General features: G+C 65.9%; 48 protein-coding genes and 3 tRNA genes (1 of these 51 running past the window's edge). 20 read left to right on the forward strand and 31 right to left on the reverse strand.

Going from position 1 to position 57,671, the window contains the following annotated elements; translation table 11 throughout:
- Window positions 1-7: 7 nt before the first annotated feature.
- The gene (locus FS507_RS03580) at window positions 8-1,231 is read left to right on the forward strand and encodes an IS110 family transposase (RefSeq protein WP_260853162.1); all 1,224 of its coding nucleotides are present in this window, start codon (window positions 8-10) and stop codon (window positions 1,229-1,231) included.
- 119 nt (window positions 1,232-1,350) lie between these two features.
- Here the strand turns inward: FS507_RS03580 and leuD are convergent, their stop codons facing one another.
- Both leuD and leuC read right to left on the reverse strand, forming a co-directional pair.
- Entirely contained in the window at window positions 1,351-1,938 is a 588-nt protein-coding gene (gene leuD / locus FS507_RS03585; protein ID WP_145941461.1) for a 3-isopropylmalate dehydratase small subunit, read from the reverse strand.
- Between the two features lie 5 nt (window positions 1,939-1,943).
- Window positions 1,944-3,434 (reverse strand): 3-isopropylmalate dehydratase large subunit, encoded by a 1,491-nt coding sequence (leuC, locus tag FS507_RS03590; RefSeq protein ID WP_145941632.1) that lies wholly within the window; start codon window positions 3,432-3,434, stop codon window positions 1,944-1,946.
- Window positions 3,435-3,567: 133 nt separating this feature from the next.
- Here leuC and FS507_RS03595 point away from each other — a divergent pair, with 133 nt between their 5' ends.
- Entirely contained in the window at window positions 3,568-4,341 is a 774-nt protein-coding gene (locus FS507_RS03595; protein ID WP_145941462.1) for an IclR family transcriptional regulator, read from the forward strand.
- 168 nt (window positions 4,342-4,509) lie between these two features.
- Here FS507_RS03595 and FS507_RS03600 read toward each other — a convergent pair.
- Window positions 4,510-4,582: transfer RNA gene (locus tag FS507_RS03600), tRNA-Glu, on the reverse strand.
- A gap of 154 nt (window positions 4,583-4,736) precedes the next feature.
- Here FS507_RS03600 and FS507_RS03605 point away from each other — a divergent pair.
- Window positions 4,737-5,765 carry a winged helix DNA-binding domain-containing protein gene (locus FS507_RS03605; protein WP_145941463.1) on the forward strand — a complete coding sequence of 343 codons (1,029 nt, stop codon included), beginning with the start codon at window positions 4,737-4,739 and terminating at the stop codon, window positions 5,763-5,765.
- A gap of 4 nt (window positions 5,766-5,769) precedes the next feature.
- Here FS507_RS03605 and FS507_RS03610 read toward each other — a convergent pair whose 3' ends face one another.
- The 5 genes from FS507_RS03610 to FS507_RS03630 form a co-directional block, all read right to left on the reverse strand.
- Complete coding sequence (locus FS507_RS03610) at window positions 5,770-6,582, reverse strand: histidine phosphatase family protein (protein ID WP_260853163.1); 813 nt, start codon at window positions 6,580-6,582, stop codon at window positions 5,770-5,772.
- Window positions 6,583-6,813: 231 nt separating this feature from the next.
- Window positions 6,814-6,886 (reverse strand) — tRNA-Glu (locus tag FS507_RS03615).
- Window positions 6,887-6,922: 36 nt separating this feature from the next.
- Window positions 6,923-6,994, reverse strand: a tRNA-Gln gene (locus FS507_RS03620).
- A 122-nt stretch (window positions 6,995-7,116) separates the two neighbouring features.
- Window positions 7,117-8,607, reverse strand: a complete 1,491-nt coding sequence (gene gltX, locus FS507_RS03625; protein WP_145941465.1) for a glutamate--tRNA ligase — start codon at window positions 8,605-8,607, stop codon at window positions 7,117-7,119.
- An 11-nt stretch (window positions 8,608-8,618) separates the two neighbouring features.
- Window positions 8,619-9,374 (reverse strand): TIM barrel protein, encoded by a 756-nt coding sequence (locus tag FS507_RS03630; protein ID WP_145941466.1) that lies wholly within the window; start codon window positions 9,372-9,374, stop codon window positions 8,619-8,621.
- 98 nt (window positions 9,375-9,472) lie between these two features.
- On the opposite strand from FS507_RS03630, the gene FS507_RS03635 reads away from it, so the two are divergent.
- Both FS507_RS03635 and FS507_RS03640 read left to right on the forward strand, forming a co-directional pair.
- Window positions 9,473-10,231, forward strand: coding sequence for an SDR family oxidoreductase (locus FS507_RS03635; RefSeq protein WP_145941467.1), 759 nt, complete (start codon window positions 9,473-9,475; stop codon window positions 10,229-10,231).
- A 76-nt stretch (window positions 10,232-10,307) separates the two neighbouring features.
- Entirely contained in the window at window positions 10,308-11,450 is a 1,143-nt protein-coding gene (locus FS507_RS03640) for an isochorismate synthase (protein WP_145941468.1), read from the forward strand.
- 50 nt (window positions 11,451-11,500) lie between these two features.
- On the opposite strand, the gene FS507_RS03645 is transcribed toward FS507_RS03640, so the two are convergent.
- The 3 genes from FS507_RS03645 to FS507_RS03655 are packed head-to-tail and all read right to left on the reverse strand — an operon-like array spanning window position 11,501 to window position 15,004.
- Window positions 11,501-12,307, reverse strand: coding sequence for a fumarylacetoacetate hydrolase family protein (locus FS507_RS03645; RefSeq protein WP_145941469.1), 807 nt, complete (start codon window positions 12,305-12,307; stop codon window positions 11,501-11,503).
- 58 nt (window positions 12,308-12,365) lie between these two features.
- Window positions 12,366-13,043 carry an exonuclease domain-containing protein gene (locus tag FS507_RS03650; RefSeq protein WP_145941470.1) on the reverse strand — a complete coding sequence of 226 codons (678 nt, stop codon included), beginning with the start codon at window positions 13,041-13,043 and terminating at the stop codon, window positions 12,366-12,368.
- Window positions 13,040-15,004, reverse strand: a complete 1,965-nt coding sequence (locus tag FS507_RS03655; RefSeq protein ID WP_145941471.1) for a putative nucleotidyltransferase substrate binding domain-containing protein — start codon at window positions 15,002-15,004, stop codon at window positions 13,040-13,042. Before FS507_RS03655 ends, FS507_RS03650 begins: the two co-directional genes overlap by 4 nt.
- A gap of 134 nt (window positions 15,005-15,138) precedes the next feature.
- On the opposite strand from FS507_RS03655, the gene FS507_RS03660 reads away from it, so the two are divergent.
- The 3 genes from FS507_RS03660 to FS507_RS03670 all read left to right on the forward strand — a co-directional run bounded on the left by FS507_RS03660 (window position 15,139) and on the right by FS507_RS03670 (window position 19,483).
- Window positions 15,139-15,741: a PadR family transcriptional regulator gene (locus FS507_RS03660; RefSeq protein WP_145941472.1), complete on the forward strand. Its 603-nt coding sequence runs from the start codon at window positions 15,139-15,141 to the stop codon at window positions 15,739-15,741.
- A 27-nt stretch (window positions 15,742-15,768) separates the two neighbouring features.
- Window positions 15,769-17,841, forward strand: a complete 2,073-nt coding sequence (locus FS507_RS03665; protein ID WP_145941633.1) for an NADPH-dependent 2,4-dienoyl-CoA reductase — start codon at window positions 15,769-15,771, stop codon at window positions 17,839-17,841.
- 76 nt (window positions 17,842-17,917) lie between these two features.
- Window positions 17,918-19,483: a cell wall-binding repeat-containing protein gene (locus FS507_RS03670; protein ID WP_145941473.1), complete on the forward strand. Its 1,566-nt coding sequence runs from the start codon at window positions 17,918-17,920 to the stop codon at window positions 19,481-19,483.
- Here the strand turns inward: FS507_RS03670 and FS507_RS03675 are convergent.
- The 4 genes from FS507_RS03675 to FS507_RS03690 are packed head-to-tail and all read right to left on the reverse strand — an operon-like array spanning window position 19,470 to window position 23,856.
- A complete protein-coding gene (locus tag FS507_RS03675; protein ID WP_145941474.1) occupies window positions 19,470-21,371 on the reverse strand; it encodes a hypothetical protein in 1,902 nt (633 codons plus the stop codon). The two genes, FS507_RS03670 and FS507_RS03675, sit on opposite strands and share 14 nt — an antisense overlap.
- Window positions 21,368-22,039, reverse strand: a complete 672-nt coding sequence (locus tag FS507_RS03680; protein WP_145941475.1) for an ABC transporter ATP-binding protein — start codon at window positions 22,037-22,039, stop codon at window positions 21,368-21,370. The genes FS507_RS03675 and FS507_RS03680 overlap by 4 nt, the downstream gene beginning before the upstream one ends.
- Window positions 22,040-22,081: 42 nt before the next feature.
- Entirely contained in the window at window positions 22,082-23,386 is a 1,305-nt protein-coding gene (locus tag FS507_RS03685) for an FtsX-like permease family protein (protein ID WP_145941476.1), read from the reverse strand.
- Complete coding sequence (locus FS507_RS03690) at window positions 23,386-23,856, reverse strand: ATP-binding cassette domain-containing protein (protein WP_440130335.1); 471 nt, start codon at window positions 23,854-23,856, stop codon at window positions 23,386-23,388. Before FS507_RS03690 ends, FS507_RS03685 begins: the two co-directional genes overlap by 1 nt.
- 249 nt (window positions 23,857-24,105) lie before the next feature.
- On the opposite strand from FS507_RS03690, the gene FS507_RS03695 reads away from it, so the two are divergent.
- Both FS507_RS03695 and FS507_RS03700 read left to right on the forward strand, forming a co-directional pair.
- Window positions 24,106-25,350: a sensor histidine kinase gene (locus FS507_RS03695; RefSeq protein WP_145941477.1), complete on the forward strand. Its 1,245-nt coding sequence runs from the start codon at window positions 24,106-24,108 to the stop codon at window positions 25,348-25,350.
- Window positions 25,347-25,994: a response regulator transcription factor gene (locus FS507_RS03700; protein WP_145941478.1), complete on the forward strand. Its 648-nt coding sequence runs from the start codon at window positions 25,347-25,349 to the stop codon at window positions 25,992-25,994. Before FS507_RS03695 ends, FS507_RS03700 begins: the two co-directional genes overlap by 4 nt.
- 35 nt (window positions 25,995-26,029) lie before the next feature.
- Here FS507_RS03700 and FS507_RS03705 read toward each other — a convergent pair whose 3' ends face one another.
- Complete coding sequence (locus tag FS507_RS03705; protein ID WP_145941479.1) at window positions 26,030-27,079, reverse strand: 3-isopropylmalate dehydrogenase; 1,050 nt, start codon at window positions 27,077-27,079, stop codon at window positions 26,030-26,032.
- A 151-nt stretch (window positions 27,080-27,230) separates the two neighbouring features.
- Here FS507_RS03705 and FS507_RS03710 point away from each other — a divergent pair, with 151 nt between their 5' ends.
- Window positions 27,231-28,541, forward strand: a complete 1,311-nt coding sequence (locus FS507_RS03710) for a glycosyltransferase 87 family protein (RefSeq protein WP_186314540.1) — start codon at window positions 27,231-27,233, stop codon at window positions 28,539-28,541.
- Between the two features lie 6 nt (window positions 28,542-28,547).
- Here FS507_RS03710 and FS507_RS03715 read toward each other — a convergent pair whose 3' ends face one another.
- The 3 genes from FS507_RS03715 to serA form a co-directional block, all read right to left on the reverse strand.
- Window positions 28,548-29,768: an MFS transporter gene (locus FS507_RS03715; RefSeq protein WP_145941481.1), complete on the reverse strand. Its 1,221-nt coding sequence runs from the start codon at window positions 29,766-29,768 to the stop codon at window positions 28,548-28,550.
- Window positions 29,765-30,301, reverse strand: coding sequence for a MarR family winged helix-turn-helix transcriptional regulator (locus tag FS507_RS03720; RefSeq protein WP_145941482.1), 537 nt, complete (start codon window positions 30,299-30,301; stop codon window positions 29,765-29,767). Before FS507_RS03720 ends, FS507_RS03715 begins: the two co-directional genes overlap by 4 nt.
- A 170-nt stretch (window positions 30,302-30,471) precedes the next feature.
- Complete coding sequence (serA, locus tag FS507_RS03725) at window positions 30,472-32,067, reverse strand: phosphoglycerate dehydrogenase (RefSeq protein WP_145941483.1); 1,596 nt, start codon at window positions 32,065-32,067, stop codon at window positions 30,472-30,474.
- Between the two features lie 277 nt (window positions 32,068-32,344).
- Between serA and FS507_RS03730 the strand changes: the two genes are divergently transcribed.
- On the forward strand, window positions 32,345-33,709 hold the full coding sequence (locus FS507_RS03730; RefSeq protein WP_145941634.1) for a CitMHS family transporter: 1,365 nt from the start codon (window positions 32,345-32,347) through the stop codon (window positions 33,707-33,709).
- 3 nt (window positions 33,710-33,712) lie between these two features.
- On the opposite strand, the gene FS507_RS03735 is transcribed toward FS507_RS03730, so the two are convergent.
- The 4 genes from FS507_RS03735 to FS507_RS03750 form a co-directional block, all read right to left on the reverse strand.
- Window positions 33,713-34,657 (reverse strand): cation diffusion facilitator family transporter, encoded by a 945-nt coding sequence (locus tag FS507_RS03735; protein ID WP_145941484.1) that lies wholly within the window; start codon window positions 34,655-34,657, stop codon window positions 33,713-33,715.
- 437 nt (window positions 34,658-35,094) lie between these two features.
- Window positions 35,095-36,108 (reverse strand): ketol-acid reductoisomerase, encoded by a 1,014-nt coding sequence (gene ilvC / locus FS507_RS03740; RefSeq protein ID WP_145941485.1) that lies wholly within the window; start codon window positions 36,106-36,108, stop codon window positions 35,095-35,097.
- A 137-nt stretch (window positions 36,109-36,245) separates the two neighbouring features.
- Window positions 36,246-36,752, reverse strand: a complete 507-nt coding sequence (gene ilvN, locus FS507_RS03745; protein ID WP_038547880.1) for an acetolactate synthase small subunit — start codon at window positions 36,750-36,752, stop codon at window positions 36,246-36,248.
- On the reverse strand, window positions 36,752-38,611 hold the full coding sequence (locus tag FS507_RS03750; RefSeq protein WP_145941486.1) for an acetolactate synthase large subunit: 1,860 nt from the start codon (window positions 38,609-38,611) through the stop codon (window positions 36,752-36,754). Before FS507_RS03750 ends, ilvN begins: the two co-directional genes overlap by 1 nt.
- Before the next feature lie 366 nt (window positions 38,612-38,977).
- On the opposite strand from FS507_RS03750, the gene FS507_RS18050 reads away from it, so the two are divergent.
- From FS507_RS18050 to ilvD, 3 genes are all read left to right on the forward strand, one after another.
- Window positions 38,978-40,801: a mechanosensitive ion channel domain-containing protein gene (locus FS507_RS18050; protein ID WP_222121386.1), complete on the forward strand. Its 1,824-nt coding sequence runs from the start codon at window positions 38,978-38,980 to the stop codon at window positions 40,799-40,801.
- A gap of 85 nt (window positions 40,802-40,886) precedes the next feature.
- Window positions 40,887-41,477 (forward strand): PH domain-containing protein, encoded by a 591-nt coding sequence (locus tag FS507_RS03760; RefSeq protein WP_145941487.1) that lies wholly within the window; start codon window positions 40,887-40,889, stop codon window positions 41,475-41,477.
- 106 nt (window positions 41,478-41,583) lie between these two features.
- The gene (gene ilvD / locus FS507_RS03765) at window positions 41,584-43,431 is read left to right on the forward strand and encodes a dihydroxy-acid dehydratase (protein WP_145941488.1); all 1,848 of its coding nucleotides are present in this window, start codon (window positions 41,584-41,586) and stop codon (window positions 43,429-43,431) included.
- Window positions 43,432-43,495: 64 nt separating this feature from the next.
- Here the strand turns inward: ilvD and FS507_RS03770 are convergent, their stop codons facing one another.
- Complete coding sequence (locus FS507_RS03770; protein ID WP_145941489.1) at window positions 43,496-44,242, reverse strand: SDR family oxidoreductase; 747 nt, start codon at window positions 44,240-44,242, stop codon at window positions 43,496-43,498.
- A 31-nt stretch (window positions 44,243-44,273) separates the two neighbouring features.
- Between FS507_RS03770 and FS507_RS03775 the strand changes: the two genes are divergently transcribed.
- Window positions 44,274-46,646 (forward strand): ATP-binding cassette domain-containing protein, encoded by a 2,373-nt coding sequence (locus tag FS507_RS03775; protein ID WP_145941490.1) that lies wholly within the window; start codon window positions 44,274-44,276, stop codon window positions 46,644-46,646.
- A gap of 6 nt (window positions 46,647-46,652) precedes the next feature.
- On the opposite strand, the gene tctA is transcribed toward FS507_RS03775, so the two are convergent.
- The 4 genes from tctA to FS507_RS03795 all read right to left on the reverse strand — a co-directional run bounded on the left by tctA (window position 46,653) and on the right by FS507_RS03795 (window position 50,884).
- Window positions 46,653-48,182, reverse strand: a complete 1,530-nt coding sequence (tctA, locus tag FS507_RS03780; RefSeq protein ID WP_145941491.1) for a tripartite tricarboxylate transporter permease TctA — start codon at window positions 48,180-48,182, stop codon at window positions 46,653-46,655.
- Between the two features lies 1 nt (window position 48,183).
- Window positions 48,184-48,702: a tripartite tricarboxylate transporter TctB family protein gene (locus tag FS507_RS03785; protein ID WP_145941635.1), complete on the reverse strand. Its 519-nt coding sequence runs from the start codon at window positions 48,700-48,702 to the stop codon at window positions 48,184-48,186.
- A 29-nt stretch (window positions 48,703-48,731) separates the two neighbouring features.
- Window positions 48,732-49,763: a tripartite tricarboxylate transporter substrate binding protein gene (locus FS507_RS03790; RefSeq protein WP_145941492.1), complete on the reverse strand. Its 1,032-nt coding sequence runs from the start codon at window positions 49,761-49,763 to the stop codon at window positions 48,732-48,734.
- A 263-nt stretch (window positions 49,764-50,026) separates the two neighbouring features.
- Window positions 50,027-50,884, reverse strand: a complete 858-nt coding sequence (locus FS507_RS03795) for a TetR/AcrR family transcriptional regulator (protein WP_145941493.1) — start codon at window positions 50,882-50,884, stop codon at window positions 50,027-50,029.
- Window positions 50,885-50,952: 68 nt separating this feature from the next.
- On the opposite strand from FS507_RS03795, the gene FS507_RS03800 reads away from it, so the two are divergent.
- Together FS507_RS03800 and FS507_RS03805 are read left to right on the forward strand one after the other, a co-directional pair.
- Window positions 50,953-51,945: an ATP-binding cassette domain-containing protein gene (locus tag FS507_RS03800; RefSeq protein WP_145941494.1), complete on the forward strand. Its 993-nt coding sequence runs from the start codon at window positions 50,953-50,955 to the stop codon at window positions 51,943-51,945.
- On the forward strand, window positions 51,942-52,724 hold the full coding sequence (locus FS507_RS03805) for an ABC transporter permease (RefSeq protein WP_145941495.1): 783 nt from the start codon (window positions 51,942-51,944) through the stop codon (window positions 52,722-52,724). Before FS507_RS03800 ends, FS507_RS03805 begins: the two co-directional genes overlap by 4 nt.
- On the opposite strand, the gene FS507_RS03810 is transcribed toward FS507_RS03805, so the two are convergent.
- Window positions 52,714-53,598, reverse strand: coding sequence for an ArgP/LysG family DNA-binding transcriptional regulator (locus tag FS507_RS03810; RefSeq protein WP_145941496.1), 885 nt, complete (start codon window positions 53,596-53,598; stop codon window positions 52,714-52,716). The genes FS507_RS03805 and FS507_RS03810 overlap by 11 nt on opposite strands.
- Before the next feature lie 70 nt (window positions 53,599-53,668).
- Here FS507_RS03810 and FS507_RS03815 point away from each other — a divergent pair, with 70 nt between their 5' ends.
- Complete coding sequence (locus FS507_RS03815; protein ID WP_260853151.1) at window positions 53,669-54,436, forward strand: LysE/ArgO family amino acid transporter; 768 nt, start codon at window positions 53,669-53,671, stop codon at window positions 54,434-54,436.
- A gap of 4 nt (window positions 54,437-54,440) precedes the next feature.
- Here FS507_RS03815 and FS507_RS03820 read toward each other — a convergent pair whose 3' ends face one another.
- Window positions 54,441-55,787, reverse strand: a complete 1,347-nt coding sequence (locus FS507_RS03820; RefSeq protein ID WP_145941498.1) for a DoxX family protein — start codon at window positions 55,785-55,787, stop codon at window positions 54,441-54,443.
- A 202-nt stretch (window positions 55,788-55,989) separates the two neighbouring features.
- On the opposite strand from FS507_RS03820, the gene FS507_RS03825 reads away from it, so the two are divergent.
- Window positions 55,990-57,060: a glutathione S-transferase family protein gene (locus tag FS507_RS03825; protein WP_145941499.1), complete on the forward strand. Its 1,071-nt coding sequence runs from the start codon at window positions 55,990-55,992 to the stop codon at window positions 57,058-57,060.
- Here FS507_RS03825 and pntB read toward each other — a convergent pair.
- On the reverse strand, window positions 57,057-57,671 hold the 3' end of the coding sequence (gene pntB, locus FS507_RS03830) for a Re/Si-specific NAD(P)(+) transhydrogenase subunit beta (RefSeq protein ID WP_145941500.1). It continues 867 nt past the right edge of the window; the window shows 615 of its 1,482 coding nt (coding positions 868-1,482); the start codon falls outside the window, past its right edge; its stop codon occupies window positions 57,057-57,059. The two genes, FS507_RS03825 and pntB, sit on opposite strands and share 4 nt — an antisense overlap.

Genomic DNA, 57,671 nt, shown 5'->3' on the forward strand with positions numbered 1-57,671 from the left:
GCCCACCGTGCCCACCGTGCCCACCGTGCCTGGCGCTGCCCCGGAGGTCTACGCCGGGGTCGACACCCACGCCGACACCCACCACGCCGCCGTCGTTGACGCAGTAGGCCGTCACCTCGGTGACCACGAATTCGACACCACCACCGCCGGGTTGGCGGCACTGTATGCTTTCATCAGCTCATTCGGCACCCTGATCCGCGTCGGGGTGGAAGGCACCGCCTCCTACGGCGCAACGCTGAGCAGCTACCTGCACGATCAGGGCGTCAGCGTGTCGGAAGTCATCCACCCGTCCCGGGCGGCTCGCCGTCGAGGGAAATCCGATCCCATCGACGCCTACAATGCCGCTGTCACCGCCGCTGGTAACACTGACTTGCCGGTGCCGAAGCTCCTCGGGGGAGTCGTCGACGGTATCCGAGCGTTGCTGAAAGCCCGGACCAGTGCGGTCAAAGCCCGCAGTGCCGCGCTGACCCAGATCCGCAGTCTGCTGGTCACTGCACCCCAGGACCTCCGCCAGGCCTACCAGTGCCGCTCGGCGAGGATGCTGCTGGCACGGCTGGCCACCATCACCGATGACACCGACCACCCACTGTTGATCGTGCTGGCCGGGTTGGCTAGACGTATCGGATTCCTCGACACTGAAATCACCGACCTGCACACCAGGATCACCCAAATGGTCACAGACACCGCCCCGGCCCTGTTGGCGGCCAAGGGGGTGGGAACCGTCACCGCCGCGCAACTTCTGGTCACCGCCGGGCAGAACCCGGACAGGATTGGCTCCAAGGCCAAGTTCGCGGCGTTGTGCGGGGTCTGTCCTATTCCCGCCTCGTCCGGTAAGACCCAGCGGATGCGGCTGAATCGGGGTGGAGATCGGGACGCCAACTGCGCTTTGTACCACATTGCGTTGGTCAGGATGGCCAGCGATCAACGCACCAAGGACTACATCGGCCGGCGTCTGGGCGAAGGCAAGACGAAGATGGAGATTCTGCGGTGTCTGAAACGCTATATCGCCAATGAGGTTTACGCTCTGATCGTAGATCCCCCGCAGGTCGGTGGTGTTGCTGATCTACGGCCGCTTCGTCGACAACGAGGCTTGTCCATCCAGGCTGTTGCGGGGGTGTTGGAGGTACATTCGAACAAGATTTCCGCCATCGAGCGCGGAGTTGCTCATGATGCCGCTTTCACGCAGCGTTACCGGGCTTATCTGGCTGAGGTGACTGAGGCAGCAGCTTGACAAACTATAGGAGCATCAGAGGCGATGGCCCGACGGCAGACCCGCGGGTCGGATTTCCGGCGGAAACCGACGCGTACCCCTGCCAGTCGGCCGAATCCTCTGCCGCAGGCCCCGGCCTGTTACCGGATAACCGGTTTGAAGGACGGCCTGGTCGACTCGTACTCGGAGATCGCCGTCTCGTCCTGCAGGGTGATGCCGATGTCGTCGAGGCCGTTGAGCAGACGCCACCGGGTGTCATCGTCGACCTCGAAGGCGAAGACGTATTCGCCCAGGGTGGCGGTGCGCGCCTCGAGATCGACGGTCATCTCCACACCGGGCTGCTGTTCGATCAACTTCCAGATCAGCTCGATGTCCTCCGGGGTCATCGTGGCGGCGAGCAGGCCGTTCTTGGCGGTGTTGCCCCGGAAGATGTCGCCGAAACGCGGGGAAAAGACGACACGGAACCCGTAGTCCAACAGCGCCCACACAGCGTGCTCACGGGACGAGCCGGTGCCGAAGTCGGGTCCTGCGACCAGTACCGTCGAGTCGGCGAAGGGCTCCTGGTTGAGCACGAACTCGGGGTCGCGCCGCCAGGACTTGAAAAGGCCCGATTCATAACCGGTCTTCGTGACCAGCTTGAGGTACTCGGCGGGCACGATCTGGTCGGTGTCCACGTTCGACCGGCGCAACGGGCACGCGACACCGGTGTGTGTGCTGAACTTCTCCATGGTGCTCAGGCTCCCTTCTCGACGCTGAGGGCGGGCAGATCGGACGGGCTGGCCAGGTGTCCCAGGACCGCGGTGGCCGCAGCGACGGTCGGCGAGACCAGGTGGGTGCGTCCCCCCTTGCCCTGGCGGCCCTCGAAGTTGCGGTTCGATGTCGATGCCGCCCGCTCCCCCGGGGCCAGCTGGTCAGGGTTCATGCCCAGGCACATCGAACATCCCGCCGTACGCCACTCGGCACCGGCGTCGAGGAAGACCCTGTCGAGACCTTCAGACTCCGCCTGCGTCTTGACCGAGGTGGACGACGGTACCACCATCATGTGCACCGACGAGGCGACGGTGCGGCCACGCAGCACCTCGGCGGCGGCCCGCAGGTCCTCGATACGGCTATTGGTGCATGAGCCGAGGAAGACGGTGTCGATGCCGATCTCGCGTAGGGGCGTGCCCTGCTCCAGGCCCATGTACTCCAGCGCGGACTCCGCTGAGATCCGGGCAGTCTCGTCGGTGATGTCCTCCAGGTACGGGACAGCACCGTCCAGCGGCAGCCCCTGCCCCGGGTTGGTGCCCCAGGTGACGAAAGGGGTCAGGGCGGATCCGTCGATCTCGACGACGGTGTCGTAGACAGCGCCCTCGTCGGTCTGCAGTGAGCGCCAGTACTCGACCGCGTCATCCCAGTCCTGGCCGGTCGGCGCGTACCTGCGACCTTTGAGATAGTCGAAGGTCACGTCGTCCGGGGCGATCATCCCGGCCCGTGCGCCTGCCTCGATGCTCATGTTGCAGATCGTCAGGCGTCCTTCCATGGACAGCTTCCGGATGGCTTCGCCGCGGTACTCGATGATGTGCCCCTGCGCACCGCCGGTACCGATCTTCGCGATGATGGCGAGGATCAGGTCCTTGGCCGTGACACCGGGCTGCAGTTCACCGCTGACCTCGATCGCCATGGTCTTGAACGGTGCCAGCGGCAGGGTCTGGGTCGCCAGCACATGTTCGACCTCGCTGGTGCCGATCCCCATGCCGATGGAGCCGAAAGCCCCGTGGGTCGAGGTGTGTGAATCGCCGCAGACAATGGTCATCCCGGGCTGGCTCGCGCCGAGCTGCGGGCCGACGGTGTGGACGATGCCCTGGTCGCCGTCGCCCATGGAGTGCAGGACGACTCCGTACTCCTCGCAGTTCTTGCGCAGTGTCTCCACCTGCAGGCGTGAGACCTTGTCCTCGATCTCCAGGAGGTTGCCCGAGTGAACACCCAGGGTCGGGACATTGTGGTCCTCGGTGCCCAGGGTCAGGTCAGGACGACGCAACGGCCGGTTGTTCTGACGCAGCCCGTCGAATGCCTGGGGACTGGTGACTTCGTGGATCAGGTGGAGGTCGATGTACAGCAGGTCCCGCCCACCGTTCTCCCCTCTGGTCACGACGTGGGAGTCCCACACCTTCTGCGCGAGGGTGCGCGGGGTCGCGGTGGGGGTCTTGTCGTCTGGATGCGTCTGCCGGGTCACAGCATTCACAGTTCTCTCCTCGGTCTCCACTTTCTCCACTGTCTCTTCAGCCTCTTCAGCCTTCCGGAGAATCCGGCGGTGCCCGCTCGTCACTGCGTGGCAGCCTGGAAGTTCCACTGGTTGGAATGTATAGTATCAGATCATGGGAAACCCCACCTACACTGAGACGTCCTCGCCGAACTCCGTACCTGCGGCAGCCCCGGCATCCACGGCGTCCACGACCACCAGCGGCATCCAGGTCCTCGACCGCGCCCTGCTCATCCTGGGCATCGTCGCGCGTCGGCCACACAGCCTGTCCGAGTTGTGCGAGACCACTGGTCTGCCCCGCGCCACCGCGCACCGCATCGCCGTTGCACTGGAGAAGCACCGCATGGTGACCCGCCTGGAGGACGGTCAGTGGACCGCCGGCCCGGCACTGGCCGAGCTGGCACCGAAGTCCTCCACGCGACTCGACGAGGCCGCCGAGCATGTGTTGCCCGACCTGGTCGAGCGCACTGGCGAAGCCGTCCAGATCTACAAGCTGTCCGGGCGGGAACGCGTCTGCATCGCCACGGCGGAACCCCGCCAGGGCCTGCGGGACACGGTACCAGTGGGAAACCGCCTGACCCTCACCGCCGGGTCCGCGGCGAAAGTCCTCGTGGCGTACTCCCCCAAGGTCTTCCAGGACGATATCCTCGCCAACGCGAACTACACCGCCGAGGACCTCGAACTCGTCCGTGCCGGCCAGATCGCCGAATCCGTCGGGGAACGCGACGCCGCCCTGGCCAGCGTCTCGGTGCCGGTGCGGGACGCCTCGGGTGTGATTGCCGCCCTGTCGATCTCCGGGCCCGCCGAGCGTATGGGCCCCTCGCCGGCGGCGCGGCACCGCGAGGCACTGCAGCACAGCGCCGCCGAACTGGAGCGCTACCTGCGCTGAGGGGGCCGAGTGACACGGGCGCACACCGTGGCACGCTGAGACGGACACCGTGGGTCGGAAAATGGCAGCCTGTCCACCCCTGAGTGTCTGTCCCAGCGCCGCACTGCTCTCGAGCGACCCTGCGGACGTAGAAAAGCCCGGTCCGAAGACCGGGCTGAACATATCTTGTACCCCGTACGGGATTTGAACCCGTGTTACCGGCGTGAGAGGCCAGCGTCCTAGGCCGCTAGACGAACGGGGCAAGGACTTTCACATAGATTGACCAGCAGGACGTGTGTCCGCGCTGTGCAACGGGGAGAACTATATAGGACCGTCGGCAGAAGCACATAATCACGTCCATGACGTGCAAATATCATGTCTATCCTCCTGTCCGCCCCGCCGGCTACGCTGGACCCATGACCACGCTCAGTGCCGACCGTCTCCGAGGCCTCCGGCTCATCGCGCAACTGCTCGCACCGTCACGAGCCCGACCGTTCCCCGCAGCACCGGACATCCAGATCACAGCCGCCCATATGCTCGCCATGCAGGCGCAGAATCTCCGGGCGGGCGTCACCGCACTCGGCGTGCGTGCAGGAGTGACTGACCTCGACATAGCCGCACTCGACGACGCCGGCGTAGTCCGCAGCTGGTCCCAGCGCGGCACACATCACCTGCTCGCCGCGGAAGACGTCCGGTGGATGACCCGCCTGTGCACGCCGCGGGTCCAGGCCGCCTCAAAGAAGCGCCGGGGCGGCCTGGGTCTCTCCGACGACGATGTCGACACGTGCCGAACAGCACTCCTCGCCCGGCTCACAGCCGCTCCTGCTCCCCTGCCACGCAGCGAGGCCTATCTGGTGTTCGCAGAGGCGGGGGTAGACCCGGATGGCGGGCGAGGGCCGCACATGCTGCGCCATTTCGGCGGTGAAGGTGAGATCATCCAGGGACCGCGCTCCATTCAGTCGGCGGGCACAGAGGGGGCATCCGGGGCAGGTCGCAGCGAGGACACCTTCGTCCTCCACGACGCCGTCGTGTCCCAACCCCGCGACCTCACCGGGGAGGACGCGTTGCGTGAGCTCGCCGTCCGCTACTACCGCTCGCGCGGGCCCGCCACTGTCAAGGACCTGGCGTGGTGGTCGGGGCTGACGCTCCGGGACGTACGCGCAGCGACCGCTCTCGCCCTCGACACCGGCGCTGTCGTCACCGTCGAGGCTGCAGACGGCCGGACACTTCACATGGCCGACTGGCAGCAGGATGTCGCGGACGCGGAAGTCGACAGCGCGCTCGGCACTCCACGGGACCTTCCCGCTTTCGACGAGTACCTGCTGGGCTACACGGATCGCTCAGACGTGATGACGGACGCCGTGGCAGCGGAGGTCGGCCCTACGAAGAACGGTCTCTTCCATGCCTTCCACGTCGAGAACGGTACTGTGACGGGCCGGTCCTGACTTCTTACTCCGACAGCAGGCGCGCCTGCTCCTCGGCCACCGCCAGCAGTTCCTCATTGCTGAGGTAGTCACGGTCGAATCGCTGCCATGGCTGCTCGACCATGCGCCACCGACCCGTCCGCTTGTCGCAGAACGGGTGCGCCGCACGGACCCACCGCATCCAGGGTGCCACCTCCCCGGTATCGGGGCTGATCCGCGTGTAGTGCAGCACCGTGCAGTTGAAGATGGTCATCTCCGGATCCTTGTCGTAGCGCAGGAACTCCTCGTCACTCCACCGCTCGAGAACCAGGCGAGTCGACCACATGAAGTCCCCGTGCGTGACCACCAGGACATTCTGCTCACTGCTTTCCCGGTGCAGGGTGCTGAGCATGTTCCGCACCCGGTTCTCGGCGACATTCGCGATCGACTCCCCCGCCGGCGGTGCCCAGTACAGCGGGTCCTTCCGCCTCAACAGGGCGTTGTGGGCGTACTGCTCCTCGAAGACCTTGCGCGGCAGCGGGGAGATCTCGCCCCAGGACCGCTCACGCACCACCCGGTTCTCCTCCCACCGCGCCCCCACCAGTCCGAGGTTCGCAGCGGTCTCCCGGGTACGGACGTACGGCGAGGTGATACACCGGTCGAGGTCGTCGACATGATTGGTGATCCACTCACCCGCCGCGTGGGCCTGGGCGACACCGGCATCGGTGAGCCGCCAGGAGCGGTCCGCCACCAGCATCGTCTCTTCACTGAACAGTGCCTGGTCGCCGGCCTTGTCTGCACGTTGGATGACGTTGGCCTCGCTCTGGCCGTGGCGGACGAGGATCAGGTTCTTCGGCATGGTCACCCCAACCACCCTAGACCTTTCGTCTACGAACAGTTGAACCCCCTTCTGCTGCGAGGCAGGCACGGGTCAGAGCCCCCACACCCCCGTCACGCAGCAACCCCGGAGGCCGGTCGGACCAACCTCCGGGGTTGCTCCCTCACCATTAACCCCCACGTTGCGGTGGGGCGGCCCCCAGACATACGAAAAGCCCGGTCCGAAGACCGGGCTCTGCGCTCACATACCTTGTACCCCGTACGGGATTTGAACCCGTGTTACCGGCGTGAGAGGCCAGCGTCCTAGGCCGCTAGACGAACGGGGCATGAAAACAAGCTGCACAACATATTCAGCGTTTCCGCTGGCCTACCAGGACTCGAACCTAGAACGACGGTACCAGAAACCGCTGTGTTGCCAATTACACCATAGGCCATTCGTTGCTCTGTGCACCGCGTGTTCCCCGCGCTGCCTTGCAACGGTGGATACTATAACCAGGACGCGCTCCGGGTCGCAAATTGCGAGGTCAAAGCACCAGTCCTGGCATCACCACCGGCGTTACTCCGTGGCGGCGTACGGCGTGACCGCGCGGGCCGCACGCAGGCGGGCGAGAGTGGACTCCTTCCCCAGCAGCTCCATCGACTCGAAGAGCGGCGGCGAGACCGCGGCCCCGGAAACCGCCACCCGCAGGGCCCCGTAGGCCTTGCGCGGCTTGAGTTCCATCGACTCGATCAACCTGGACGACAGAGCAGCCTCGATCGTATCGGTGACGAACTCCCCGTCCCCGATCCGCTCGATCTCCTCGATGGCGGCATCAAGGACCTCGACCGCGTCGTCCTTGAGATTCTTCTTCGCCGACTTGGGGTCGAGCTCGAGGTCCTCGTCCGCGGTAACCAGGAAACGCAACAGGCCGTCCGCGTCACTGAGGGTCTTGATCCTGGTCTGCACCAGGTCTGCGGCGAAGGCGAACTTGTCGGACGGATAGTCCGTCGGGAACCCCTTGTACTCCTCCAGGTAGCTGCGCAGCCGCCCGGTGAAGTCCTCCAGATCCAGCAGGCGGATGTGGTCGGCGTTGAGTGCTTCGAGCTTCTTCTGGTCGAACCGGGCCGGGTTGGGCTTGACGTCCGCGACGTCGAAGTTCGCCACCAGCTGATCGACGCCGAAGACGTCCTCATCTGCCGACAGGGACCAGCCCAGCAGGGAGAGGTAGTTCAGCATGCCCTCCGGGATGATGCCGTTGTCCCGGTGGTTGAACAGGTTGGACTCCGGATCACGCTTCGACAGTTTCTTGTTGCCCTCGCCCATGACGAACGGCAGGTGGCCGAAGGTGGGGGTCGCCTCGGCGATACCGATGCGCACCAGGGCCTCGTACAGTGCGAGCTGACGGGGGGTCGAGGGCAGCAGGTCCTCACCACGCAGCACGTGGGTGATGCGCATCAGGGCGTCGTCGACCGGATTGACCAGGGTGTAGAGCGGCTGGCCGTTGGACCGCGCGACCACGAAGTCCGGCACCGTCGTCCCGTCGACGACCATGTCACCGCGGACGAGGTCAGTCCAGGTCCAGGACTTCTGCGGCATACGCAGCCGCCATACCGGGGAGCGTCCCTCTGCCTCGAAGGCGGCGATCTGCTCGGGGGTCAGGTCGCGGTCGAAGTTGTCGTATCCCAGCTTCGGGTCGCGTCCGGCCGCGCGGTGGCGCTCCTCGACCTCGTCGGCGGTCGAGTATGCCGGGTAGACGTCGCCGGACGCCTTGAGCTTCTCGAGGACCTCCGTGTAGATCTCCATACGCTGCGACTGCCGGTAGGGGCCGTGCGGACCTCCGGGCTCCCCGACCCCCTCGTCCCAGTCCAGGCCGAGCCAGGTCAGGGAGTCGACGATCGCCTCGTAGGACTCCTCGGAGTCACGGGCGGCGTCAGTGTCCTCGATCCGGAACACCAGCTTGCCGCCGGTGTGCCGGGCGTAGGCCCAGTTGAACAGTGCGGTGCGGACCATGCCGACGTGCGGGGTCCCGGTCGGCGAGGGGCAGAAACGTACGCGTACTTCACTCATGGTGCCCTATTTCACCACATCCACTCGCCCGCCACGTCGCCGGAGTACCCGGCGGAGCGCAGCGCACCCACCCAATCCTCCAGCGGCAGCCCGCCGCTGCCCGGCGCACCACGACCGGGTTCGTCGGCGATCTGGACATGCGCCGGGAACACCGCATCATCGTCGTCCCCGTCTCCCGGCTTTCCCAGAGTGTCCAACCACTCCGAGACATCGTCGGTCTGGTTGAGGTGCCACAAGTCAGCCAGTAAGGCGGTGTTGGAGATACTGCTGATCACGGCACGTGCGTCAGCGACGGTGGCGATCGGGTAGTCGTCCACCCCGGAACTCGGCTCGATCAGGACGGTCCCCTGCCCCCGCCCTCCCGCGGTGTGCGCCACCGCGGCGATGTTGTCGAGTTGGTCGGGGCCGAGCTTGCGACCTCCCCTGCCGACCAGCAGGTTGAAACGGTCGGCCCCGGTGGCCTCTGCGAGTCTGGACATCGCGTCGACGTGCCGCCGGCTCAAGGGACGCTCGTGTAACACGCCCCGGTCCCCGGCCGCGGTGTCACCACCCCAGTAGTTCACGGCGGTCAGGGTGAGTTCCCGGCGCTTCAGCTCACCCACCAGGTCGTCGATCTCGCGGTCGGCGGGCTCGGGGGTGGTCCAGGGCCACCACAGCTCAATCCTGTCCAGGCCGAGGGCCCCGGCCCGGTCCAGGTCAGGGTCGCCCGGCGGCCTGCCGATTGAGCAGTTCACTGAGGTCACCATGGCGGTCAGTTCCGATGACATGCTCTCGTCTCCGTTCTCCCGGGGTACTCCACCGGGGTGGTTACCGGTTATCCCAATCTACCGTCCTCAGGCGTTCCGGATCGGCGAGAATAGTCGGCATGACTGGTTCAGAGACCCCACTGCACACTGACAACCCTCTCGCCGCCCGCACCGTCGTCATCACCGGTGCCGGCGGTGGGCTCGGCCGGACCTTCGCTGTTGCTCTGGCGGACGCCGGTTGGACCGTCGCCGCCCTGGGCCGTACACGACGGACGCTCGAGGAGACCGTGGCCGCCTGCCCGGGTGAGGGTCACCTCGCCGTCCCGTGCGATGTGACCGACCGGCAGTCCGTCGCCGCCGCCTTCGACCATGTCACCGCGGAATCCGGACGACTCGATCTTCTGGTGAACAACGCCGGCGTCCCTGGTCCCACCGGTCGCATCGACACCGTCGACCCCGGGGACGTCGAGACGACACTGCGCACCAATTTCACCGGAACCCTCCTCTGCACCCGGGCCGCCTTCGCCTGGATGGCGGCCCACGGCGGTGGACGGATCATCAACAACGGGTCCATCGCCGCACACGCCCCACGTGCGGGCGCTGCCGCCTACGCCGCGTCCAAGGCCGCAGTGGCGTCGCTGACGGTGTCGACGGCGTTGGACGGCCGCGACGTGGGGATCACCGCCACCGAACTCGATATCGGGAATGCCCGCACCGCTCTCCTGGACACGTTCACCACGAATGCCGCACCCGAACCTACCTTCGATGCCACGGAAGCGGCCCGACTGCTGGTCAGCGTGGCAGGGATGCCGGCTGACGTCTGTGTGGACCGGGTGACGGTGACAGCCGCCGGGATGCCGTACCTCGGCCGCGGTTGAGTGCGCTGGCACGCGTAGCCGCACATGTGGGGCGAGCAATTTCAGTTTGTTTCTCCCCCCTGGGTACGGTGGCTGTGTGATCAATAACGATCGCCCGTCAACAGCGCCGGACTTTCTCCTTTCCCGCGCGTCGGGCAGCATCCGCACTCAGGGGACACGCGCGTCCTACCCCGATCCGTTCGAGGCTGCCACGGCACTGCGCGACGGCAGCGCGCGACTCGTCGTCGGCGCCGTCCCCTTCGACACCGGCAACCGCGCCGCACTGACGGTTCCCGGCACCGTGATCGAAACCGAAGGCCCGTTGGAACCACCCGCCCACTACCGTGGCCGGGATCTCGGCGACCGGCTCGAGGTGGTCAACGTCCACCCGTTGAGCAGCTCCGAGGAACACCAGTCCACAGTGGCGGCGGCCATCGAGACGATGCACAACACGACGCTGCGCAAGGTGGTGCTGGCCCGGGCCGTCGACATCGAGTTCGCCGAGGAGGTTGATCCTCTCCTCATCGCCGCCCGGCTCATCGACCTGTCCGCGCACCGGGACGGTTTCGCGGTGGACCTGTCCGCCACCGGACGTTCGGATGACCGCGGGACCATGCTGGTGGGCTCCTCCCCTGAGGTACTGATCCGCAGGCGCGGCACCACCGTCGAAGCGCGTCCACTGGCCGGCTCCGCCGCCCGTCTCGCGGACCGGCAGGCCGACGAGACCATGGGTCGGATGCTGCGGGACTCCACCAAGGATCTCACCGAACACGAACTGGTCGTGGACCACTACCGGCAGGTGCTCAGTGGTGTGTGTTCCGAGCTCTCCATCCCGGACGCACCCGAGTTGATCAAGACCAATGAGATGTGGCACCTCGCCACCCCGGTGCGTGGCACGCTGCCGGACCTGAACTTCTCGGCCCTTGACCTCGCGCTGATGCTTCACCCCACACCTGCGGTCGGCGGCACGCCCACTGACGACGCCATCGGCATCATCAACGAGGTCGAGGAACCCCGTTGCTTCTACGCCGGATTCGTCGGGTGGTGCAATGACGACGGCGACGGCGAGTACATGGTGAGTATCCGCTGTGCCGAGGTCGCCGGAGCCACAGCGAGGGCGTGGGCCGGCGGTGGCGTCATCGCCTCGTCCTCCCCCGCCGCGGAGGCGGCGGAGACGACCGCGAAACTGCAGACCGCGTTGCGGGCGCTCAATGTACCCGCCGCAATGCGCGCGGTCTGAGCCCCCGAGTTCCCCCGGATTGATTCCCGCCCCCTCAGGACGGGAACGGGTCAGTACGCCTCGATGGGGTTGACCAGGTGGCCGAGGCCGGGGATCTCGATGTCGATGGTGTCACCCGGGAGCATCTCGGCCGTGCCGGCCGGCGAACCGGTGCAGATCACGTCTCCCGGCAGCAGCGTGAAGGCCTGTGAGACCCACTCCACGATCTCCGGGATGGACTTGATCATCTGGTCCGAGTTGGAGTCCTGCTTGGTCTCCGTCTCCCCGTCATGGGTCAGGTGGGCCTTGATCGGCAGGTCCGTCAGGTCGGTGAAGTCCAGGTCGGTCTCGATCCACGGGCCCAACGGGCAGAAGCTGTCCAGCCCCTTGGCACGCGACCATTGGCCGTCGGCGAACTGCAGGTCACGCGAGGAGACGTCGTTGACGATCGTGAAACCGAGCACGACGTTCTTCCAGTCGTCCCGCTTGACGTCCTTGCACGGCTTGCCGATGACGATGGCCAGTTCGCCCTCGAACTCCACGCGGGTCGCCCACTCCGGCTTCCGGATCGGCGCACCGGTACCCACGACGGCTGTCGGCGGCTTCAGGAAGAGCGTCGGCGGCAGGTGCTCCGCGGACTTGTTGAAGACCTCCTTGACGTGGTCGGCGTAGTTACGTCCCACGGCGACGACCTTGGAGGGCAGGATCGGGGCCAGCAGACGGACGTCCTCGAACCTCCAGGTCCGTCCAGTGAACTCAGGCTCCCCGAAAGGGTGGCCGGCGATCTCACGGCAGGTTGCCCCGGTCCCGTCGGCCTCTCCCCCCTCCAGTGCCACGAAGGCCATACCTTCAGGGTGTGCGATGCGCGAAATTCTCATGGTCACTTAGCTTACAGCGGAAAACAGGGGCCGCTGAGACCGCCCCCGTCTGTGATCTCTATACCTGTGCGGACCTCAACGTCGAATAGGGTGAGCGGCCGTTCGCCGGTGAGGTCATCGCGAGAAACAGCTCCGCACAGGACAAGGCGTCGGTGACCGCGCGGTGCGGTGGGTAGGACGGCAGACCGTAACGGTCCCGGATCCGCGGCAGGCGCAGGTCCTCACCCCGGGGTTGGACGGAGTCGCGTTCCATCCGCCGTCGTTCCAGCGCATAGGTGTCCAGGGTGGGGACGACAAGCCGCGCACCGAAGACAGACCGGCACGCCGCGGAGAGGAAGTCTTCCTCGATCAGGGAGAAGTGCGCCAGCATCACCCGTCCCCGCAGTGCGTCAAGCAGTTCTCCGAGAGCGTCCGCCAGCGGCATGCCGGCATCGACCATGTCATCGGTCAGACCGTGCACCGTGGCGGACTGACCGACACCGTCACCGTCGTCCTGCGGGCCGGAGATGACCACCTCCCGGGCACCCGACAGGACGATCCGTCGTCCGTCCATCGGCACCCAGCCGATCGACAACAGGCGGTCGGTGGTCAGGTCGAGCCCGGTCGCTTCGACGTCCACCGCGAGAACCGGAAGATCGTCCAGCGGGGTGGAGCCCGAAGGCGGCGCCACCGTGTAGAAATCAGCGAGTGCTCCGGTGGCGCGGCGTTTCTCCCACAGTCTGCGCAGCAGGCTCATGTGTTCCTCACCGGGTACTTGACGGCCAGCGATGTCTGGATGCTCTTGATGATGCCGAAGGCGTCACGGAGATTCTCGCGGTCGAGCTTCCCGAGGGAATCCGGGTCGATGCGGTAGTCCGCCTCACCTCCGCTGCGGAGCTGGCTGGCCTGGTGGCGCAGGGACAGTGACTTGAGGAAGTTGAAGGCCTCCGTCAGGTCTCGGGCGGCTTTCTGGGTGAGCACCCCGGTGGACGGCGCCTGGGCGAGCCGCTGATGGGTCCCCACCGCCTTCACCCCGCCCATCAGAGCGTACAACCGGGCGATCTGGACGATCGGGGCGGTTCCGCCGGCTTTGACGTCGAGGGTGTTGCGGTAGTCACCGCCACGCTGGACGACCAGACCGCGGAAGATGCCGAGGGGAGTCTCCTTGCGGGCCACCAGGGCAGCCAGGCGGGCGTGGAACCGTGAGGAACTGCGCGCCAGCGCCACCGAATAGCGGTGGACCTGGTCGGCGAGTTCGCGGGCGCCGTAGATCGGACGCATGTCGAAGAAGGTCTGCGCGTGCAGCAGTGCATCCGGGTTCGGCGCGGTGACCCAGGTGTGGAAGGAATCCTTCCACTGGTCCACCGTCATCCTCCACGCCGGGTTCATCGCCATCATGTCGCCCGGGCACAGCCGCTGTCCGGCCTCACTGAGACCGGTGCAGACCATCCGTCCGAGTTCCGCGAAGTACTCGCCGTGACGATCCTCGTCGTAGGAGTTGTGCAGGACCAGACCGTTGTCCTGGTCGGAGGAGAAGCCGACCGCGCGGCGGGCCTGGGACCCGATCACGATAAAGGCGTACGGCACCGGAGGAGGACCGAGCTTCTCCTCCGTCAGCACCAGAAGCCGGCGCGCCAGAGAGTCCAGGCCGACGGTCAGGATCTCACTGACTTCCTCAGCTGATGCGCCTCTGCTGATGAAACCGCTGGTCATCTCCGCGGTGTCGTTGAAGATACTGCGCATCTGCTCGGTGTCCGTGGCCTTGGCGAGATCCGCGGTGAGGTAGATCGGGTCATTGCGCAGCGCACGCATGATGTCCGACGCCGAGATCACACCGGTGACCCCGTCACCGCCACCGTCCAGACCGCCGACGACCGGCAGGTGGTGGACCCCCTGTTCACTCATCATCAGCATCGCCTCGAAGGCGGTGGTGTCCGCCGTCGTCGAGAACGGATCCCGCGTCATGATGTCCGACACGGGGATGGCGGTCGACAACCCCTCGGCGAGGACCCGGTTCCGCAGGTCGCGGTCGGTGATGATGCCGACGAGCTCATTTCCTGACACCGACGGGAGTCCGGCCGTATCTGCCGTGCCGGCCGTATCTGCCGTGCCGGCTGTGTCTGCGGTGTCGGAGATGACCGGGAGGCAGGAGATCCCGTTCCCGCTCATCAACTTCGCCGCCTCCTGCACCGTGGCCTCACATCCCACGGACACCGGATCCCGGTCCACCAGTTCGGAGACCCTGGTCCGCAGCGCGTCCGACCCGGACCGCACGCTCAGCCGCTCCGCGGCAGCCCGGATCCGTTCAGAAACACCGGCGAAGTAGCGGGCCACCTCCGGGTTCCGTTCGATCAGCCCACGGACCTCCTCGCGCTCCATCGTCAGCAGGAGGCTGTCCTCCACCGCGATCATCGTGTACCGCGACGGTCCGGGTTCTGCACCGAACCCTCCCTTGGTCACGATGGTGGAGTGACCGAAGAACCGGCCGGCTCCCCGCCTGTCGAGCAGCACGTCCTGAGTGTCGAGGACGTCGACGGCACCTGAACGGATGACGTACAGCGTGTCGTTCGGCTGTCCGGCGGTGATGACCGTCTCGCCGCGCCGGACGTAGATGATCTCCATCTTGCCGGGAAGCGAGTCCAGTTCCTCGTCCGGGAGATGACTGAAGGGCTCGTGCGCGCTGAGGAAGCGCCGGACCTCATCAAGTTCCACACTCATGGTCAGCAAGTCTATGGGCCGGGTGCCGCACGCTGTCCCCTGCCAACCCCGAACCGGGGGTATATGAAACAAGTTTCACATCAATTCGTGTCCTAGTTCCCTCCGGCGGTGTGACGTGGATTACGCTGACGGACATGGCACTGGAACACGCGATCATGATCTCCCTGGCCGAACGGCCGGGAACTGGTTATGAGCTGGGACGACAGTTCGCCACATCTTTGGGCCACTTCTGGCCCGCAACCCGACAGCAGATCTACCGCACCCTGGCCCGCCTGCACGACGACGGACTGGTGACATGTCGCGATGTCGCCCAGGACGGCAGGCCGGACAAGAAAATCTACACTCTCTCCCCCGCCGGCAGGACGGCGCTGCACACCTGGATCTCCGACCCGTCCGAGCTGATGAAGATCCGCGACGACCTCTCCGTGAAGATCCGCGGCGCCGAACACGGAGACCTCGACGACCTCCTCGTCGACATCGGGAGACACCGAGACGCCCACGAAGAACGGCTCCGCCTCTACCGCAGCTATGAGCGCACCCAGTACCCCGAAGTCGCCGGCACCACACCCGGCACCGAGGGGCCGGAAGAAACGGAGGGATCCATGGGTGTCCTCACCGGACGACGACTGCACCAGCACCTCGTCCTTCGTCTCGGTATCCGGCTCGAGGACAGCTTCGTGGACTGGTGCACCGAAGTACGTGACGCCCTCACCCACGACCACCGAGAAGGACAGTGACCGACCGTGACAGACCCGACAGGCACAGTGACGACACCGACTACTCCCCCGTACCCCCACCTGTTCACTCCATTGACGATCGGTGGACTGACCCTGCCCAACCGCTCGGTGATGGGCTCGATGCACACCGGCCTGGAGGACCGGTTCTGGCACGCCGACCGCCTCGGCGAGTTCTACGCTGAACGTGCCCGCGGCGGGGTCGGGCTCATCGTCACCGGAGGCATCACCCCCACGCGCAGTGGTGACCTGTCCCCGCTCGGCGGCCGGATGGCGACACCGCTGGCGGTCCTGCACCACCGCCGGATCACCGACGCCGTCCACCGGGAGGGAGGACGGATCGCCATGCAGATACTGCACGCCGGTCGCTACGGCGTGACCCCGTTCAAGGCTGCCCCGGGTACCGAGCCCTCCCCCATCCACCCGTTCAAGCACATCCGGATGACCGAGGGCATGATCCGGAGCACCATCCGTTCCTATGGACGGGCCGCCCGCCTCGCCCGCAAGGCCGGATACGACGCGGTCGAGATCATGGGCGGCGAGGGCTACCTCATCAACCAGTTCCTGTGCCCCCACACCAATGACCGTACCGACCGCTGGGGCGGGTCCACCACGAACCGTCAGCGCTTCCTCGTCGAGGTCATCGACGAGATCCGACGTCAGGTCCCCCGGGGCTTTCCGGTGATCCTGCGCCAGTCCATCGCCGACTTCGTCAAGAACGGCCAGACGTTCGACGAGATCGCGCTGATGTCCCGGCGTGCGGAACGCCACGGTGTCGACGCGATCAACACCGACATCGGGTGGCATGAGGCACGTGTCCCGACCATCGTCACCTCAGTGCCCCGGGGTGCCTTCGTGAAGTTCACGGAGCGTCTGCGCGACGAGGTCTCGATCCCGCTCATCGCCTCGAACCGTATCAACACCCCGGAGGTCGCCGAGGGCATCCTGGCCAACGGCAAGGTAGACGCGGTGTCGATGGCGCGACCGTTGCTGGCTGACCCCCACTTCATGTCCAAGGCCCGGACCGGCCGTTCCGACGAGATCAACACCTGCATCGGATGCAACCAGGCCTGTCTAGACCACGCCTTCGTCGGGAAGCCTGTCTCCTGCCTGGTCAATCCGCGCGCCGGACGGGAGACGACGTTGATTCTCACCCCGACCCGCCGTGCCAAGAAGGTCGCCGTCGTCGGTGCCGGCCCTGCAGGCTTGTCTGCCGCGGTATCCGCCGCCGAACGTGGGCACCGTGTCGAGTTGTTCGAGGCCAGGGGCAGTATCGGCGGGCAGTTCTCCATCGCTGCCCGTATCCCGGGTAAGGAGGAGTTCCACGAGACGATCCGCTATTTCTCCACCCAGCTCGACAAACTCGGTGTCACCGTGCGCCTCAACACCCGTGCATCCGTGGCGGACCTGGTGGACGGCGGGTTCGACCACGTGATCATCTCCTCGGGTGTCGTTCCCCGGGTGCCTGCCATCGAAGGGATCGACCATCCCAGCGTGATGACCTACGCAGAAGCCGTCCGGGGTGAACGTGAGATCGGTGGCAGGGTCGCTGTGATGGGTGCCGGGGGAATCGGTTTCGACGTCTCCGAGTTCCTCACGACACCGTCCGGCGCGGACTCACCCTCGTTGAACCTCAAGGAGTGGGAGCAGGAGTGGGGCGTCGACGACGATCCCGCCGCCGTCGGGGCACTGACGAAGCCACGCCCCTCGGAGCCGCTGCGTCAGGTCTACATGGTCCAGCGTAAGGCGTCGCGCCAGGGAAAGACGCTGGGTAAGACGACGGGGTGGGTCCACCGGGCCACGGTGAAGATGAAGAAGGTCGAGCAGATCAGCGGTGCCACCTACGAGAAGATCGACGATGCCGGGCTGCACCTGGCGTTCTACGAGGAGAAGGACGGCAACCGGACGCTGACGGAGCGCCGTGTGCTCGAGGTCGACTCCATCGTCCTGTGCACCGGGCAGGAGTCGGTCACCGACCTCGTCGAGCCACTGCAGGAGGCAGGCATCACCTTCGACGTCGTCGGCGGTGCCGATCTCGCCGCCGAGCTGGACGCCAAGCGCGCGATCCTGCAGGGGACGGAGGCCGCCGCCGCGATCGCCTGACCCGGGCGATAGGGTCGGGGAAGGTTTCCTCCGTCCCACACCACAGCTGCCCCTATTCCGAAAGGCCGTCCCCGTAGTGCCACTGTCCCGCCGCACATTCCTCCTGAGCGCCGGTGCGCTCGCATTGGCCGCCGTGCCCCTCAGCGCATGTTCCGGTGACAGTTCCTCCGGCGGCAGCAGCGGTTCCGGTGGCGGCGAAGAACGCGCGCGACCAGCGGACGGCACCGGTGTCACCGTCATCCAGGATGATCCGTCGGGCGTCGCCACCAGCAGAATCCTGTTCGCCACCGCTGAGATCGCCGTCATCGTCGCAGCCTCTGCCTCCGACGAACATCTGGAGGCAGGATGCGGCCTCGCCCGTGAACACGGGGTCCCCGTGTTCGCGGACAGTGACTCCGCCACGACGGATGTCACCGGGGAACTGGAACGCCTCGGAGTCTCCGAGGTCGTCCTCGTCGGCGGCACTGACACTCCGTCTGCAGCCTCAGCCAGCCCAGGGACCGACATCACCGTCCACACCACCGGCAGTGACGGCAGTGACGGCGGGGACAGCGGCACGGGAGTCGCCTGGCCGGACGAGGCGTCCGGCGGTATCCGCGGTGATGACAGGCAACGGTCGGGGGTCGCACTTGCCGTCCCCTCGTCGTCACCGACCAGCGTCGCCACCGCCACTGCGGCTGGCTTCACCGTGGTGCCGGTCGTCGCCGCCGATCCGCGTTCCACCGACGAGTCCATCGAGGCCACGGTCGACGAGCTCAACGGTGCCGGCAACCTCGTAGCCCTGGGCAACGGCTTCGGCAGTGACGACGACCTGCGACGCCGCGGTGAACTCGCCGGGGCCGTGGACGGACGCCTGCCCGGCGGTGGTCAGGTCATGTTCCCGGGCCGGAAGATCATCGCACTCTACGGGCACGCGAATGAGCCTCTGCTCGGCGTGATGGGTGAACAGCCACCGGACGAAGCCGTCACCAGGGCACAACAGCTCGCGGAGCAGTACGGTCCGACCAGCGACGTACCGGTCATCCCCTCTTTCGAGATCATCGTGACCGTCGCTGCCGAGGATCCCGGCCCTTCGGGGAACTTCAGCAACTACAGCGACCCGGAGGAGGTCAGGCCCTGGATCGAGGCCATCGTCGATGCCGGCGGCTACGCCATCATCGACATCCAGCCCGGACGCGAGACGCTCCTGCAGCAGGCGCAGCACTACGCCGACCTTCTGAAACATCCCAGTGTGGGACTCGCTCTGGACCCGGAATGGCGGCTCGGCCCCGACGACCAGCCGATGGTCGAAGTCGGACACGTCGATGCCTCGGAGATCAACGAGGTCGCGGAATGGCTCGAGGGGCTGGTGGTGTCGGAGAAGCTCCCCCAGAAACTCCTGATGATCCACCAGTTCCAGCTGCAGATGATCCGCAACCGCGAGGCCATGGTGACCGGCACCGATCATGTCAGCGTCGCCGTGCACTGCGACGGGCACGGGCCTCAGGGCGTCAAGGCGGAGACCTGGCAGGTCGTGCGCCAGGGACTCGATCCGGCGATCGCCCTGGGCTGGAAGAACTTCATCGACGAGGATGAACCGATGCTCACTCCCGAGCAGACCGCAGCTGTCGAACCCACACCGGACATCGTCAGCTACCAGTAGCCGTGCTCCGGGGCCGGGACCGTGACCGTGACCGGGCCGCGTCGACCACAGACGGTGACGCCGTCCCCGCCACCCCTGCCAGAACCACGGTGCCCCACAGGCCAACCAGGAGAATCCACGGCACCCCGATCGTCGTGTCCGCTCCCACCTCCGAGAGCATCCCGGCCAGGTTACGGTGTGCCACCCACAGTGACGCTGCTGCCATCAGCCCCGCCGCCAGAGCGATGATCATCCCGAGACCGCCGAAAGCACCGGTGACACGCGCCCAGGAGAAGCTGATCCGTCGCATCCTGGTGCGTGTACCACGACAGTCCGCGGCGAATCCGACCACCGCATGGACCAGGGCCACGACCGCCACAACGCCGATTCCCCCGACCATGCCGACCAGGGAAGTCAACTGACCTGCTTGAGTGTCGGCGATCTGTTCTTCTGTGCTGTGCCGCGGATCGTCCCACCTGACTCCCGGCACCACGCCACCGGCGTCCTTGTGGCCGGAAGCATAGGTTCTGTCAGTCACGGCCCCCTGCTGTCCACCCGAGCTGACCGGGAAGGATCTGTCGTCGACGGTGATCCCGCTCCCCAGGGCGGAATCACGGTCCAGCGTGGCAACGACAGTCACCTCCCGCTGCTCTCCGTCGTCGTCCCGGATGAGAACGGTGTCCCCCAGCGTCCGACGGTCGTCCGCTGCGACATTGTCACCGCCGAGGTCGTCCAGTGATCCGGAGGTGACGGCGCCGGGGACGAGGAGCCGCCCGATTCCGACCGGATCAACCCGATGAACCGGAACCATGTCCACCGAGTTGTGTCCCTCCAGCCAGCCGGCATCGGTGTGCAACGGTGAGACCACGAGTCCCGCGTCACGGGCAGCATCGGTCTGCGACGCCGTCAGCCTCTGCTCGGTGACTGCTGTGGCCTGCAGTGATGCCTCGCTACGGTACGCCTCTCCGATAGTGCTGGTGAGCGCGGCGAACGCGGAGGTCCCGCCGAGGATGATGACCATTGACGCGACGAGGGACATCCCCGCGACCCGGCGCGCGTGCTCGCCGGCGACACCACCGATGACCATTCGTCCGGTACCGCCACGGCGCAGCATCCACCCGAGACCACGCAGGACCGGCGCGGCACACGACCACACCACGAGCAGGGTACAGAACGCGATGCCGAAGGCCATCTCATTGAAGTTCTCCAGGGTCATCTCAGCGTCATGCATCAACCACAGTCCGACTCCGGCGGCGATCCCCACCCCGTAGCGGACCGGCACGGCAAGGATGCGGTGGCGGTGGCGACGTCGTGTCGGCACCTGGGCGTCCTCCGCGAGACCGGCGAGGTGACGGGCCTGCCACCACACTGCCAGAACGCCCCACCCCATCAGACATATGCCGGCTATCAGGGCAGGCTGTGGTGTCCACGCGGTCCCCAGGCCCGTCGTCGACAGCCCGATCCGTTCCAGCAGAAGCCGGAATCCGCGGGCCGCCACCGGTGACAGGACCACGCCGAGGAGGACGGTGAGAGCGCTGACCACCGTCACCGCAGCCGTCAGGCGCCACCGGACAGCGCGCCGCGAGGCCCCCAGCATCCGGAGTCGCCGACTCGTCGTGCCGAAGCTGGCGACGAGAAACTGCGCCGCAGACGCCACCAGGATCATTCCGACGATGCATGCGATCGCTGCGACCATGAAGGTGTAGTCTGCGACACCCTGGTGGTTTCCCCACTCTGCGGCGGTGTCTGTGGTCACGACGTCCGCCCCGCGGAGTTCGTCGGCAACACCGGTGGCTCGTACAGCCGTTCCGATGATCCCACCGGCAAGGCCAACCAGTAGGGCGCCGACCGTCAGGTACGCCATGCTCGCCGACCGGTGTCCGGCGGCCAGAAGTCGAAGTACCGTCATCCGTGATCGACCATGCCGTCCCGGAGCACGAGGGTCTTGTCAGCTGCCGCGGCGATCTCCGGCTCATGGGTGACCATGAGCACGCTGGTCCCTGCATCCGCCAGTTCCCGCAGAAGCCGGACGACGATCCGTCCGTTGGTCTCGTCGAGAGCACCCGTCGGTTCGTCAGCGAAGATGACGTGGGGATCCGAGGCCACGGCACGGGCGATGGCGACGCGTTGGCGCTGCCCACCGGACAACTCGTCGGGGCGGTTGTCCGTATGAGGTTCCATGCCCACCGTCGACAGTGCCTGCCGGATCGCGCCCCGTTCAGCCCGGCCGTGCGCCAGTCGCATACCGAGGGCGATGTTCTCGCGGACCGTGAGGTAGTCAAACAGGTTGTACTCCTGGAAGACGGTGGCCGTGGACGCGGCCCGTAACCGGGAACGGTGACCGTCGGAGACGTCCCAGATATCGCTACTGTCGTAGAGGACACGACCGGAGGTGGGGCGGACAATTCCGGCGAGGATGTTCAACAGGGTCGACTTGCCTGATCCGGACAGCCCCATCAGCGCCAGGAATGATCCGGCGGGGACCGTGAGGTCGATGCCCCTCCCGTCGTCGTCTCCGATGACCGGGCCGTCCTGCTCCCGGTACGTCTTACTCACGGCCTTCGTCACAATGTCCATGTCATCCACTGTGCGGGAGAACCGCCCCGGAGTTTAAGGGGCTCAGACGACTACGGGAGTTGTCTCCACCCCTCTTCCGGGTGATGTCGGTCGCGCCAGGAATGACACGCCGGAGATAAGGAGCCACATTACCCCGGCTACGACTCCGAAAGGTACCCACAGGATATCTGTCCACCAGCCCGGTGGCCATGGTTCACCTCTGCACACCGCATTCGCCACGGCGATGCCGGGGACGGTGACGGCCAGTGTCAGCATCCCCGCGGTAACCACCACCACGAGAGAATCCCACCCGATCACCTCGAGAAGATGCCGTCTTCCCCCACCTGCACGAACCAGGACGCGGGCATCGGCCCTCATCGTCGGTGTCAGCACCAGGATCGACGCGATTCCGGCAGTCAACGGTGGAATGACGGCCGGTGCCAGCATCGGCACGAGGAGTTCCGCCCCCGTCAGCTCTGCCCCGTCGGCCCGCACCACGACCATCATCGGTGACCCGATGCCGACGATCAGGCCCGCGAGAAGGAACCACGGCAGCACCTGGGCGTTCGTGAAGGCCGAGCGAATCCGCGCGCCTCCTGCGGACACTCTCGCGGATGGTCCGAAGATGTGGAGCAGTCTCGTCCAGGGCAGCAGCGCCAGCACCAGCCAGCCTGTCACCGGAACGACAGTCAGCAGTACGATCACCTGGACGCCGAGCACCGCACCATCTTCGTGGATTTCACCGGAGGTGAGAATCATGACCAATACAACCGTCATCATGAGGCTCCAGCCGGTGGCGAGGATTCCAGGCCGGGCCGTGGGGGCGACTGCCGTCCGTAGTGCGGCGACCGGACGCACCCGGGACACCGCCAACACTTTTCCCAGGCTGCCCAGGACGACAGCACCCGCGCAGACGGCGACGGCGATGACGATGACATCGAGTCCGACCTCCGGGTCGCCGAGCGGGGCTCCCTGAGCCGCGAAGTAGTCCGCGGCCCACGGGACCAGTGGAAAGGCCAGCAGCGCTCCCGGCACCACCGCAATCACCGTGACTGTGAGGACCTGGGTCATCACGACGGTGAACGCAGCGGCACCTGACATTCCCACCAGCTTCCACCGGGCATAGGCGCGTCGACGCTCATTCACCACGAGGCCGGTGATGGACGTGGTCGCGCTGACCGTCCCGACCAGCGCAAGGCCGAGAAGTGTACCCCCGACCTCCGCGGCCCCTTGATCACCGTCAATGAGGAAGGCCAACGAATACGCCGTAGCCGCTCCCGCAGCCGTCAACGTGACCGCCACAGCGAACCAGGAGTACCGGGTGGCACGGATGTCGGACCACGCAGTCGTCAGGATGGCACCCAGCATCAGGACCTGACCCGGGTCGCCGGACCGTTGACGACGTCGACCGTGCGGTCGGCAATCCGTAGGTTTTCCCGCTGATGTGACACCATCACGACAGTCGCGCCGGAGTCTGCCACAGCACGCAGACTCTGCAGCACCACCGAGGTACTTACCGGGTCAAGCGCGGCCGTGGGCTCATCAGCGAAGACATAGGGAACCTCCGCAATCAGTACCCTGGCCACTGCCACCCTCTGCTGTTGGCCTCCCGACAACTGGTGGGGAAGGTGCCGCTGCAAACCGTCGATGCCGAGCGTGCCGAAGACGGTGTCCACGTCCTTCTTCCGCACCCTTTTCCCGACAAGGCGTCGCGTGAGCAGCGCGTTGTCACGGGCGTTTATGGAGTCCAGCAGATTGAAATCCTGGAAGATGAAGCTCCGTGTCCGTCTTCCGGGAGAGGTAACCCCGCCGGATGTGGGTCGTTCCAACCCTGCCATCATATTCAACAGCGTGGTCTTCCCGGCACCCGACGAGAGCTGTGACCTCGCCGGCTCTCGCTGTGACCGACAGTCGGTCGATGACGGTCCGGGACCCGAAACGTTTGGTCAACTCAGTGCACGTTATGTGATTCTCCATGGTCACCCATCCCAGCCTTTCCGGCACGGCTCACCCATGGCCCAGGCCCCCGGGAAAAGGTGGAGTCAGCTCTACCGCAGGGTGTCCGGGACACGCGTTACAGTCGAGGGGTGACCACGACGCCCACGACAGCCGACCCACCGCGACAGTTCTGGCCGGGCGGTTTCAGCATTCGTCCCTGGAGGTTTCTGGTCGGCCAACCTGTGTGGAGGGCATTCGGGTGGACCCTGTGTCTGGCGGTAGTCTTCATCCCGGCACTTGTGGCGACGGTGATCCTTCTCCCCTGGCTGCCGCTGAGCGCCAGGGTGGCGGACCTGGCCGGACGGCTCGCCGCCCGGTGGATGAAGGTAGAGGTACCGCCACGGCGGGCGAACCGCTGGTTCGACTGGCCGCAGGCTATGGAGTTGCTTGCGCAGTTACTGCTCGCATTCGCAGCCTTCGCCCTGGTGGTCACGCTCGGCACCGTCACGGTCTTCCTCGCGATGATTCCGTTCTTCTACCGCAACTCGGTCGGAGGAGTACTTTCGTTCGGCTTCTGGGAGACAGGCTGGGCACCTGCGGTTTTCGCTGTGTGCTGGATCCTGGCCGTCTGCGGTGCCCTGCTGCTTCTCTATGTCTCCTGGCTGATCACCGGCTGCTCTGTCGCGTCCGCTGTCCTGTCCAACACCACTGCGTCGGAAGAAGTTACTGAGCTGGCCCGCTCCCGCGCGGTCCTGGCTGTTGCATTCACCGGTGAGCGTCACCGGATCGAACGGGAACTCCATGACGGCCCGCAACAGTACCTGACGGCACTGCAACTCAACGTCGCCACCGTCGAACTGACGGCAAGAAACGGTGGAGACATCAGCGGCGAGTTGGAGAACATCAAGGTCAACGCCAGGCGGGCGCTCGATGCACTCCGGACGACGGTGCGGGGAATCTATCCGCAGGTTCTGGCTGACAGGGGTCTGCATGAAGCGCTGCAGGAACTCATCGCTCACTCCGGCGTCGACGGAGAGGTCATCGATCTGCGGGACACCCCGACCGACCATCTCACGGACACCTCCGCCCTCCTGCTCTACCACTGCTCCGCCGAGGGGATGACGAATGCGGTACGGCACGCGCATGCCGACGCTCTCCGGATCACGCTGAAGAACGAGCGGGGTTCTACGGTACTCACCCTCGACGACAACGGCGTCGGACTCGGTGGCGACGTTTCCCCGTCCCGCGCCGGAGACACCGGAGGTACCGGTGGTACAGGCGGTACCGGTCTGGCAGGTCTCAGGGAAAGGGCTGCCGCCCTCGGAGGAACCGTGACACTCGTACCGTCCCCTGCGGACACCTGGACAACCCGACTGGAGATGACACTGCCATGAACATCCTGCTCGCTGAAGACACCTCCCTGCTCCGGGAAGGCCTGGCCGGCCTGCTTCGTGCCGCCGGACACGAGGTTACTGCCGTGGCAGACGCCGAAGCCCTGATCACCGAGGCCCGTGGCGGGCGGCCCGACCTCATCGTCAGTGACGTCCGGATGCCGCCGACGATGTCGGACGACGGGCTCGCCGCCGTCCACCTGCTCCGCGAAGAGTTGACGGAGTCCGGGGAGATGCTCCCGGCGGTGATGCTCTCGCAGTACGTTGCAGCCGCGTACCTCGATGACCTGCTGGACCACGGAGGCTTCGGTTACCTGCTCAAGGAACGCGTCGCTGACGTCAATGACTTCCTCACGGCGATCGCGAGCGTCGCCGAAGGTGGCACCGTCGTCGATCCGGAGGTGGTCAAGGCGCTGGTGAGTGCGCGACACAGCGGGATCGAGGATCTCACGGACCGTGAACGTGAGGTCCTCGAGCACATGGCCGCCGGGGACTCGAACACACAGATCGGCGCGAGACTCTTCCTCTCCGCCGGTGCGGTCAGCAAACACGTCGCCAACGTCTTCATGAAGCTCGGCATGGCACCGTCGGACGAGAACCGCCGGGTCCGTGCCGTCCTGACGTGGCTACGGCACTCCGGGCGCTGACCCCGGCCGGTTCCTCCGCAGCCGCGTCGGCGGGACTACCTGACCGCGGCTGCCACCCGGTCGCCCACGTCGACCGTGCGCACCGGGGAGCCGTCACGCGAGCCCGCCTCCGCGAGGACGGCGGCCTCGATCGCATCGGCCTGGGTGTTCCGCAGTTCCGCGTTCTCACCCTCGTCCCCGGCCAGGTGCCGTAGGAGAAGTGCGACCGACAGAATCGCCGCACAGGGATCCGCGATACCCTGCCCTGCGATGTCCGGCGCGGAACCGTGCACCGGCTCGAACATCGACGGACTCCGTCGCGACGGGTCGATGTTTCCGGAGGCAGCCAGACCGATACCACCGGTGACCGCACCCGCCAGATCGGTGAGGATGTCGCCGAAGAGGTTGTCGGTGACGATGACGTCGAAACGCCCCGGATCGGTGACCATGTAGATCGTGGCGGCGTCGATGTGGCAGTAGTCGACCGTCACGTCCGGGAACTCCGCACCCACGGTCTCCACCGCACGGGCCCACAGACCCCCGGCGTTGACCAGGACATTCGTCTTGTGGACCAGGGTCAGTCTGCGCGACCGCTCCTGAGCCCTGCCGAAGGCGTCCCGCACGACCCGCTCCACCCCGTACCAGGTGTTCTGGCTGACTTCACTGGCCACCTCGTGGTCGGTTCCCACCCGCAGCGTGCCCCCGTTACCGCAGTACAACCCCTCCGTTCCTTCCCGGACAACCACGAAGTCGATCTCACCGGGATCCGTCAGCGGGGACGATGACCCCGGGTAGAGCTTGGCCGGACGCAGGTTGACCGCATGGTCGAGCGTGAAGCGCAGCGGCAGCAGCAGCCCGCGCTCCAGCACCCCGGCAGGAACCGTGCGCGGATCCCCGATGGCCCCGAGGAGGATCGCATCGTGTTCGCGCAGCGAGGCGAGGTCCGCGTCCGTGAGCAATTCACCGTTACGGAGGTAACGGCGGGCCCCGAGGTCGAAGTCCGTGACCTCGACGGTTTCATCACCGGTTACCGCCTCAAGGACCTTGAGTGCCTCGGCAGTGACTTCGGTGCCGATTCCGTCTCCGGCAATGACCGCGAGTTTCATTCTGTGGACCCTTTCTCGCTGCTTTGTCTCACATCGTTGGAAATTCTCGGCCAGAATACCACGCCACCGGTCCGGTCTTACGCCTCTCCCGGAGGCCGTGGCGCTACACTCTACTTTCACCCCAAGAAACTTCTCCCGGAAGGCTCCGGCCTTGACAACTTCCTCTGGTACTTCTGTCGTCGCTCCTCCGACCGCCCAGGACTCAACCCCCGTTCCCGCCCGGCGGCTCGGCGGACGGACCGTGCTGACTCTCGCGCTGATCGCGGTGGTCGCCCTCGTGGCCTACCGTGAGACACGCCCGGTGGTCTTCGGACGTGCGTTGGACCTCTACAAGGTGCCGACCGACTTCATGGTCTACTTCCGTGCCGGTGAAGCTCTCGCCCACCACGGCAACATCTACGACGGCGCGTTGTACGGTCCACTCCCGTTCACCTATCCCCCGTTCGCCGGCACGCTCTTCCGTGGCCTCGCCGTCGCACCCGCTGAGATGGCCGCGACGTTCTGGCAGCTCGCGTGTGTCGGCGCGCTGGTCTGTGTCATTCTCGGCACGCTGGTCCGTCGCGGGTACCGGCTTGACGCCGGAACGGTGGCACTGGGGGCGGCCGCAGCGCTCGCCGCGCTCGCGTTGTCGCCGGTCAGGGACAGCTTCTTCTACGGCCAGATCAACATGCTGCTGATGCTGCTGGTCTCCCTGGATTTCCTCCGCACCCGGGACCGTCTCACCGGGATCGGGGTCGGGATTGCCGCAGGATTGAAGCTGACCCCCGCGTTCTTCATCCTCGTCTTCCTGATGCAGCGGCGGTGGCGGGACGCCGTCACCGCGTCCGTCACATTCGTCGTCACCGTGGCCATCGGGCTCGTCACCGTCCCGGACGCCATGCGTTTCTGGACATCCGCGATTTTCGATTCCACCCGGATCGGCAGTGACACCATCTCCGCGTCCCAGTCCCTGAAAGGCTTCACCGAGCGGACGTTCGACGGAAGCTCACTCGGCACTGTCGTATGGCTGATCGCCTGCGCTGTCGTGGTCGTCCTGTTGTACACCGCCGTCCGATGGGCGACACGGCACGACAACCAGCCGTTGGTCATGGCGTTGGGCGGAATCACCGCGTGTCTCGTCTCACCGTTCTCCTGGCACCATCACTGGGTCTGGCTCGTCCCCCTGGTGGTGTGCCTCGTGGATCTGGGCGTACGGTCCGCGCCGTCCTCGCCCGGTAACCCCGTACGTTCGTGGTTCTCCGTCCAGGTCACGACGGCCGTGGCTCTTCTGGTGGTCTACGTGGCGATGATCCCCTTCGTCAGCCACCAGATCTCCGTGCACTGGTCATTCATCGGCCAACAGCACATGTCCGCCCCCCTGAACAGCATGTGGGTGCTCTGGGGGTTCCTCATCGTGGCGGCGTTCGCCACAGTGAGCCTCGTCGAACGGCGACGATCCCCCGCCCCCGACACCACGGACTGACCCCGGTCAGACCGCCTCCGGACCATGCGCTTCGACGTGGTTCCTGGAAGCCAGCATCACGATGACGGCGACAACGGCAACCACGGCGGCGACGTAGTACGGTACCGAGACGCCGACCCCCTCACCCAGCTTGGTGGCGGTGAAGGGGGCGATGACTCCTCCCATCCACCGGACGAAGTTGTAACCTGCCGACGCCACCGGCTGCGGGGCGTCCGACACACTCATGGCCATTTCGGTGTACATCGTGTTGTTGATGCCCAGCAGCGCACCGGAGATGACCACGAGTGCCACCACGACCGGGGTGGTGTCGTGGAACGCTCCGAGAAGCACGTAGATCAGCAGCAGTCCGACCAACGTGGCCATGGTGGTGTTCGCCGCACCGATACGGTTCTGGATGAGCGGGGCGATGAACACGGAGAACACTGCCAGGCAGCAACCCCACCCGAAGAACACCGCGCCGATGCCGATCTCGCCGAAGCCCAGGATGAACGGCGTGTAGGCCAGCACCGTGAAGAATCCGAAGTTGTAGAACAGGGCGGAGAACGAGACACCGAAGAGACCACGGTGCTTGAGTGCCTTCAGGGGTGCCGTGAGACTGGTCTTCTGTGCCGGCGGCGGCGTCGCCGGCAGCTTGAACAGCAGGACCACCAGGGCAATGAGCATCAGTGCGGCCGTACCGAAGAACGGACCCCTCCAGTTCAGTGAACCGAGTGCCGCCCCCAGCAGCGGCCCGGCTGCCATACCGAGTCCGAGCGCCGCCTCATAGAGGATGATCGCGACGGCCCGCCCGCCACTGGCAACCGACACGATCACGGCCAGCGCCGTGGCCACGAAGAGAGCGTTGCCCAGGCCCCACCCGGCACGGTAACCGACGAGTTCGCCGACGCTGTTCGAGGTACCGGCGAGTCCGGCGAAGATGACGATGAGGGCGAGTCCGGACAGCAGCGTCTTCTTGCCGCCGATACGGCTGGAGACGGCGCCGGTGACCAGCATCATCACCGCGGTAACCGCGAAATAGCTGGTGAACAGCAGGGAGACCTCTGACGCCCCCGCGTCGAGGTTCTCTGCGATGGCAGGGAGAATCGGGTCAACAAGCCCGATGCCCATGAAGGCGAAGACGCACGCCAGGGCGGTGGCCCACACCGCGACAGGCTGTCGCATCATTGACGTCTTCTCTGACTCGAGTGTCGCGCCGTTGAGCGTGGCCTCCTGGGTGTCCTGTCTCATTCGCGGTCGTGCCTTTCCTTGTCTCTCGGAGTGTCGTTCTTCGTCGTGTCTTCACTGACCCGGCGGATGTACGCGCTGGCGAACGTCGTCAGCGGTTCCAGTGCGTCGGCAATGCGTCGCCGCCCGTCTTCGTCGAGCAGGTCGAAATGTTCGGACAGCGCCCTGTTGCGCAGGTCGTTGTCCCGCGTCTTCGTGGCCCGTCCCTCGTCGGTGATCTCGACCAGCGTGACCCGGGCGTCCCGGGGACTGCGCACGCGGCGGACGACACCGCTGCGTTCCAGCTTGTCGATCTGCTGGGTCATGCCGGGCTGGGTCATGCCGTTGATGCGGGCGAGAAGACCGATGGAGTGCGGTTCTTCGGTCAGCGTGTTGAGGATGCCCAACTGGGTGAGCGTCAGGCTCCCCCGGTGGTCGAGCAACCGCGCCATGTGCAGCGCTTCCCGCAACGCGTCACGGAATTCGTGGGCAAGCTGGCTGTCCTCGTCCGTCGGGACGTGGGCCGGAGTGTGGTTGGCAGCATTGTTGTCAGTCACGGGATTCAGTGTAAACCATAAGGTAGTTATTCACCCAACCGTCCCCCCGCTTTTTACCCCCGGTGGATTCTGCGCTCAGGTCACGTCTCCCCGCGCATACGTCGATCCCCCGGACCTCTCACGGAAGGTCCGGGGGTGACAGTGGATCCAGACTCGGAATCTGGCCTCGCTCAGCTCAGGTCGAGCAGCACAGCGCGGGAGGCGGACAAGGAATCAGCGATCTGATCCTGCAGCTCCTGCGGAATCTCCTTCTCAACGCGCAGCACCAGCGTGGCCGACCCCTGGTCCGCGTCCTGGGTCAGGGCAGCTGCGTCGATGTTGATGCCGGCGCGCCCGAGGAACGTACCGACTGTGCCCAGCGCACCCGGCTGGTCGGTGTAGTTGAGGAACAGGTTCAGCCCCTGAGCACGCAGGTCCAGACCACGTCCGTTGATGCGGACGATCTTGTCGACGCGCTCGAGCCCCGTCAGCGCACCGATGACCGACACCGACGTGCCGTCACCGGTGACGACAGTGACTTCGAGGACAGAACGGTGCGTCACCGACTCGTCGGCGGTGGTGACCGTGAGATTCACGCCCCGCTCCGAGGCGATCTGCGGAGTGTTGACGAAAGTGACCTGCTCGTCCACCACACCGGAGAAGACCCCCCGCAGGGCGGACAGCCCGAGCGCATCGACGTTCTCCGAGGACAGCTCACCACGTGCCTCGACATTCACGGCGGTGACCGCGTCGTCCAGCAGACCCGACGCAACCTTGCCGAGCTTGGTCGCCAGGCCGAGCCAGAGCGCAACCTCCTCGCTGACCTTGCCGCCGGTGACATTGACGGCGTCAGGCACGAAGTCGCCGGCCAGCGCCTTCAGCACTGAGGCGGCGACATCGGTACCCGCACGGTCCTGGGCCTCGACCGTGGAGGCGCCGAGGTGGGGGGTCACGACGACCTCGTCGAGTTCGAAGAGCGGTGAATCGGTGCAGGGTTCGGACGAGTACACGTCGAAACCGGCGCCCCGGACAGGGCCGTTCGTGATGGCGTCGGCCAATGCCTGTTCATCGACCAGGCCACCGCGGGCGGCATTGATGATGATCTGCCCGTCCTTCGCCTTGGCGAGCAGCTCGGCATTGAACATGCCGGCGGTCTCCTTGGTCTTGGGCAGGTGGATGGTGACGAAATCGGAACGGCCCACAAGCTCGTCGAGCTCGACAAGCTCGACGCCGAGCTGCGCGGCCCGTGCCGGGTTGGCGTAGGGGTCGTAGGCGATGATGTCGGTCTCGAAGGCCGCGAGACGCTGGGCGAAGAGCTGCCCGATGTGGCCGAACCCGACGATGCCCACGGTCTTGCCGAAGATCTCGACACCCTGGAAAGAGGACCGCTTCCACTCGTGCTCACGCAGCGTCCGGTCCGCAGCGGGGATCTGCCGGGCCGTGGACAACAGCAGGGAGATCGCATGCTCGCAGGCGGAATGGATGTTGGACGTCGGAGCGTTGGCGACCATCACACCCTTGGCGGTGGCGGCGTCGATGTCGACGTTGTCCAGTCCCACTCCGGCACGGCCCACGATCTGCAGATTCTGGGCGGCCTCAAGCACCTCCGCATCAACAGTGGTGGCGGAGCGGACCAGGAGTGCGTCAACGTCCTTGACTGCCTCCAGCAGTTCAGGGCGGTTCGGGCCGTCGACCCAACGGACCTCGACGGAGTCCCCCAGTGCGTCCACGGTGGACTGGGCGAGCTTGTCGGCGATGAGAACGACGGGACGGGAATTCTGACTCACGGATACTCCTGACAGATGTGCATGTCCCGACCCCACCGGCACGACCGCGTCGGAGGGGTCAGGGCCCACGCCTGACTCCCCACACCGAAAAAGCCCAGGGGTGACGTGCGACATGGACAGCTTAGTACGTCTTTGCCCGTCACGTTCAGAAACCCCCGGCATCGTGATCACGACTACCGCTAGCAGGCGTTGTGACAGGGGCCATCCCACACTGTCATACTGTGTTGGTTCACCTATCTTTCTTGAGGAGACCCACATGGACTCATTCACTGAAACGATGCAGTCTCCGGGCGGGCTAACAGCCATAGGTCTGGGAATCATCATCGTCACCGTCGGCATCCTGCTGCGCGGCAGGAGCAACCCCACCGTCGTGATGACGCTTGTCCCGGTCGTGGGTGCCCTCATCGCCGGCTACGGCATCAAGAGCCTCGGCGACTTCTACGAAGCCGGGCTCGGTTCGGTGATGAACGTCGTGGTGATGTTCATCTTCGCGATCATCTACTTCGGCATCCTCAGTGATACCGGACTGTTCACCCCGCTGGTCAAGGGTCTGATCATTGCCACCCGCGGTAACGTCGTCCTCGTCGCGCTGGGCACGGCCGCCATCGGCATGGTGGTCCACCTCGACGGCGCCGGTGCCACGACCTTCCTGATCACCATCCCCGCGCTGCTGCCGCTGTACAAGGCGATGCACATGTCGCGCTACGTCCTGCTGGCCATCGTGGCCACCTCGGCGTCGGTGATGAACATGGTGCCCTGGGCGGGACCGATCGGTCGTGCCTCCTCCGTGGTCGACCAGACGCCGGTCGAGCTGTGGCAGCACATCCTCCCACTCCAGGGCATCGCGATTGCCCTGGTCTTCGTGATCGCAGGCCTGCTCGGCGTCAAGGAATCCCGACGCATCGCGAAGCTCCGGAAGACCCCGGAGTTCGTCGGGACCGACGACGTGGACGTCCACAGCCTTGCCGCAGACTTCATCGCCCGCGAGAAGGAGAAGCAGGACGAGATCGGCGCGCAGATGCGCACCGGCAGGTGGGTCACGATCTTCAACATCGTCCTGTCCCTCGCCATGTTGGTTCTGCTGATGTCCGGCTGGATCGAGCCGGGCCCGGTCTTCCTGGTCGGTACCGCGATCGCCCTGGTCGTCAACTTCCCGCTCTCCGGGGAGCAGGCCGAGACCCTGAAGCGGCACGCCCCGAACGCGCTCTCCATGGCCGGTGTCATCCTCGCAGCCGCCATGTTCCTCGGCGTACTGAACGAGTCCGGAATGCTCGAGGAGATCGCCCTCAGCCTGCTTCACATCCTCCCGGACTCGGTGGGATCCCAGTTGCACGTGATCGTCGGGCTCCTCGGCGTCCCGCTCGATCTGCTGACCTCGACCGACGCCTACTACTTCTCGGTGCTCCCGGTCGTCCAGGAGACGGTGGCGTCCTTCGGCGTCTCCGGCAGTGGCGCTGCAGCTTCCCTGATCATCGGTAACATCATCGGCACCTTCGTCAGCCCCTTCTCCCCCGCATTGTGGCTGGCCATCGGCCTGTCCGGCGGCACCATCGGCAAGCACATCAAGTTGACCTTCCCGATCGCCTGGGCCTTCGGCATCGTCATGGTGCTGATCGCGGTGGCTCTGGGGCTCACGGCCTGATCGTCACGGTCGGCAGGTCTCCCCGCACCCGGTGTCACACGCCCGCAGGGTGCCCTGCCGTGCCGATGCCGCTTCCGTCTGGACGGTCACGTGGCCGATCCCCCGGTCCTCGAAGACCTTCTTGACCCCCGTGCGAACGGCCTGCTCGTCGCCGGAGGTCACCACATGAACCGTCGCCATGGACGATTCCCCGTCCACCGACCAGATGTGCAGGTCGTGTGACCCGTACACTCCGTCCGTCGCACTGACCGCCTCCTGCACCTCGACGGGATCCACCCCTGCCGGTACCTGCTCCATCAGCACGGTGCCGGCTTCCTTCATCAGGGACCAGGCCCGGGGGAGGATCATCGCCGCGATGATCAACGAGGCCACCGCATCCACCCAGTACCAGCCGGTGGCCGCGATGACGAGCGCGGCGACGATGACCGCCACCGACCCCAGGAGATCCACCAGGACGTGGAGGTAGGCGCCCTTCATGTTCAGCGACTCACCCGCACTGCGGTGCAGGATAACGGCCGATACGACATTGGCCAGCAACCCGACCACCGCGACAGCGAGCATCATCCCGGTCTGAATCTCCTCCGGCCCCTCCCCCATACGCCGGAACGCCGCAACAGCGATCCAGACCCCGATCACCGCAACCGCCCCGGCGTTGACAGCCGCTGCCAGCACTTCGGCACGTCGGAACCCGTAGGTGGACCGTGCCGTGGCAGGACGCGAACCCACGATCATGGCCAACGCCGCCACCAGTAGACCGCCGGCGTCCGACAGCATGTGCCCGGCGTCGGCGAGCAGCGCCAGGGATCCGGAGACCACGCCGCCGATGACCTGGGCGACGAAGATCGTCGAGGTCATCGCGATGACGATCCAGAGTGCTTTTCCGCGGACCCCGGAGGCGTGACTGTGTCCGTGCCCCGTGTCGTGGCTGTGCGGGTGGTTGTGGCCCATCAGGAACCTCCGTTTTCAGTAACCGTGGTTCCTCACACTAGGACGACATACTTCGCAGGTCAAGGGCTACATTTGGGTACCGTAATCATTATCAGTAAGGAGCGAGGTGTCGACTCGGCAGCATGACCGGCTTCCTGGACGCCACACGGGGACTGCGTGTCCCAGGTGCCGAAATCGGCCACTGCAGCACCTCTGATCCGACCGATTCTGACACCTGGCTCACGCGGTCCGTGAGGGCTCCCCCGGGACACCACCAGTCCGTGGCAGACAAAGACTCTCCAGACCCACAGCCACCGCCCCCGACCGGACAAGCAGACCCCCGGAACTGGAGTTCCGGGGGTCTGCTTCGCGTATGCTCCAGCGCCGTCGAGCGCGGGGTTTCTGCCGGATCACGGCACCTGAAGGTGGTGCCGGGACCCTGTACTTGGCAGGTCAGACTACGCGGTGGCGTCAAGCGGGTTCTTGACCCAGCTCATGAGGTCACGCAACTTGGCACCGGTGGTCTCGATCGGGTGCTTGGCGTAGTCGGCACGCAGCCCTTCGAGCTCCTTGTTGCCGCCCTCGACGTTGGCGATGAGGCGCTTGGTGAAGCTGCCGTCCTGGATATCGGACAGGATGCCCTTCATCCGCTCCTTGGTGTCGGCGTCGATGACGCGCGGCCCGGACAGGTAGCCACCGAACTCAGCGGTGTCGGAGACCGAGTAGTTCATGTTGGCGATACCGCCCTCGAACATCAGGTCCACGATCAGCTTGAGCTCGTGCAGGCACTCGAAGTAGGCCATCTCCGGCTCGTAGCCGGCCTCGGTGAGGACCTCGAAACCGGTCTTGACCAGTTCTTCGGTACCACCACACAGAACGGCCTGCTCGCCGAACAGGTCAGTGACGGTCTCCGCCTCGAAGGTGGTCGGGATGACACCGGCACGGGCACCACCGATAGCTGCAGCGTAGGACAGGGCCAGATCGCGCCCCTCGCCCTTCGGGTCCTGCTCGACGGCGATGAGGCAGGGCACGCCCTTACCGTCGACGAACTGGCGACGGACGAGGTGGCCCGGGCCCTTCGGGGCCGCCATGGCGACGGTGATGTTCTCTGCCGGCTCCACCAGCTTGAAGTGGATGTTGAGCCCGTGACCGAAGAACACGGCGTTGCCGTCCTCCAGGTTCGGTGCAATGTCCTCGGTGTAGACGGTGGCCTGGGTGGTGTCGGGCACCAGCACCATGACGACATCGGCCCACGCCGTGGCGTCAGCGTTGGAGAGGACCTTGAATCCGGCCTCTTCCGCCTTGGCGGCGGACTTGGAGCCCTCGCGCAGGCCGATGACGACCTCGACACCCGAGTCGCGCAGGTTCTGGGCGTGGGCGTGCCCCTGGGAACCGTAGCCGAGCACGGCAACCTTGCGGCCCTGGATGATCGACAGGTCGGCGTCGTCGTCGTAGAAAACGTCAATTGCCATGAGGTACAGCCTTTCGTGGAAAAACGGGGATGAATCGGTTCATGAACCGGATGGAGCGTTCAGTGCCTGCCATCGTATCAGTAACAAGTATCAGAGGGTGAGACAGGGTATCCCACCCCGTGAATGGGCGCAGGCGATCAGAGTTTCGCGGGGTACATCGCTTTCTGCCCGCGGCTGACCGCGGTCACGCTGGACTCGACGAGTTCCCGGATACCGAAGGGTTCCAGGACCTCCAACAGGGCCTTGAGCTTCGTCGGCGTTCCGGTGGCCTCGATGACGACGGACTCCGGGCCCACATCGACAACGTGCGCCCGGAACAGCTTCGCCGACTCGACCACCTGGGTCCGGTTGGAGTTGTCGGCGGAGACCTTCACCAGCATCAGACCCCGGCAGACGATGGAGTCCGGGTCGTGGCGGCTGACCTTGATCACCGGGATCAGCTTGTTGAGCTGCTTGGTGATCTGTTCGATCACGTGGTCCTCCCCCTCCACCTGGATGGTGAAACGGTTGACACCGGCAACCTCGGTCTGACCCGAGGCGATCGAGATAATGCTGAAGGCGCGGCGGGTGAACATCCCGGTGATGCGGGACGCGATGCCGTCGACGTCCTCACACAGGACACTCAGAGTGTGGACTTGAGACATTAGTTCTCCTCGCCTTCCTTGATCATCGTGTGGATCTCATCGGGGTCCTCCGCTGCAGAGCTCTCATCGTCGAACAGCGGACGCAGGTCGCGGACGTACTGGACCTCGTTGTTGGAGGCACCGGCGGAGATCATCGGCCAGACCTGTGCGTCCTCACCGACGATGAAGTCGATGATGACGGGGCGGTCGTTGATCTCACGGGCCTTGGCGATCGTCGCCGCGACGTCGTCCTTCTCAGTGACACGGAAGGCCGCGCATCCCATCGATTCCGCCAGACCGACGAAGTCCGGGAGGTAGTTCTCGCCCGGCTTCAGGTTGGTGTGGGAGTAGTGGCCGTCGAAGAAGAGCGTCTGCCACTGGCGCACCATACCGAGATTGCCGTTGTTGATCAGGGCGATCTTGATCGGCAGCCCCTCGACGGCGCAGGTGACGAGTTCCTGGTTGGTCATCTGGAAGCACCCGTCCCCGTCCACCGCCCACACCTCGGTGTCCGGCGCGGCGGCCTTGGCACCCATGGCCGCAGGGACGGCGTAACCCATGGTCCCCAGGCCACCGGAGTTCAACCAGGTCCGGGGTTTCTCGAACTTCAGGAACTGTGCGGCCCACATCTGGTGCTGACCGACGCCTGCCACGTAGACGGCCTCCGGGCCGGCAGCACCGGTGAGCTGCTCCAGGACGTACTGAGGAGCGAGCTTGCCGTCCTCCGGCTCGTCGTAGCCCGGGGGGAAGTCTTCCTTCAGGCCGTCCAGGTACGTCGTCCAGCGGGACGTGTCCTGCTCCTGCGGTCGAGCTTCGACGGCCTTGCGCAGTGCGACGAGAACCTCGCGGGCGTCCCCGACGATCGGCACGTTCACCTCACGGATCTTGCCGATTTCCGCAGGATCGATGTCCGCGTGGATAACCTTGGCGCCGGGTGCGAAGGAGTCGACGTCACCGGTGACCCGGTCATCGAAACGAGCACCCAGTGCGAGGATGAGATCGGACTTCTGCAGGGCGGCGACAGCCGGAACAGTTCCATGCATGCCGGGCATACCGAGGAACTGCGGATGCGACTCCGGGAACACGCCCAGAGCCATCAGCGTGGTCGTCACCGGCACACCGGTCGCTTCCGCGAAGGCCAGGAGTTCCTTGTGTGCATTGGCCTTGAGGACACCGCCGCCGGCGTAGATGACCGGTCGCTTGGCGTCGGCGATGAGGCGTGCCGCCTCCTCGATCTGACGCGAGTGCGGTGTGGTCACCGGGTGGTAGCCCGGCAACCGGTAGGACGGTGGCCAGACGAAGTCCAGCTCGGCGTTCTGCACGTCCTTGGGGATGTCGACGAGAACGGCCCCCGGGCGTCCCGTGCTGGCCACATGGAAAGCCTCGGCGATCGCCGCGGGGATCTCCTCGGGACGGGTCACCATGAAGCTGTGTTTCGTGATCGGCATCGTGATGCCACGGATGTCCGCCTCCTGGAAACCGTCGGTTCCCAGGAGATTACTGCCGACCTGTCCCGTGATCGCCACGATCGGGACAGAGTCCATGTTGGCGTCGGCGAGGGGGGTGACCAGGTTCGTCGCACCGGGGCCGGAGGTTGCGATGCACACCCCGACTTCGCCCGAGACCTGGGCGTAGCCGGTGGCGGCGTGACCGGCGCCCTGTTCATGGCGCACGAGGATGTGGTTGAGTTTCTCCGACCCGTACAGCGCCTCGTAGAGCGGGAGGACCGCACCACCGGGGAGGCCGAAGACGACGTCGGTGCCCAGTTCCTCGAGGGAACGGACTACCGCCTGGGCGCCATTGATGCGTTCAGGCTTGCGGCTGCGTCCTGAGGCAGCGACTGTCGCAGGACTGGGGTGTGGGCGTGAGGTGTCATTCACCGTCCGTGCACTCCTTTTGGTGGTCATGTGTTGTGGATGTCCGACGTTCGAGGTCTCGCAAGGTGTGGTTCCGCCGTAGAACCGACTGTGCCCCCGCTACCCGGGGTACGGGGCGGGGGCGCCAGATTGTTCCGCGAAGTGACCGCAGGGGCTCTAGCGCCCGGCGGATACAAGAATCAGGAACGTCGTCATAACCACTGACCATAGTGGAGTCCGGACCCCCGGTCAATGAAAAATGAGAAATTTTCCCACCCGCTGATACCCCCAATCTCACTTGGTGGGCCCACGGCGCGTGCCCCGACGCCACAGCGCACCACGGCCACGGTTTCCAGCGAACACCAAGATTCACCGACTAGCGTGTGTTCCATGTTCGACGTCAGATACCTCTTGTTCTCCCTCTGGGACTGGATCATCCAGCACGGCCTCCCCTTGTCGGCACTGCTGATCATCGCGATTCTGATTCCACGGATCGGTCGCCAGGTCGTCCGTGTGCTCACCAACCGCCTCGAGCAGGGACAAGAAGAGACCAAGTCGAAACTCGCGCTTGTCGGCGCCCTGGTCTACATGCTGGAGATCGTCGCCTATTTCGTTCTGATCCTGGTGGCACTGACGAATCTCGGCGTCCCGGCCATGGGCGCCGCCGTCCCCGCCACCGTGGTCTCCGCCGCAATCGGTTTCGGCGCGCAGAACATCATCGGTGACTTCCTCAGCGGCTTCTTCATCATCTCCGAACGCCACTACGGCGTCGGGGATGTCGTCACGTTCGATGACACTTCAGGACAGATCACCGGCACGGTGGTGAAACTGACTCTGCGCTCCACACAGATCCGCACCGTCGCCGGTGAGCTCGTCACTGTGCCCAACAGTAAAGCCAGCGTGACCATCAACTACTCCCAGAAGTGGTCCCGCGCCGTCGTCGACCTGGATGTCCCCATGGTCGACGGCGAGTCCATGGCGGACCTGCTGACGAAGGTCGAGGACGCAGCCTCCACGGCCGTGGAGTCCGCCGGCGTTGACGCCAGTATCCTCGGCGAGATCGAAATCCAGCCTGCACGCAACATCACTCCGCCGGCTGCCGCCGGGCAGCCGTGGTCGGTGGGCATGCGAATCGGCGTCGACACCGGTCCGGCCGACCAGTGGCTCGTCGAACGTGCGATCCGTGCGAACCTCGTGAACACCTTCTGGGACCGCTACCAGTCCCCGGGTGAGGGAATCGCAACGCGGGCAGAACTCAATGAGGCCCTTTCCGACAACCCGGCGGACGTCGGCCGGCACTCCGGGGTCTCCCGCGGTCCCTCGGCCCGTCAGACCGGTACCTCCGACGACTCGGGCTCCGGAGACAGGAATGACGACACAGAGCGGGTCATCGCTGCGGCCACCGCAGGAAGCGACCATATGTCGGTCGACGACGACTCCACCGAAGTCATCGGCAAGGAAGGGACGGAAGGGTCGGAAGATAAGGAGGGTGCAACTTCTGTACCCGACCCGGACGACCCTGCCACCGAGGTACTCCCGTCGTCCGAGGCTGAGCCCGCCACCGGCTCAGATGACAGGAAGAAGTCGCAGGCGGACGACAAGACGGACCTCGCCGACCTGGTCGACGGACCGTACGAGTCCAAGACGAAGAACGTGCTGAGCTTCGGCGGGCGGTTCCGCCCCTCGACGGCGGGGCTGTTCATCGCCCTCGTCATCGTCGGACTGCTCGCGCTGTTCTCCAGTAACCCGGACGACGCCGACCAGCCCGGGATCCTGTCTCCTGACCGGTGGCGTAATGCGGGTACCGAGGTGGAATCGACGGAGACTCCTGCTCCTTCGGAGAGTGACGCGAACACCACACCGGACGACACCGCGGACAGCGTCCCCCAGGACGACCCCACCGACAACCAGGATTCCGGCCAGACCGGCGACTCCAACACGGGAACGTCCCCGGAGGACAACCAAGGGACCGGGTCGGCCGGCAACACCGGTTCTCAGGGCGGTTCCGGCGACAACTCCACGGACACCGGCAGCAACTCCGGAAACACCGGGAACTCCGGAAACACCGGCAATTCGGGAAACGCCGGTAACTCAGGGTCCGGGGAGTCCGGCACCGACAGCACGAACGGCACGGACGGTTCCACCCAGAACCAGGGCCAGGGGGCCAACCAGCAGAACAGTACAGACGGCGGCAGCCAGACGACTGCTCCCTGACATTCCCCGGCACACGGACATCGCCCGGACCATGGGGTCCGGGCGATGTCTGTGTCCGAGCCCCGGACTGATTAAATGGACAACCATGAGTTCCGTGGAGTCACCCGAACTGCCCTACCAGGTCCGGACGGACCAGGCACACCTGATCGCCGGCGTCCTCATGGTGGCGATGTCCGTCGTCGGCATCGCCTACGCGCCGAAGGTCTTCTTCTGGCTCCCCCTGCTGCCGATTCTGTTCATCATCGGCGTCCTCCGCACCCGCACAGAATTCACCGAACGTGGGATCACAGCACGTTACCTCCTTCGCCCGTCAAAGTCATTGGCGTGGGACCGCTTCGAAGCGTTACGATTCACCCGTGGAGGCAAGGCGCTCGCCGTCAGCACGAACGAGACGACCTTCCCGCTCCCTGGTGTGAGCTTCAACTCGCTGGTGACCCTGGCGGAAGTGACCGGAGGCAGGATCCCCGACCCGGTGACCCCGAGTCTCTCCGCCATCGACGAGAAAGTCCGGGTCGTCGAGCGCGACAGCGGTCAGGCCGTCCTCATGGACGAGGAGGAGTACGGCGAGTACGAGGCCGCGCGACGGGCCAGCCACATGGCACGTGAAGAACTCGAACGGCGCCGCGCCGCGGAAGCCGACCCGGACGAGACCCCCTCCCCGTCCGGCGACAGCTGACGACTGTCCCCCGGACACCAGTTCCCCACACCTGCACTATCCACCGACGTGACTGCCCACGGGCCGGGCAGCTGCACGAGGCCCGACGAGAGGACGCTTTTCCACCATGAACGAGATCTCATACCGGTCATCAGTGACCACCCAGGGACGCAACGCCGCCGGCGCACGGTCCCTGTGGCGAGCCACGGGCATGAAGGACAGTGACTTCGACAAGCCGATCATCGCGATCGCGAACTCCTACACCCAGTTCGTCCCCGGCCACGTCCATCTCAAGAACGTCGGCGACATCGTCGCTGAGGCCGTCCAGGAGGCCGGGGGCGTCGCCCGCGAGTTCAACACCATCGCCGTCGACGATGGCATCGCCATGGGCCACTCCGGCATGCTGTACTCGCTGCCGAGCCGTGAGATCATCTCCGACTCCGTGGAGTACATGGTCAACGCCCACCAGGCGGACGCCATCGTGTGCATCTCCAACTGTGACAAGATCACCCCCGGCATGCTCAATGCGGCCATGCGACTGAACATCCCGGTCGTCTTCGTCTCCGGTGGCCCCATGGAAGCCGGCAAGGCCGTGGTCGTCGACGGGGTGGCACATGCCCCCACTGACCTGATCACCTCGATCTCCGCGTCCGCCAGCGAGCAGGTCTCCCGGCAGGGCCTGATGACCGTCGAACAGGCAGCCTGCCCGACCTGCGGTTCCTGCTCCGGCATGTTCACCGCCAACTCGATGAACTGCCTGACCGAGGCCCTCGGCCTCTCCCTCCCCGGCAACGGCTCCACGCTGGCCACCCACGCCGCCCGCCGTAGTCTGTTCAGTGACGCCGGTCGCGTCATCGTCGACCTGTGCCGCCGGTACTACGGCGAAGGTGACACCTCCGTGCTGCCCCGCAACATCGCCACCAAGGAGGCCTTCCAGAACGCCATGGCCCTCGACATGGCCATGGGTGGCTCGACGAACACCGTGCTGCACATCCTCGCCGCCGCCCAGGAAGGCGGAATCGACTTCGACCTGCAGGACATCGACGAGCTGTCCAAGTCCGTCCCCTGCCTGTCGAAGGTCGCACCGAACTCCGACTACCACATGGAGGACGTCCACCGCGCCGGTGGCATCCCCCGTATCCTCGGTGAGCTGTGGCGCGGCGGCAAGCTCAACGAAGGCGTGCACACCGTCCACTCCCCCGGTCTCGCCGAATGGCTCGAGGACTGGGATGTCAGCGCCGCCTCACCGCGGCAGGAGGCCGTGGACCTCTACCACGCCGCACCAGGTGGCGTGCGTACCACCGAGCCGTTCTCCACCGAGAACGTCTGGGACGAGCTCGACCTCGACGCCGAGAACGGCTGCATCCACGATGTCGACCACTCCTTCACCTCGGACGGCGGCCTGGTCATCCTGCGCGGGAACCTCTCCCCCGACGGAGCCGTGATCAAGTCCGCCGGTATCGATGAATCTCTCTGGCATTTCTCCGGCCCCGCGCTGGTCGTGGAGTCCCAGGAGGAGGCCGTCGACGTGATCCTCAAGAAGAAGGTCACCCCGGGCGACGTCATCGTGGTCCGGTACGAGGGTCCGTCGGGTGGGCCGGGTATGCAGGAGATGCTGCATCCGACCGCCTTCCTGAAGGGCTCAGGACTGGGTAAGAAGTGTGCCCTGATCACCGACGGACGTTTCTCCGGTGGTTCGTCGGGCATCTCCGTCGGCCACATCTCCCCCGAAGCCGCCGGCGGTGGACTGATCGGGCTGGTCGAGAACGGTGACACGGTGACGATCGACGTGCACAACCGCCAGCTGACTCTGGACGTGCCGGAGGAGGAGATCGCCCGGCGGCGCGCCGCGATGGACGCGTCGGAGAACCCGTGGAAGCCGGCGTCCCGCCAGCGCAAGGTCACCAAGGCGTTGCGCGCCTACGCGAAGATGGCCACCAGCGCCGACAAGGGCGCAGTGCGCGAGGTCGACTGAGCCGCCGCAGACGCCGTAGACGCAGTAGACGCCGCGGCCCTTGTGTCTCAGATCGTCCCCGGGGTTACAGCGTGCCCGGGTATGCTCCCCCGTCGATCAGCACGTTCTGTCCGGTGATGTACCCCGCCTGAGCGGAGCAGAGGAAAGCACAGGTCGCGCCGAATTCCGCGGGATCGCCGAAGCGCCCCGCCGGAATTCCGTCGGTCGAGGGCGCAGCTCCGTCCCCGGTCTGAGCCAACCGTGCTGTCGCGAACCGTCCCGGAAGCAGGTTGTTCACGGTCACATTCGCCGAGGCCAGTTGCGGCTGCCGCGCGACGCCGGCGACGAAGCCGGTCAATCCGCTGCGGGCCCCGTTGGAGAGTCCGAGTTGCGCGATCGGCGCTTTCACCGCACCGGAGGTGATGTTCACCACCCGGCCGAACCCACGTTCGGCCATGCTGTCCACCGTGGCCTTGATCAGCTCGACCGGGGTCAGCATGTTCTGCTTCAGTGCAGCGAGCCAGTCGTCCTGGTCCCAGTCCCGGAAATCGCCGCGCGGCGGCCCACCGGCGTTGGTGACGAGGATGTCCACCTGCGGGGCCGCGTCCAGCAACGATGCGCGCACAGACGGGTCGCTGATGTCCCCGGCGATGTCATGCACCATGACCCCGTGGGAACGCAACCGGTCAGCTGCCTCAGCCAGCGGCCCGGCCCGGCGCGCGTTCACGACGAGGTTGACTCCTTCTGCCGCCAACGCATCTGCACATCCGAATCCCAGCCCCTGGCTGGAGGCCCCGATAACGGCCCATTTTCCATGTATCCCGAAGTCCATGTCCCCACGCTACCGCCTAGAATGGGCGGCCATGACCGACACGAGCTCTGATATCCGCGTCCACGACGCCGACCTGCGCAATCTTCGGCATGTCGATGTCAGTCTGCCCCGCGGTCAGCTTGTCGCTGTCACGGGCGTCTCCGGTTCAGGGAAGTCGTCACTGGCGTTCGGTACGATCCACGGTGAGGCACAGCGACGGTACCTGGAGTCGGTGGCCCCGTTCGCACGGCGCCTGATTGCCGGCGCGGTTGATCCGCGGGTGGGCAGGATTGACGGCCTTCCCCCGACGGTGGCCCTGGAGCAGTCACGGTCCGGTGGTGGTGCGCGGTCGACCGTGGGAACTTTCTCCACCGTGTCGAACTCGGTACGGCTGTTGTTTTCCCGGGCCGGGACGTATCCGGCAGAGGTACGGGAGCGCGTGGGGCGGCTCGATTCAGACCGCTTCTCGCCGAACACGGCGTCGGGCATGTGCCCGACATGCCAGGGCACCGGGACGGTCCACGCGCCGACGGAGGAGTCGATGGTGCCGGACCCGGCCTTGTCGATTGACGACGGGGCGATCGCCGCCTGGCCCGGGGCCTGGTTGGGGAAGAACTTCCATGACATTCTCGTCACGCTGGGTTACCGGACGGACGTACCGTGGTCGGAGTTGCCCCGTGAGGACAGGGACTGGATCCTTTTCACGCCGGACAAGCCGGTGGTGACGGTCCATCCGGTCCGCGGTGCGGACCAGATTCAGCGGACCTACGACGGAACGTGGAGGTCGGTGTCGACCTATCTCCGGGAGACGTTGGCGTCGTCATCGTCGGACTCGACACGGCGCCGGGTTCTGTCGTTCATGGATCATTCGGTATGTCCGACCTGTGGTGGTCGTCGTCTGACCGCGGACGCGTTGTCCGTGACCTATCTGGGTATGGCGGTCGACGAGCTCAATACGGTCCCGTTGGAGGATCTGGTCGCGCTGTTCGACGGGGTCACGTCTCCTTCAGAGGCCGAGCGTCTCCTGCTGGAACAGGTGGTCCCCACGATCCGGGCGGCCGTGGAACTGGGACTGGGTCATCTGAGTCTGGACCGGCCCGCCTCGACCCTGTCCGGCGGTGAGTTGCAGCGGCTGCGTCTGGCCTCGCAACTTCATTCCGGGTTGTTCGGTGTGGTGTACGTCCTGGATGAACCTTCTGCGGGGCTGCATCCCACGGAACGGGTCGCCGTCAGTGAACTGATGGGGCGGTTCCTGGCGGCCGGTAACAGCGTGATCCTCGTCGAACACGACATGTCACTGGTGGCCGGTGCCGACTGGGTCGTCGATATCGGTCCCGGCGCCGGGGAGAACGGCGGCGAGGTACTGTGGTCCGGCCCGGTTGACGGCCTCTCCGGCCAGGACACCCCCACCGGTCGTGCCCTTGCCGCACCTGCCCCGCCGCTGAAGGGGTCCGGAGAGTTCCCGGTCCGGCCGGCGTCGTCGTCGCTGCCGGTGCGCACGACCGAGCGCACCCTGGACATCGACATCTCTCTGGGACTCGGCCAGTTCACGGCGGTGACCGGGGTCTCAGGTTCCGGCAAGTCGACGCTGGTGTCGAATGCGCTACCGGAGGTGCTGGCCGACGCAGGGATCCGTACGGTCCATATCACGCAACAACCCATCGGCCGGACGACCCGGTCCTCCTTGGCGACCTACACGGGGTTGTTCGACCATGTCAGGCGACTTTTCGCTGCGACGGACGATGCCCGGGAACGGGGCTGGACGGTCTCGCGGTTCTCCTACAACGTCACCGAGGGTCGGTGCCCGACCTGCAACGGCGAAGGGACGATCGAGGTCGAGCTCGTCTTCCTCCCGGGCAGTTACACCATCTGCCCTGACTGTCAGGGGTCCCGGTACAACGACGAGACGCTGGAGGTGTCCTGGCACGGATTCACCATCGCCGATGTCCTCGATCTCACGGTGGCCGATGCACTGGACGTCTTCGCCGGTGAGCCCGCGGTCCACACCGCTCTTCAGGCACTGGAGGCGGTGGGGCTGTCCTACCTGCGTCTTGGACAGGGTGCCCCGGAGCTTTCCGGCGGGGAGGCCCAGCGCATCAAACTGGCCACCGAACTTCAACGCAGCCGTCGTGTGCGCCGTGGTACACCCACTGTCCATCTGCTCGATGAGCCCACGACGGGGCTGCATCCAGCTGATGTCGATCTGCTGGTCAAGGAGCTCAACCGGCTGGTCGACGCCGGCGATTCCGTGGTGGTGGTCGAACATGACCTGCGCGTCGTGGCCCAGGCGGACCGCGTCGTTGATCTGGGCCCTGGCGCCGGTGTCGACGGAGGCCGGATCATCGCCGACGGATCACCTGCGTCGATCGCGGCGAGCGGGACGGCGACAGGGGCTGCCCTGGCGTCGGTGACTGTGAGTGTCTAGGCGTCCCTAGGCGTCTGCTTCGGCAGCCTTCAGACGTCGCTGGCGGGTCCGGCTGATGACGGCACCGCGGATCGCCACCAGCAGGACCAGCGCCAACACACCGTAGATGGTCCAGGTGATGGGGCTGGAGACAAGGACCGTGAAGTCGCCCGAGGAGGACAGCAGGGCGTCTCTGATTGACGTCTCGGCCAGCGGTCCGAGGACCATGCCGATAATCAGTGGCGCCAGCGGGTAGCCGTAACGGCGCATCAGGAAGCCGATCACCGAAATACCCAGCAGGAGCAGGAGGTCGAACACCCGGCCCGAGGTGGCGTAGACGCCGAGTCCACAGAACAGGGCGATTCCCGCGTAGAGATAGGGCTGCGGGATAAGCAGGAGTTTGGCCCAGAGTTGGGCGAAAGGCAGGTTGATGATCAGCAGCACCACCATTGCGATGAAGAAGCTCGCCAGCAGTGCCCAGACCAGATCCGGGTTGCGGTCGAAGAGCAGCGGGCCAGGCTGCAGACCGTATTGACGGAAGGCCGCGAGCAGGATGGCCGCCGTGGCGGAGACCGGCAGGCCGAGGGCCAGCAGGGCGCCCATCGCCATACCTGTCGTCGAGTTCCCGGCGGCCTCCGGCGCGGCGAGTCCTCGGATGGCGCCCTTACCGAACTTCGGTGTCTTCCGACGGGTGTCCAGGCGTCGTTCCACGGAGTAGGCGAGGAATGTCGGTACCTCGGAGCCGCCTACCGGGATCATGCCGAAGGGCATACCGATCGCGGTGCCCCGCAGCCAGGCGGGCAACGCCTCGCGGAACTCGGCGAGTTTGAGCCACGGCCGTCCTGCGGACCGTGTCTTGAGGTCCTGGTTCTCACGTCGTGCGCGGGAGGCGATGAAGAAGACCTCTCCGAGGGCGAGGATCGCCACCGTGACGGTGACAATCGAGATCCCGTCGAACAGCTGGGGCACTCCGAGGGTGAACCGTTCCGTGCCGGTCACCGAATCGATGCCTATCGTCGAGATCCCCAGGCCGATGACGAGAGCGGACAGGCCCTTGGGGACCGAGTCGGAGACCACGGACGAGGTGGCGACGAAGGCGAACAGCGCCAGCGCGAAGTACTCAGCCGGTCCGAAGTACGTGGACAACTCGGCGAGCAGCGGGGCGAAGAAGACGACCACGACCGAGGCGACGAATCCACCGATGAAAGCGCCGATGGCTGCCGTCGCCAGCGCCTGTGGGGCGCGACCGGACAATGCCATCTTGTGTCCCTCGAACGTCGAGGCGATGGCGGAGGCCTGCCCCGGGGTGTTCATCAGGATCGCCATCGTGGAGTCGCCGAAGAGCCCGCCGAAGTACACGCCGGCGAAGAAGATGAAGGCCGCCGTCGGGTCAAGGGCGAAAGTCATCGGCAGAAGCAGTGCCACCGCCATCGAGGAGCCGAGTCCCGGCATGACGCCCACAGCGGTGCCGAGGAGACAGCCGAGGAGCACCCACATGAGGTTGACCGGTGTGAGGGCTCCTGCGAAGCCCTCCATCAGAAGACTGAGCGAATCCATGTCAGAACCCCCCGCCGATGATGCCGGAAGGAAGACTGAGACCGAGTGCCACGTCGAAGGCGAGATAGGCCACCGACCCCATGAATAGCGACACCAGGATGTCGAACAGGGGTCGGCGTGAGCCGAATCCCCGGGCCACACACCAGAACAGCAGTCCGGAGGCGAGGATCCAGCCGAGCCACGGCAGCAGGACCGCGAAGGCGAGGAACCCCAGGACGGTCCACCCGAGGGCGGAGAAGTCCGAGTGGAACCGCGTGGTCTGTTCGGCCGCCCCCTCCACGGGCTCGGGGCGGCGGATGATCCCCACGGCAATCACCGCGGCGAGGACGAGACCGATGACACCGATCAGAGTCGGGAAGAACCCCGGTCCCGGGAAATCCGCGTCCGGGCCGTCCATGGTCATCGAACCGACGATGAGAAAGAGGCTGAACCCGGCGATCACGACGGGCATGATCAGTCCGGACCTGCCGGCCCAGACTGTGCCCGCGCCGACCGGCGTGGTGGCCCGCGGTTCTGACATGTCGCTTGTGGTACTTGCGGTACTTGCGGTCATTGTCCCATCTCCTCGAACAGGGTGGTGATCCGGTCCGTCTCGTCCTGGATGTACTGGTCGAGCTCCTCGCCCTGCATCGGTGCCTCGCGCCAGAAGTTGCGTTCCACGGTGGCACGCCACTCCGGGGTCTCCACGGCTTCGGCGACGAGCTCCCGGAGTTCCTCGATGTCCTCGCGCGTGGCGGAGGGAGGGGCGAAGAGGGCCCTCCAGTTGGTGATGGTCACGTCGATGCCCTGTTCGGTCAGCGTGGGGATCGCCTCGATCTCCGGGGTCCCGGAGAGGCGGTCCTCGGCCACGACGCCGAGGACCCGTAATCTGCCGGACTCGACCTGGGGGTAGATGTCGGCGAAGCCGCCGGCCGTCACGTCGGCCGTTCCGTTGAGCAGTGCCTGAATAGCCTCGCCTCCGCCGTCGGAGGGGATGTACGTGGTCTCGGACGCGGGGACACCGAGTTCCAGAGCGATGTCGGTCATGACGAGTTGATCGAAGGAACCACCCCCGGTCCAGGCCAGGGAACGCGGGTCCTGCGTCCATGCCTCACTGACGTCGGCCATCGATTCGAGGGGAGAGTCGGCGGGAACCGCGATGATGTCGTACTCCTCGAGGACCTTGGCCACCGGGGTGACGTCCTGGATCTTCGACGGGGTACCGAATTGAACCTGCGCCGTGATGTGGCCGGACCCACCGACCATGAGGTTGTTGGCCTCCGGCTGCTGGGCGAGAACGCCCACGCCGATGGTGCCGCCGGCACCGGGCACATTGACGACCTGGACGTTGTTGACGATCCCGTTGGTTCTCAGGGTCTGCTGCAGCTCGCGCTGGAATGTGTCCCAGCCGCCACCGGCAGCCGCCGGCGCGATGAGTGAGAGGTTGCTCCGGACATCCGTGCCGCCCGAGGCTGACCGGATCGAGAAGAAGGATGCGGCACCGATGACGACGACGGCGACGACGGTGAAGACAGCGGTGCCGACCATGCGGAAGCGCGACTTCGCCGGGCCGGGGGGATCTGTGGCCTTGGGTTGGCTCATGGGAGCTCCTTGACGAGCCCCGGAGAAAGTGGCCGGGACGCGTGGCTCGAATGACTGTGACACCGGACGCTGCCGGAGACCGGCGCGGTGTACACCGCCGCAGGGGCGGTAGAACGGCGGGGTCACGGAAGGCCGAGCCTTGAACGCGTTCAATCATTGCAGGAAAGTGTTCACCGAGCAAAACCGCATGGTCTGGGGGTGCGTACGCATCATCTGTCCTTTCCGAGAAGCGGATCGCGCCGAAGGATCAGCCCTTCCAGAAGTCAGATACCGTCAGTACCGGGGGCTCCGGAGGCGCCACCGAGACGCGTCCTGACCCCGTCAAGAATCACCTCGAGCCCGTATTCGTAGACTGCAGCCGGATCGGTGATGGCCTGGTACTTCTCCCCCACCGCCGTGCCCACACGTCCCGATACGGGGAACTCATCGCCCTGCATGACCTGGGAGAGGACGGGCTCGTTGACCTGCCACCATTCCGCGTCACTGTGCCCGGACATCCGGGCGAGCTCGCGCGCGTTGACACTGGCAGCGGCACTGGCGACAGCATGGGACTCAACCAGGGCGACGGTGTGGTCCATCGAGACGTCGTCGAGCCCACACCCGTCCAGGGCCGAGAGCTGCCATTCATAGCGTCGGGAGATATTCGGACCGATCAGGGGCCGGTGCCGTTGGGCGGCGAGCAGCCACGGGTGCCGGTGGATCTCATCCCAGGCGAGCCTGGAGATCACCCGGAGCCGGTCACCGACAACCTCCGGATCGGTTGCCACCCCACTGAAGGACGGTAGGTCGACGCGTCCCATCACCTGGTCGATCATCAGACCGAGAAGCTCGTCACGGCCCGGAATGTAGGTGTACAGACTCGCGGCGGATGTGTGGAGTTTCTCCGCGATCCTGCGCATCGAGAGTCCCTCGACCCCGATGGTGTCGGCGTCCTCGATAGCGGTGTCGACGACCTCATCGACGGACCATTTCTTCCGGGGACCACGAGCCCCGGTCTCTTCACCCACCTGGTGCCGCCAGACAAGCCGCAGCATGCGGTCGGGGTCCAGGGCCCCACCTCCCGTGGACAGTGCCGGTGACGGTGGGGATGGCGGGGTCGCGCGTCTGGCGTCAGATTCCATGTTGACAGCTTACTCCGAACGGCGTACGTTAAACCTCCCTCGCTAATTCCGTACACCGTTAGGAGTTTATGGTGATTTCCGACTCCCCTCCCGCCATCCACGCAGAATCCCTGGTGAAGGCCTATGGCACGCACCGTGCCCTCGACAATTTCAACCTCACTGTTCCAACTGGCAGCATCCACGGACTGCTCGGACCGAACGGAGCAGGTAAGACCACCGCCGTCGGGGTGCTCACCACGCTGACCTCACTCGACCAGGGTATTGCCCGCATCGCCGGCACCGATGTACGTGACGGCAACGCCGTACGTGCCCGTATCGGCCTGGTCGGCCAGTACGCCGCAGTGGACGAGATCCTGGGCGGCCACCAGAACCTCGTGATGTTCGCCCGGCTCCTGGGTTTCCGCCGTGCCGACGCCCGCCGCCGTGCCGACGAACTCCTGGAGCAGTTCTCCCTGACAGACGCTGCGGACCGACCGGTGTCCGGCTACTCCGGAGGAATGCGACGCCGGCTCGACATCGCCGTGTCCCTCATCCGTCACCCTGACGTCCTCTTCCTCGACGAGCCCACCACCGGGCTCGACCCCCGAGGTCGTATCGACGTCTGGGACGCCGTCCTCCGGGCCGCCGACGCGGGCACGACCGTCCTGCTGACCACCCAGTACCTGGAGGAGGCCGACCGGCTCGCCGACCGGATCTCGATCATGTCATCCGGTCGGGTGATCGCCGAGGGCGCACCGGACGAGCTCAAGGCGAATCGCGGCGGTGACCGTGTGGACCTCACGTTCACCTCCCAGGTGTCCAGCGCCGATGTTGAATGTGCACTGGCGCCGGGTGAGCTGTCGTTCACGCCGGATCCGGACAAGCTTCTCGTCAGCCTGGCGGCACCGGACGGTGCCGCCGACATGGTCGACATCATCCGCCGACTCGACGCCGCGAACCTGACACCGACTGACATCGCATTGCGCCGTCCCACGCTCGACGAAGTCTTCCTCTCCGTCACAGAGTCAACAGAATCACCAGAGTCTTCAGAGTCTTCAGATTCCACCGAGGAGAACCGATGAACAGCATCACCAACGGTCTGACCCTCACGGCCAGGGAGCTTCTCCACTGGCGCCGCCAACCTCTCACGCCCGTGTTCACGATCATGTTCACCGTCATGCTCCTGCTGATGTTCTCCCTGCTCTTCGGCGGTTCCATCAGCCTGCCCGGCGGTGGAGACTACATCCACTTCCTCCTGCCCGGCATGATGGCCCTCTCGATGATGTTCGGAGTCGAGGCCACGACCACCGCCATGTCCAATGACGCGAAGAAAGGCATCACCGACCGCTTCCGGTCGCTTCCCATCGGTGACGCCTCAGTCGCCTTCGGCCGCGTCGGAGCCGACATGGTCACGTCGTCGGTGGAGCTCATCGTCCTCATCGTCGGCGGGCTCCTGTTGGGCTGGCGAGTTACAGGAAGCGCCGCCGAGGCTGTTCTCGCCGTCGCACTCCTGCTCTGGTTCCGGTTCGCCGTACTGTGGATCGGAATCTACCTGGGGCTCACCCTCGGCAGGAATGAAGGCGCCGCGACGATGGTCCAGGTGCTGGTCTGGCCCGTCGGTTTCCTGTCCACCGCCTTCGTCTCCCCCGAGTACATGCCCGCATGGTTGGAACCGGTCGCCACCTGGAACCCGGTGTCAGCCACCGCAACTGCCGCCCGCGAGCTCTTCGGCAACCCCACCGGTTTCACCGGGGGCACGCTGGCGGACCACGCAGTGCTGGCCGCTGTCCTGTGGCCGCTGGCCCTCGTGGCGGTCTTCCTTCCGCTGTCCGCCCGGGCCTACCGGAGGCTCAGGCGCTGAGCCCCACGGCCGCCGCCGCATGCACCGCGTCAGTGAGTACACCGAGGGTGTCGGATTCCAGGCGCCAATGCTGCCAATACAACGGGACCTCGATGACGTCCTCGGCCAGGCGCACCATCGTCCCCGCGTCCACGTACGGCTGTGCTGACGCGACCGGCACCAACGTCCACCCCAGGCCCGCGACCACTGCGTCGTTGAGCCCCTCGAAACTCGGAATCCGGGAGACCCGGCGGCCGGGGCGCGGTGTCACACCGCGCGGCTCCAGCACCCCGTCGGTCATCCGGTCGTGCGGCCCGATGACCAGCAGGGGCAGCGAAGCCCAGGCGTCCTCACCGCGGACAGTCCTGGCAGCCTCGAGTTCGTCGGCCAGGTCCGGAGCCCCGACCGGCCAGTAGTGCAGGCTCCCGAGCTCCTCGACGACGCACCCCGCGACCGGCTCCGCTTCTGCGGTGACCACCCCCATACAGTCTCCCCGCCGGAGCATCGCCAGGGAGTGTTGTTCGTCCTCCAGATTCAACTCCAGAGACATACCGCCCACCTCTGCAACGTGCCGGAGCACAGGGCGGAACCACGTACCCAGCGAATCCGCGTTGACTCCGACGCTGACCGGCCTCTCACCGATACGTCCCCGTAACCTGTCATCTGTCTCTGATTCCAGCAGCCGCATCCGTCGGGCGGTCTGAACCAGCACCTCACCGGCATCCGTGACACCCACCGGCGACGTCCGCCGCACGACGACCCGTCCGACGTCCGCCTCGAGCGCCTTGATGCGCTGACTCACCGCGGACGGGCTCACCCCGAGGCGGTCCGCTGCAGCCTCGAAACTCCCTTCATCGACGACGAGCAGCAAGGTATCCATGTGACGTGGCATCATGAAGCACATCTTAAGCATCTCAAGCAGAGCTTGCTTGTCTTCACAACATGAGGTTCCTAGGCTCTGGCCCGTGCTGAACGAAAACTTCCTCCCGGTCCTCCACGTCGCTCTCGCCGGCCTGGTGTTCCAGCTGTCCGTGATCGCGGCAGTCGGCCCACAGAACGTCGTCCTGCTGAAACAGGGGGTCAAACGCTGGGGAGTGGGGCTGGTCGTCGCCATCTTCGTCCTCGGTGACCTGATCCTGCTACCACTGGGTACCGCGGGAGTCAGTGTCGTCACCGACAGACTCCCGGTTCTCCTGGAGATCCTGCGCTGGGGAGGCGTGGCCTACCTGCTCTGGTTCGCCGTCACCTGTCTGCGGGACGTCCGCCACCCCACCGGAATCGACAGTGGCGCCCCGGACCAGGCAGCCGAATCCGTCTCACCAGACCCCGTAGTGTCGTCCGGGGTGCCCACACCCACCGCCGACTACCCCCACGGAGGAGGCCAGGTGGCGACCGTCGCCCGTGTAATCCCCCGCCCCGACACTCCCCTCCGCGCACGCCGGACAGGCGCCCTCGCGGCACTTCCCACCGCACTGGCCGTGACCTTCCTGAACCCCGCGGCCTACGTCGACGGCATCGTCGTGTTCGGAACGATGGCCAACCAGTACGACGACACGGGAAAATGGGTGTTCACCGTCGGCGCGGTCCTCGGTTCCACCCTGTTCTTCCTCGTGGTGGGGTACGGAGCCCGCCTCCTCAGTCGCCCGTTGTCCAGCCCACGGGTGTGGCGGTGGATCAACCTGGGAATCGGCCTGCTGATGATCGGCATGGCAGCCCGTCTCGCCCTGGGATGACCGGTCAGAACGGGTTTCCACCTCCGACGGCCAGCCACGCCCCCGCAGCACCCGCCAGTCCGATGACCGCGAAGACCCAGGCGGAGGCCAATGGCCGGGTGGCCCAGCCCCGGGAAGCGTCGGCCGCGTACCGCCCCGGCCCGGTGAAGGTCAGGACGAGACCAGCGAGGCCGAGAAGCGCCCAGAACTGCACCTGGGGACTGAGGGTGTACGGCCAGTACCCCGAATCCCAGATCGACAGGTTGTGCAACGCAAGGAATCCAGCGACCACCACGGTCAGGGCACTTCCCACCGGGGTGAGGAGACCGAAGACCAGAAGGCCTCCAGCCACGATCTGCGCAACCGGCACCGCGACTGCCAGGATGTCGGCGAAGTTGTAGGCCGCCAGTGTCTGTTCAAAGGCACTGATGCCCGGGTCACCGCCGAAGGCGAAGAGTGTCTGCAGTCCGCGTACCACGAGCAGCGCCCCGACCACGACACGCAGGATGAACAGGCCGAAATCAAGGGTGCCCCTCCTCGGATCGGCGTCCACGTCCCCGGCCCGGGACGCCGGACTCCCTGCGGCATATGACGACTCAGGATCGTCGGGAGAGACGACGGTGCGGTCGTCTGCCATAGGCCCGGTGGCCGTCTGGTTCGTTGCTGCTGCCCCGGTTCCTGTCGCGCCTGCGGCGAAAACCGAGGTCTCCGGGGCGTCCTGTCCGGTTCCCGGTTCTCCCACGAACGCCGATGAGCCGTCGGTGTAGGCCGGGTCGGCCACGCCGGAGGCACCTGCTGAACTACCGAACGCACGGGTCTCGTGCTGGTCCTCGTTATCAGGGACGCCATACGCAGGATCGGCGGCTGCGGCGCCGAAGACCTCGGTACGGTCACCGTCCGAGGCCGTCGGGGTGGGCGTCGGAGTGGGCGCCGGCTCGGCGGTACGCGGTTCGATACGCTGCGGCCGGGCTCTGCCCGACATCGCGTAAATGTCCCGCTTCGGCTTCGCTTCCCCCGCATCCGAGGGATCTGCGCTGTCGGTGCGCTCCGTGGCATCCGTGACGGCCGTGGACTCCGGAGCATCTGGGGTCTCCGGCGTCTCCTCAACCTCCGGAGGCTCCGGGGCGTTCCGATCCCGCGTGTCGTCGGCCACCGGCACGTCCGGGGTCTCCCGGGACGTTCCCCGAGACGAACCACTGTCCGCCCCCGGCACTGAGAGGGGTCGCGTCGCGTCCGGGACGTCGATCCCGTCCACTGAGTCAATGGCGTCGAACAGATCGTCGTCACTGTGGTCTACGCGTCCGGCAGGGGCGGTCGAGTCCTCGCTGCGTGGCTTCCCCGACTTCTCCGGATTACGGTCAAACAATCCCATGGTCTTCCACCTTCTGCGCCGCCGGCGTGGTGACCTCTGGCGCCAGATCTCGTGCTGGTCCGTGTGCTCGTTTCCGCATGGATACGTGCGTCAAGCCTAGGCTAGAACCCGGGCGCGACCGCGTAGGACGACACGGTATGTCGCACCCGCACGACAGAACGCAGGACAGAGCGCAGGACACAGCGGACACAAGGAGGACACCATGGGCTACGTCGCCAGCGGGGACGAAGGCTTCAACAGGGACATGAACTACATCGACGACCGCGTCGTCGCCGATCCGGCCGGGTTCGACCCGGCCTCCACCTCCTCGGGACAGGGACAGCCCTGGCCAGTCGAGGCCGGCCGGTACCGGCTGGTCGCAGCCCGGGCCTGTCCGTGGGCTCACCGGGCGGTCATCGTCCGTCGTCTCCTGGGGCTCGACGGGGCGGACGCTCCGGAAGATCCTGCACCACTGTCGCTCGGACTGGCCGGCCCCACCCACGACTGGAAGTCCTGGACATTCGACCTCGACCCGGATTCCGTCGACCCGGTGCTCGGGGTGGGACGACTGCGTGACTGCTATCTTCACCGTTACGCCGACTACCCCAAAGGCATCACGGTCCCCGCCCTCGTGGACATCGAGTCAAAGGCGGTGGTCACCAACGACTTCCGGACACTGGTCCAGGACTTCGTCACCGAGTGGACACCCCTGCACCGGGTCGGAGCACCCGACCTCTACCCCACCGACCTCAGGCCGGAGATCGACGATATCGCCGACCGGGTCTTCCGGACCGTCAACAACGGCGTCTACAAGTGCGGGTTCGCCGGTTCGCAGGCCGCCTACGAAAAGGCGTTCTCGGAGCTGTTCACGACGCTCGACATGCTCGAGGACCGGCTCGCGGAGAACCGCTACCTGGTGGGCCAGCACATCACGCTGGCGGACATCTACCTCTTCGTTACCCTGGTCCGGTTCGACATGGTCTACCACGGTCACTTCAAGTGCAACCGCTACACGATCTCCAGCAGGCCGAACCTCTGGGGCTACCTGCGGGATCTGTTCCAGACCCCTGGCTTCGGAGACACCACGAACTTCGGCCAGATCAAGGACCACTACTACATCGTCCACACAGACGTGAACCCCACCGGGGTCGTGGCGGTGGGGCCGGACCCGGCGGGGTTCCTGACTGCTCACGGCAGAGAGCGGCTCGGCGGGTCCCCCTTCGGCGGGGGCACCGCACCGTCCGCACCACGTCCCGACGACATCCGGGCCGGCGACGGCGTCGAGGAAAACTAGAGAGCCGCGGTGATCGCTTCCACCGACTGCTTGGCGTCTCCGAGCAGCATGTCGGTGTTCTCGTTGAAGAACAGCGGATTCTGCACACCTGCATAACCCGAGCCCATCGAACGCTTGAAGACGATGACCTTGTCAGCGTCCCACACCTTGAGCACCGGCATACCGGCGATCGGAGAACCCGGCTCCTCGGCAATCGGGTTGACGGTGTCATTGGCACCGATGACCAGTACCACGTCCACCTCACCGAAGTCATCGTTGACCTCGTCGAGTTCCAGGACGATGTCGTAGGGCACCTTGGCTTCGGCCAGCAGGACATTCATGTGACCAGGCAGACGACCCGCAACAGGGTGAATACCGAAGGTGACGTCGACCCCCTGCTCACGCAGCTTGGCCACCAGCGAGGCCACCGGGTACTGCGCCTGCGCCACCGCCATGCCGTAGCCCGGGGTGATCATGACCGACTTCGCACCCTTGAGCAGCTCCGCGGTGTCCTCAGCGGAAACCTCGGTGTGCTCACCGTAGTCACGGTCGTCGCCGGCAGAGGAGTCAGCACCGAACCCACCCAGGATCACGGAGATGAACGAGCGGTTCATCGCCTTGCACATCACATA

This window comes from Corynebacterium glyciniphilum AJ 3170 (genome assembly GCF_007673095.1).
GTDB lineage: Bacteria > Actinomycetota > Actinomycetes > Mycobacteriales > Mycobacteriaceae > Corynebacterium.

What these genes read in the sequence shown, in the direction of transcription:
- gltX (WP_145941465.1), bottom strand. Translation starts at nt 8,607, where the DNA reads ATGAGTGAAGTACGCGTACGTTTCTGCCCCTCGCCGACCGGGACCCCG.
- FS507_RS03800 (WP_145941494.1), top strand. Translation starts at nt 50,953, where the DNA reads ATGGTGATTTCCGACTCCCCTCCCGCCATCCACGCAGAATCCCTGGTG.
- FS507_RS03785 (WP_145941635.1), bottom strand. Translation starts at nt 48,702, where the DNA reads ATGTCAGAACCGCGGGCCACCACGCCGGTCGGCGCGGGCACAGTCTGG.
- FS507_RS03735 (WP_145941484.1), bottom strand. Translation starts at nt 34,657, where the DNA reads ATGGGCCACAACCACCCGCACAGCCACGACACGGGGCACGGACACAGT.
- FS507_RS03680 (WP_145941475.1), bottom strand. Translation starts at nt 22,039, where the DNA reads ATGGACATTGTGACGAAGGCCGTGAGTAAGACGTACCGGGAGCAGGAC.
- FS507_RS03630 (WP_145941466.1), bottom strand. Translation starts at nt 9,374, where the DNA reads ATGTCATCGGAACTGACCGCCATGGTGACCTCAGTGAACTGCTCAATC.
- FS507_RS03595 (WP_145941462.1), top strand. Translation starts at nt 3,568, where the DNA reads ATGGGAAACCCCACCTACACTGAGACGTCCTCGCCGAACTCCGTACCT.
- FS507_RS03790 (WP_145941492.1), bottom strand. Translation starts at nt 49,763, where the DNA reads ATGAGCCAACCCAAGGCCACAGATCCCCCCGGCCCGGCGAAGTCGCGC.
- FS507_RS03635 (WP_145941467.1), top strand. Translation starts at nt 9,473, where the DNA reads ATGACTGGTTCAGAGACCCCACTGCACACTGACAACCCTCTCGCCGCC.
- FS507_RS03825 (WP_145941499.1), top strand. Translation starts at nt 55,990, where the DNA reads ATGGGCTACGTCGCCAGCGGGGACGAAGGCTTCAACAGGGACATGAAC.
- FS507_RS03700 (WP_145941478.1), top strand. Translation starts at nt 25,347, where the DNA reads ATGAACATCCTGCTCGCTGAAGACACCTCCCTGCTCCGGGAAGGCCTG.
- tctA (WP_145941491.1), bottom strand. Translation starts at nt 48,182, where the DNA reads ATGGATTCGCTCAGTCTTCTGATGGAGGGCTTCGCAGGAGCCCTCACA.
- FS507_RS03705 (WP_145941479.1), bottom strand. Translation starts at nt 27,079, where the DNA reads ATGAAACTCGCGGTCATTGCCGGAGACGGAATCGGCACCGAAGTCACT.
- FS507_RS03770 (WP_145941489.1), bottom strand. Translation starts at nt 44,242, where the DNA reads ATGGACTTCGGGATACATGGAAAATGGGCCGTTATCGGGGCCTCCAGC.
- FS507_RS03805 (WP_145941495.1), top strand. Translation starts at nt 51,942, where the DNA reads ATGAACAGCATCACCAACGGTCTGACCCTCACGGCCAGGGAGCTTCTC.
- FS507_RS03820 (WP_145941498.1), bottom strand. Translation starts at nt 55,787, where the DNA reads ATGGGATTGTTTGACCGTAATCCGGAGAAGTCGGGGAAGCCACGCAGC.
- FS507_RS03690 (WP_440130335.1), bottom strand. Translation starts at nt 23,856, where the DNA reads ATGGCAGGGTTGGAACGACCCACATCCGGCGGGGTTACCTCTCCCGGA.
- FS507_RS03655 (WP_145941471.1), bottom strand. Translation starts at nt 15,004, where the DNA reads ATGAGTGTGGAACTTGATGAGGTCCGGCGCTTCCTCAGCGCGCACGAG.
- FS507_RS03730 (WP_145941634.1), top strand. Translation starts at nt 32,345, where the DNA reads ATGCAGTCTCCGGGCGGGCTAACAGCCATAGGTCTGGGAATCATCATC.
- FS507_RS03650 (WP_145941470.1), bottom strand. Translation starts at nt 13,043, where the DNA reads ATGAGCCTGCTGCGCAGACTGTGGGAGAAACGCCGCGCCACCGGAGCA.
- ilvD (WP_145941488.1), top strand. Translation starts at nt 41,584, where the DNA reads ATGAACGAGATCTCATACCGGTCATCAGTGACCACCCAGGGACGCAAC.
- FS507_RS03775 (WP_145941490.1), top strand. Translation starts at nt 44,274, where the DNA reads ATGACCGACACGAGCTCTGATATCCGCGTCCACGACGCCGACCTGCGC.
- ilvC (WP_145941485.1), bottom strand. Translation starts at nt 36,108, where the DNA reads ATGGCAATTGACGTTTTCTACGACGACGACGCCGACCTGTCGATCATC.
- FS507_RS03795 (WP_145941493.1), bottom strand. Translation starts at nt 50,884, where the DNA reads ATGGAATCTGACGCCAGACGCGCGACCCCGCCATCCCCACCGTCACCG.
- FS507_RS18050 (WP_222121386.1), top strand. Translation starts at nt 38,978, where the DNA reads ATGTTCGACGTCAGATACCTCTTGTTCTCCCTCTGGGACTGGATCATC.
- FS507_RS03715 (WP_145941481.1), bottom strand. Translation starts at nt 29,768, where the DNA reads ATGAGACAGGACACCCAGGAGGCCACGCTCAACGGCGCGACACTCGAG.
- leuD (WP_145941461.1), bottom strand. Translation starts at nt 1,938, where the DNA reads ATGGAGAAGTTCAGCACACACACCGGTGTCGCGTGCCCGTTGCGCCGG.
- FS507_RS03810 (WP_145941496.1), bottom strand. Translation starts at nt 53,598, where the DNA reads ATGATGCCACGTCACATGGATACCTTGCTGCTCGTCGTCGATGAAGGG.
- FS507_RS03760 (WP_145941487.1), top strand. Translation starts at nt 40,887, where the DNA reads ATGAGTTCCGTGGAGTCACCCGAACTGCCCTACCAGGTCCGGACGGAC.
- FS507_RS03685 (WP_145941476.1), bottom strand. Translation starts at nt 23,386, where the DNA reads ATGCTGGGTGCCATCCTGACGACTGCGTGGTCCGACATCCGTGCCACC.
- ilvN (WP_038547880.1), bottom strand. Translation starts at nt 36,752, where the DNA reads ATGTCTCAAGTCCACACTCTGAGTGTCCTGTGTGAGGACGTCGACGGC.
- FS507_RS03610 (WP_260853163.1), bottom strand. Translation starts at nt 6,582, where the DNA reads ATGCCGAAGAACCTGATCCTCGTCCGCCACGGCCAGAGCGAGGCCAAC.
- FS507_RS03645 (WP_145941469.1), bottom strand. Translation starts at nt 12,307, where the DNA reads ATGAGAATTTCGCGCATCGCACACCCTGAAGGTATGGCCTTCGTGGCA.
- FS507_RS03660 (WP_145941472.1), top strand. Translation starts at nt 15,139, where the DNA reads ATGGCACTGGAACACGCGATCATGATCTCCCTGGCCGAACGGCCGGGA.
- FS507_RS03605 (WP_145941463.1), top strand. Translation starts at nt 4,737, where the DNA reads ATGACCACGCTCAGTGCCGACCGTCTCCGAGGCCTCCGGCTCATCGCG.
- FS507_RS03675 (WP_145941474.1), bottom strand. Translation starts at nt 21,371, where the DNA reads ATGACGGTACTTCGACTTCTGGCCGCCGGACACCGGTCGGCGAGCATG.